This window comes from Achromobacter xylosoxidans, assembly GCF_002192695.1.
Lineage (GTDB): Bacteria > Pseudomonadota > Gammaproteobacteria > Burkholderiales > Burkholderiaceae_B > Achromobacter > Achromobacter xylosoxidans_C.
In genome coordinates this window covers 1-46,803 of sequence record NZ_MTLG01000119.1, presented here as the reverse complement: position 1 = coordinate 46,803, position 46,803 = coordinate 1, and the positions used below count along the sequence as shown (strand labels likewise).

At 62.1% G+C, this 46,803-nt stretch carries 45 protein-coding genes, 1 tRNA gene and 1 other annotated feature; of the genes, 21 read left to right on the top strand and 25 right to left on the bottom strand.

The window, feature by feature from the left end; genetic code table 11:
- The first annotated feature begins 43 nt into the window (after positions 1-43).
- From BRO63_RS29895 to moaA, 4 genes are read left to right on the top strand one after another with little or no spacing between them, the layout of a single operon-like run.
- The gene (locus BRO63_RS29895; protein WP_006221921.1) at positions 44-574 is read left to right on the top strand and encodes an arsenate reductase (azurin) small subunit; all 531 of its coding nucleotides are present in this window, start codon (positions 44-46) and stop codon (positions 572-574) included.
- Between the two features lie 14 nt (positions 575-588).
- Positions 589-3,072 carry an arsenate reductase (azurin) large subunit gene (locus tag BRO63_RS29890; RefSeq protein ID WP_006221920.1) on the top strand — a complete coding sequence of 828 codons (2,484 nt, stop codon included), beginning with the start codon at positions 589-591 and terminating at the stop codon, positions 3,070-3,072.
- Positions 3,073-3,099: 27 nt separating this feature from the next.
- Positions 3,100-3,429 carry a c-type cytochrome gene (locus BRO63_RS29885; RefSeq protein ID WP_006224616.1) on the top strand — a complete coding sequence of 110 codons (330 nt, stop codon included), beginning with the start codon at positions 3,100-3,102 and terminating at the stop codon, positions 3,427-3,429.
- An 8-nt stretch (positions 3,430-3,437) separates the two neighbouring features.
- Complete coding sequence (gene moaA, locus BRO63_RS29880) at positions 3,438-4,532, top strand: GTP 3',8-cyclase MoaA (protein WP_081247806.1); 1,095 nt, start codon at positions 3,438-3,440, stop codon at positions 4,530-4,532.
- Here the strand turns inward: moaA and BRO63_RS29875 are convergent.
- The 3 genes from BRO63_RS29875 to BRO63_RS29865 form a co-directional block, all read right to left on the bottom strand.
- On the bottom strand, positions 4,529-5,008 hold the full coding sequence (locus BRO63_RS29875) for an ArsR/SmtB family transcription factor (RefSeq protein ID WP_231690636.1): 480 nt from the start codon (positions 5,006-5,008) through the stop codon (positions 4,529-4,531). The genes moaA and BRO63_RS29875 overlap by 4 nt on opposite strands.
- A 192-nt stretch (positions 5,009-5,200) precedes the next feature.
- Positions 5,201-7,153, bottom strand: coding sequence for a PhoX family protein (locus BRO63_RS29870; protein ID WP_088159612.1), 1,953 nt, complete (start codon positions 7,151-7,153; stop codon positions 5,201-5,203).
- Positions 7,154-7,161: 8 nt separating this feature from the next.
- A complete protein-coding gene (locus BRO63_RS29865; RefSeq protein ID WP_003131969.1) occupies positions 7,162-7,596 on the bottom strand; it encodes a mercury resistance transcriptional regulator MerR in 435 nt (144 codons plus the stop codon).
- 71 nt (positions 7,597-7,667) lie between these two features.
- On the opposite strand from BRO63_RS29865, the gene merT reads away from it, so the two are divergent.
- From merT to BRO63_RS29825, 8 genes are all read left to right on the top strand, one after another.
- The gene (gene merT / locus BRO63_RS29860; protein WP_006224622.1) at positions 7,668-8,018 is read left to right on the top strand and encodes a mercuric ion transporter MerT; all 351 of its coding nucleotides are present in this window, start codon (positions 7,668-7,670) and stop codon (positions 8,016-8,018) included.
- A gap of 12 nt (positions 8,019-8,030) precedes the next feature.
- Positions 8,031-8,306 (top strand): mercury resistance system periplasmic binding protein MerP, encoded by a 276-nt coding sequence (gene merP, locus BRO63_RS29855; RefSeq protein WP_003131987.1) that lies wholly within the window; start codon positions 8,031-8,033, stop codon positions 8,304-8,306.
- A 71-nt stretch (positions 8,307-8,377) separates the two neighbouring features.
- Complete coding sequence (gene merA, locus BRO63_RS29850; RefSeq protein ID WP_003156770.1) at positions 8,378-10,063, top strand: mercury(II) reductase; 1,686 nt, start codon at positions 8,378-8,380, stop codon at positions 10,061-10,063.
- A gap of 17 nt (positions 10,064-10,080) precedes the next feature.
- Entirely contained in the window at positions 10,081-10,446 is a 366-nt protein-coding gene (gene merD, locus BRO63_RS29845; RefSeq protein WP_000995360.1) for a mercury resistance co-regulator MerD, read from the top strand.
- Positions 10,443-10,679, top strand: a complete 237-nt coding sequence (merE, locus tag BRO63_RS29840) for a broad-spectrum mercury transporter MerE (RefSeq protein WP_003132004.1) — start codon at positions 10,443-10,445, stop codon at positions 10,677-10,679. Before merD ends, merE begins: the two co-directional genes overlap by 4 nt.
- Positions 10,676-11,665 (top strand): DUF3330 domain-containing protein, encoded by a 990-nt coding sequence (locus BRO63_RS29835; protein WP_003132006.1) that lies wholly within the window; start codon positions 10,676-10,678, stop codon positions 11,663-11,665. The genes merE and BRO63_RS29835 overlap by 4 nt, the downstream gene beginning before the upstream one ends.
- A 130-nt stretch (positions 11,666-11,795) precedes the next feature.
- Entirely contained in the window at positions 11,796-12,356 is a 561-nt protein-coding gene (locus BRO63_RS29830) for a recombinase family protein (protein ID WP_003124096.1), read from the top strand.
- 2 nt (positions 12,357-12,358) lie between these two features.
- Positions 12,359-15,325, top strand: a complete 2,967-nt coding sequence (locus tag BRO63_RS29825; RefSeq protein ID WP_001138070.1) for a Tn3 family transposase — start codon at positions 12,359-12,361, stop codon at positions 15,323-15,325.
- Positions 15,326-15,331: 6 nt separating this feature from the next.
- On the opposite strand, the gene BRO63_RS34095 is transcribed toward BRO63_RS29825, so the two are convergent.
- Positions 15,332-15,697, bottom strand: coding sequence for a hypothetical protein (locus BRO63_RS34095; RefSeq protein ID WP_127186023.1), 366 nt, complete (start codon positions 15,695-15,697; stop codon positions 15,332-15,334).
- Between the two features lie 335 nt (positions 15,698-16,032).
- Between BRO63_RS34095 and BRO63_RS29820 the strand changes: the two genes are divergently transcribed.
- Positions 16,033-16,362 (top strand): PadR family transcriptional regulator, encoded by a 330-nt coding sequence (locus BRO63_RS29820; protein ID WP_223283289.1) that lies wholly within the window; start codon positions 16,033-16,035, stop codon positions 16,360-16,362.
- Positions 16,359-17,588, top strand: a complete 1,230-nt coding sequence (gene chrA / locus BRO63_RS29815; protein ID WP_006224630.1) for a chromate efflux transporter — start codon at positions 16,359-16,361, stop codon at positions 17,586-17,588. Before BRO63_RS29820 ends, chrA begins: the two co-directional genes overlap by 4 nt.
- Before the next feature lie 291 nt (positions 17,589-17,879).
- Here the strand turns inward: chrA and BRO63_RS29810 are convergent, their stop codons facing one another.
- From BRO63_RS29810 to BRO63_RS29710, 19 genes are all read right to left on the bottom strand, one after another.
- Positions 17,880-18,734, bottom strand: coding sequence for a universal stress protein (locus BRO63_RS29810; RefSeq protein WP_006224631.1), 855 nt, complete (start codon positions 18,732-18,734; stop codon positions 17,880-17,882).
- Positions 18,735-18,743: 9 nt separating this feature from the next.
- A complete protein-coding gene (locus tag BRO63_RS29805) occupies positions 18,744-20,228 on the bottom strand; it encodes a SulP family inorganic anion transporter (RefSeq protein WP_006224632.1) in 1,485 nt (494 codons plus the stop codon).
- A gap of 86 nt (positions 20,229-20,314) precedes the next feature.
- Positions 20,315-20,369, bottom strand: a sequence feature (sul1 is cis-regulatory element that is thought to sense ions involved in sulfur or methionine metabolism; They are found in Alphaproteobacteria).
- 320 nt (positions 20,370-20,689) lie between these two features.
- Positions 20,690-21,904 (bottom strand): tyrosine-type recombinase/integrase, encoded by a 1,215-nt coding sequence (locus BRO63_RS34600; RefSeq protein ID WP_231690638.1) that lies wholly within the window; start codon positions 21,902-21,904, stop codon positions 20,690-20,692.
- The gene (locus BRO63_RS29795; RefSeq protein ID WP_231690639.1) at positions 21,901-22,584 is read right to left on the bottom strand and encodes a hypothetical protein; all 684 of its coding nucleotides are present in this window, start codon (positions 22,582-22,584) and stop codon (positions 21,901-21,903) included. Before BRO63_RS29795 ends, BRO63_RS34600 begins: the two co-directional genes overlap by 4 nt.
- Before the next feature lie 421 nt (positions 22,585-23,005).
- Positions 23,006-25,552, bottom strand: coding sequence for a DNA topoisomerase (locus BRO63_RS29785; protein ID WP_054485445.1), 2,547 nt, complete (start codon positions 25,550-25,552; stop codon positions 23,006-23,008).
- Positions 25,549-25,959, bottom strand: coding sequence for a hypothetical protein (locus BRO63_RS29780; protein WP_006224637.1), 411 nt, complete (start codon positions 25,957-25,959; stop codon positions 25,549-25,551). The genes BRO63_RS29785 and BRO63_RS29780 overlap by 4 nt, the downstream gene beginning before the upstream one ends.
- A 9-nt stretch (positions 25,960-25,968) precedes the next feature.
- A complete protein-coding gene (locus tag BRO63_RS29775) occupies positions 25,969-26,226 on the bottom strand; it encodes a hypothetical protein (RefSeq protein WP_006224638.1) in 258 nt (85 codons plus the stop codon).
- 56 nt (positions 26,227-26,282) lie between these two features.
- Positions 26,283-26,789, bottom strand: coding sequence for a single-stranded DNA-binding protein (locus BRO63_RS29770; protein ID WP_006224639.1), 507 nt, complete (start codon positions 26,787-26,789; stop codon positions 26,283-26,285).
- Positions 26,786-27,364 carry a hypothetical protein gene (locus BRO63_RS29765; protein ID WP_127186024.1) on the bottom strand — a complete coding sequence of 193 codons (579 nt, stop codon included), beginning with the start codon at positions 27,362-27,364 and terminating at the stop codon, positions 26,786-26,788. Before BRO63_RS29765 ends, BRO63_RS29770 begins: the two co-directional genes overlap by 4 nt.
- Positions 27,365-27,376: 12 nt before the next feature.
- Positions 27,377-28,429, bottom strand: coding sequence for a PFL_4669 family integrating conjugative element protein (locus BRO63_RS29760; protein WP_006224641.1), 1,053 nt, complete (start codon positions 28,427-28,429; stop codon positions 27,377-27,379).
- A gap of 127 nt (positions 28,430-28,556) precedes the next feature.
- Positions 28,557-30,014, bottom strand: coding sequence for a hypothetical protein (locus BRO63_RS29755; protein ID WP_006224642.1), 1,458 nt, complete (start codon positions 30,012-30,014; stop codon positions 28,557-28,559).
- A 7-nt stretch (positions 30,015-30,021) separates the two neighbouring features.
- Positions 30,022-30,480, bottom strand: coding sequence for a hypothetical protein (locus BRO63_RS29750; RefSeq protein WP_006224643.1), 459 nt, complete (start codon positions 30,478-30,480; stop codon positions 30,022-30,024).
- A 397-nt stretch (positions 30,481-30,877) separates the two neighbouring features.
- Positions 30,878-31,408 (bottom strand): hypothetical protein, encoded by a 531-nt coding sequence (locus BRO63_RS29745; protein WP_006224644.1) that lies wholly within the window; start codon positions 31,406-31,408, stop codon positions 30,878-30,880.
- Complete coding sequence (locus BRO63_RS29740) at positions 31,405-33,051, bottom strand: ParB N-terminal domain-containing protein (RefSeq protein WP_006224645.1); 1,647 nt, start codon at positions 33,049-33,051, stop codon at positions 31,405-31,407. The genes BRO63_RS29745 and BRO63_RS29740 overlap by 4 nt, the downstream gene beginning before the upstream one ends.
- On the bottom strand, positions 33,051-33,275 hold the full coding sequence (locus BRO63_RS29735) for a hypothetical protein (RefSeq protein ID WP_006224646.1): 225 nt from the start codon (positions 33,273-33,275) through the stop codon (positions 33,051-33,053). Before BRO63_RS29735 ends, BRO63_RS29740 begins: the two co-directional genes overlap by 1 nt.
- A 398-nt stretch (positions 33,276-33,673) precedes the next feature.
- Positions 33,674-34,525 carry a ParA family protein gene (locus tag BRO63_RS29725; protein WP_006224648.1) on the bottom strand — a complete coding sequence of 284 codons (852 nt, stop codon included), beginning with the start codon at positions 34,523-34,525 and terminating at the stop codon, positions 33,674-33,676.
- 447 nt (positions 34,526-34,972) lie between these two features.
- Positions 34,973-35,049, bottom strand: a tRNA-Pro gene (locus tag BRO63_RS29720).
- A gap of 129 nt (positions 35,050-35,178) precedes the next feature.
- Positions 35,179-36,144 (bottom strand): octaprenyl diphosphate synthase, encoded by a 966-nt coding sequence (ispB, locus tag BRO63_RS29715; protein WP_088143216.1) that lies wholly within the window; start codon positions 36,142-36,144, stop codon positions 35,179-35,181.
- Positions 36,145-36,340: 196 nt separating this feature from the next.
- Complete coding sequence (locus tag BRO63_RS29710; protein WP_088143215.1) at positions 36,341-37,504, bottom strand: fumarylacetoacetate hydrolase family protein; 1,164 nt, start codon at positions 37,502-37,504, stop codon at positions 36,341-36,343.
- A 105-nt stretch (positions 37,505-37,609) separates the two neighbouring features.
- Here BRO63_RS29710 and BRO63_RS29705 point away from each other — a divergent pair, with 105 nt between their 5' ends.
- The 5 genes from BRO63_RS29705 (at position 37,610) to proB (ending at position 41,778) form a co-directional block, all read left to right on the top strand.
- Complete coding sequence (locus tag BRO63_RS29705) at positions 37,610-38,368, top strand: IclR family transcriptional regulator (RefSeq protein ID WP_179215257.1); 759 nt, start codon at positions 37,610-37,612, stop codon at positions 38,366-38,368.
- 285 nt (positions 38,369-38,653) lie between these two features.
- Complete coding sequence (gene rplU, locus BRO63_RS29700) at positions 38,654-38,965, top strand: 50S ribosomal protein L21 (RefSeq protein WP_006216228.1); 312 nt, start codon at positions 38,654-38,656, stop codon at positions 38,963-38,965.
- Between the two features lie 34 nt (positions 38,966-38,999).
- Entirely contained in the window at positions 39,000-39,260 is a 261-nt protein-coding gene (gene rpmA, locus BRO63_RS29695) for a 50S ribosomal protein L27 (RefSeq protein ID WP_006216229.1), read from the top strand.
- Positions 39,261-39,448: 188 nt separating this feature from the next.
- The gene (gene obgE / locus BRO63_RS29690) at positions 39,449-40,585 is read left to right on the top strand and encodes a GTPase ObgE (protein WP_088143213.1); all 1,137 of its coding nucleotides are present in this window, start codon (positions 39,449-39,451) and stop codon (positions 40,583-40,585) included.
- A gap of 56 nt (positions 40,586-40,641) precedes the next feature.
- A complete protein-coding gene (gene proB / locus BRO63_RS29685; RefSeq protein WP_088143212.1) occupies positions 40,642-41,778 on the top strand; it encodes a glutamate 5-kinase in 1,137 nt (378 codons plus the stop codon).
- On the opposite strand, the gene BRO63_RS29680 is transcribed toward proB, so the two are convergent.
- Positions 41,747-42,457 (bottom strand): response regulator transcription factor, encoded by a 711-nt coding sequence (locus BRO63_RS29680; protein WP_088143211.1) that lies wholly within the window; start codon positions 42,455-42,457, stop codon positions 41,747-41,749. The two genes, proB and BRO63_RS29680, sit on opposite strands and share 32 nt — an antisense overlap.
- Positions 42,458-42,536: 79 nt before the next feature.
- On the opposite strand from BRO63_RS29680, the gene BRO63_RS29675 reads away from it, so the two are divergent.
- Positions 42,537-42,989 (top strand): helix-turn-helix domain-containing protein, encoded by a 453-nt coding sequence (locus tag BRO63_RS29675; protein ID WP_088143210.1) that lies wholly within the window; start codon positions 42,537-42,539, stop codon positions 42,987-42,989.
- A gap of 72 nt (positions 42,990-43,061) precedes the next feature.
- Here the strand turns inward: BRO63_RS29675 and BRO63_RS29670 are convergent, their stop codons facing one another.
- Entirely contained in the window at positions 43,062-43,622 is a 561-nt protein-coding gene (locus tag BRO63_RS29670; RefSeq protein WP_054457711.1) for a SecDF P1 head subdomain-containing protein, read from the bottom strand.
- Positions 43,623-43,994: 372 nt separating this feature from the next.
- Between BRO63_RS29670 and thiC the strand changes: the two genes are divergently transcribed.
- On the top strand, positions 43,995-45,908 hold the full coding sequence (gene thiC / locus BRO63_RS29665) for a phosphomethylpyrimidine synthase ThiC (protein ID WP_088143209.1): 1,914 nt from the start codon (positions 43,995-43,997) through the stop codon (positions 45,906-45,908).
- The last annotated feature ends 895 nt before the right edge of the window (positions 45,909-46,803 follow it).

Here is a 46,803-nt window from a genome sequence, read left to right as displayed (position 1 = left end):
AGAGTACTGAAGCCGTCATTTCGTTTCAATAGGAAATATCGACATGTCAGAGCCACAAATCCTTACCCGGCGCGGATTCCTCAAGTTGAGCGGAACGGGCGGTGCTGTTGCTGCCGCAACACTCATCCCGATCATGCCCGCCCAAGCCCAACCGGCCACGGCGCCGCACACAGGAACCACGCTGCCCTACCCCGTGAAGTCCATCGCCGTCGCGCAGAAGCTCACGGCCGACACGCCCCTGCAGTTCGCCTATCCCGACAATGCCTCGCCGTGTACCGCTGTGAAGCTCGGGCATCCCGTTCCCGGCGGCGTTGGCCCTGACCACGACATCGTCGCGTACAGCACGATGTGCACGCATATGGGCTGCCCCACAGTTTTCGACAACAAAACAAAAACGTTCAAGTGCCCGTGCCACTTCAGCGAGTTTGACGCCGAGAAGGCAGGCCAGATGATCTGCGGGCAAGCCACCGAAAACCTCCCACGGATTCTGCTGCGCTATGACGCCAGTTCGGACGCGATATCCGCGGTTGGGGTCGAAGGCTTGATCTACGGCCGCCAGGCCAACATTCTGTAAGTCGGGAGACGCTCATGTCCGCACCCAAAGACCGCATCACCTTGCCGCCGAAGGATGCCGCGCGCACGAATATGACGTGCCACTTCTGTATCGTCGGCTGTGGGTACCACGTTTACAAATGGCCGGAGCAAAGCGAGGGAGGCCGGGCACCCGAGGAGAATGCGCTGGGCCAGGACTTTCGTCAGCAGCTACCGCCTTTCGCGTTGACGCTTACCCCGGCGATGACCAACGTAATCACGCAGCGGGATGGCTCGCGTCACAACATCATGATCGTTCCGGACAAGGAATGCGTGGTCAACAGCGGCTTGAGTTCGACCCGTGGCGGCCGGATGGCCAGCTATATGTACACGCCCGATGGCGATGGCAAGGCGCGCCTGAAACAGCCGCGCATGTATGCCGCCGACCAATGGGTGGACGTTCCGTGGGACAACGCCTTGGCACTGTACGCCGGCCTGCTGAAGAAGGTACTGGATACCGATGGCCCCGAGGGCATTGTGTTCTCCTGTTTCGACCACGGTGGGGCTGGCGGAGGCTTCGAAAACACCTGGGGCACGGGCAAGCTGATGTTCACCGCGCTCCAGACGCCAATGGTCCGTATCCACAATCGTCCAGCCTACAACTCGGAATGCCATGCTACGCGCGAGATGGGCATCGGCGAGCTCAACAATGCCTACGAAGACGCCGAGCTTGCCGACGTGCTGTGGTCGATTGGAAATAATCCTTACGAATCCCAGACCAACTACTTCCTGAATCACTGGATCCCCAATCTGTATGGGCAGACGGTCGAAAAGAAAAAGGCGCGCTTCGCAGGCGAAGAGCTCCCGGATACCCGCATCGTCTTCGTGGACCCTCGCGACACGCCTTCCATCGCGATCGCCCGCCAAATTGCCGGAAAAGATCGGGTGCTGCATCTGGCGATCGAACCTGGCACTGACATCGCGCTGTTCAACGGGCTGTTCACCTACGTAGTTGAACAGGGCTGGGTGGACAAGCCGTTCATCAAGACGCACACGGCGGGATTTGATGAGGCCGTCAACACGAATCGCATGCCCCTGGAGGAATGCAGCAAGATCACGGGCGTACCGGTCGACGACCTGAAGAAGGCGGCGGAGTGGTCGTACAAGCCGAAGAAGACAGGGCAGCTTCCGCGCACCATGCATGCCTACGAAAAAGGCATCATCTGGGGCAACGACAACTACGTCATTCAGTCGGCGTTGCTGGATCTGGTCATCGCCACGCACAACGTGGGGCGCCGTGGCACCGGATGTGTACGCATGGGTGGGCACCAAGAGGGTTATGCCAGGCCCCCCTACCCTGGCGACAAGAAAATCTACATTGACCAGGAACTCATCAAAGGCAAGGGCAGGATGATGACCTGGTGGGGGTCCAACAACTTCCAGACCAGCAATAACGCGCAAGCGCTCCGAGAGGCGGTGCTCAAGCGATCCGCCATCGTGAAGGAAGCCATGCAGAAAGCGCGCGGCGCTTCAACCGAAGAGATGGTCGACATCATCTATGCGGCCACGCAACGAGGCGGATTGTTTGTTGCAAGCATCAATCTCTATCCAACCAAACTGGCCGAGGCTGCCCATCTGCTGCTTCCAGCGGCGCACCCGGGCGAAACGAACCTGACGTCCATGAATGGCGAGCGGCGCATTCGCCTGTCGCAAAAGTTCACGGACCCGCCCGGGGAAGCGCAAGCGGACTGCCTGATCGCCGCGCGAATCGCCAACACGCTGAAAGCCATGTACGAGAAGGAAGGCAACAGCAAGATGGCGCAACGTTTCGCCGGATTCGACTGGAAGACGGAAGAGGATGCGTTCAATGATGGGTTTCGTCGGGCGGGCCAGAAGGACGCGCCGAAGATTGACAGCCAAGGCGGCGATACCGGTCACCTGGTCACGTACGAACGGTTGCTCGCCGCCGGCAATAACGGCGTTCAGTTACCCGTTCAGGCCTACGCGGATGGGAAGCTCAAAGGCACCGAAATGCTCTACACGGACGGTAAGTTCGACACCGCCGACGGAAAAGCTCACTTCAAGCCGGCGCAGTGGAAAGGCCTGCCCGAGCCCGTGGTCGCCCAAAAGAAGATATACAAGTTCTGGTTGAACAACGGCCGCAATAACGAGATCTGGCAAACGGCCTATCACGATCAGTACAACAGCTTTGCGCAAGACCGTTATCCGATGGCGTACATCGAGATCAACCCTGCCGATTGCCAGGACCTAGGCGTGGAGGCTTCAGACGTGGTCGAGGTCTACAACGACTACGGCTCCACCTACGCGATGGTGTACCCGGTGCCTGAAATAAAGCGCGGCCAGACGTTCATGATGTTCGGCTACGTCAACGGAATCCAAGGCGACGTCACGACCGAATGGACCGACCGCAACATCATTCCTTACTACAAAGGCACCTGGGGGAATATCCGGAAAGTTGGCTCCGTCGAGGAGTTCCGGAACACCATCAGTTTCAAGAGCCGCCGATTCACCCTGGGCTGATTTTCAACAAAAGGAGCATTGCCCCTCATGCGTATCACCAAGCTGTTCGTGTCGGTTGGGTTGGCATCCGCCAGCCTGACCTGTGTTGCGGCCCCGGACGCCACAATCCAAGCGATCTTGACCAAGAACAATTGCCTGGCGTGCCACGCGGTTGACCGCAAGGTCGTCGGCCCCTCATACAAGGACGTGGGCGCCAAGTTCAAGGACGAACCCGGCGCCGCTGCCCTGCTGCTAGGGAAAATCAAGAATGGCAGTGCGGGCACCTGGGGACCTGTGCCGATGCCGCCGAACCCCGGAATTTCAGCCGAGGACGCGAAAAAGGTCGTCGACTGGATACTTGCCGGCGCGCCAGGCTGACGCAGAACATGATCGAAGCTCCACTTTTGGATCGCCGCAAATCTCCTTCGCTACGGTCAACATCGACCGCCTCGTCAGGCATGGACGGCCCGCCCGAAGACCGGCACGGTCGGCCTCTGCATGACTTGCGCATTTCGGTCATAGACCAGTGCAATTTTCGTTGCACCTACTGTATGCCCCGAGATCAGTTCGGCGCGGATCATTCATTCCTGCGCCGCGAAGAGCTGCTGACTTTTGATGAGATTGAGAGAGTCGCAAGCGCCTTCATCAGCCTGGGCGTACGTAAGGTCAGGGTCAGCGGGGGTGAACCGCTGCTGCGCAAAGACGTGGAGCATCTTATTGCGCGACTGGCGGCGTTGCGTACGCCGTCCGGCGCGCCGATTGATCTGGCCATGACCACCAACGGGTCTTTATTGGCACGCAAGGCCCGGGGGCTGGCCGCCGCCGGGTTGCGGCGTCTGAACGTCAGCCTTGACGCGCTTTCGCCGTCCATCTTTGCGCGGGTCGCGGACACGACTGCTTCCGTGGATGATGTATTGGCGGGTATAGCCGCAGCCCAGGCTGCGGGCATCCCGCACATCAAGATAAATATGGTGGTGCACCGTGGTGTGAATGACGATCAGATCCTGCCGATGGCCCGGCGCTTTCGCGGAACCGCGCACGCGCTGCGCTTCATCGAATTCATGGATGTCGGTGCGACCAACGGTTGGAATGCCTCGGCCGTCCTGCCGTCCGACGAAGTCCTAAAGAGAATACATGCCGTTTTCCCGTTGACACCCTTGGCGCCTACGGTGCGCGGCGAAGTCGCCCGCCGCTGGGCTTACCAAGACGGTCAAGGAGAAATCGGTTTGATTTCTAGCGTCAGCCACCCATTCTGCGGCGATTGCTCAAGGGCAAGGCTCTCGGCCGACGGCAAGCTCTATACCTGTCTGTTTGCCGAACAAGGCGATGACATACGTTTGCAATTGAGGTCGGAGTCGAATCCACAAATGCTGATCAACGGCTTGGCTGAGCGGTGGCGATCCCGCAACGATCGATACTCAGAGGTTCGAACGTCACAACCACGCCAACACAAGATCGAGATGAGCTACATCGGCGGCTAGGTAGCCGCCGAGGCGCCAGCATTTTTCTTGGCGCCACGAAGCGGCTTCTTATTCGGGATGATGTCGCAGTCGCAGTGACCCGCCAGCGCAGCGATGACCGGCGCGCACGCCTCGGGGTGGCCATGGCAGCAATCGGTCAACATGAACGACATCAACGAGCCCATGACGCCTACGTCGGCACGATATATGATGCTTCGCCCCTGGCGGTCTCCCCAGATCAAGCCCGCGCGGGCAAGCACCGACAGATGCTGCGACACCGTGTTGTGGGGGCCCTCCACCATTTCCGCGATGGCGCCCGCAGGCACCCCTTCCGGCTCGCGCGCCATCAAAAGGCGAAAAATCTCGAGCCGCGTTGGCTGAGAAAGGGCGTGGAATGCGCTTAGCGCGTGCTGGAAAGACACTCCGTCCCGAGGTAAATCCGGGTTGAAATGGCTGGCAACCGCTGGGGAAGGCGTGGACGTGCTGGCGATGGGCATGGAAATTCGATAAGTCGGTAGTTCTGTATATCCGGACAGACTATATCGCATAGATGACAGATTAGTGTCAGCAACATCTGACATGCTAAAGCGGCCGCCGCAAAAAAATTGGGGCGAGTGCCAGCCCCCCAGCATCGCCCCGCAAAGTCGTCGACGAATCGACGATGTTGGCCCTACTTATGGTTTTGGGTATCAGGTTCCGATACGGCCGCCGTCATCCTTCGTAATCACGATCGTCGCGGAGCGGGGTCGTTTGCCCGCTCCATACCCAGCATTGCTTGGCCATTGGCTGGTGTACTTGGAAGGATCAGCGAGGTTGGCTTGGTCCGTGTTTTCGCCAGGATGTTGGATGTTGACAAAAATGGCCTTGCCATCAGGGGTTTCGCAGAATCCCGTAATTTCGCATCCAACCGGACCCACCAGAAAGCGCTTGAGCTGCTCTGGCGCTGGCGGCTTACCGACATAGGTATCCACCGTAAGCGTGCTGCCGTCCCCCTCGGGATACGCCAGGGATTTCTTCGCCCCATCACCAACCTGCCCGGGGCGCGCGGCCAACATCATGCAGTTGGTCACGTCGGTGTAGGCGCCGTCATCGGTCTGCAGCCAGCACAGACCCGTTACCGCACTGAACACCAGACCATCCGGGCTTGAAAAGTCCTGGTCATCGGTAAGACTGGACAGGTTTACGGTCGTGACATCGGCGTCGGCTTGCGCGCCGAACAGGTACACATCCCATTCGAAGCGATCGCCATCACCGGCCGCTGCCAATTCCTTGATACGAATGATGTGTCCGTTGGGGTTGCCAGACTGGCTAGCGCCACCCTTCATATCGGTGTACACGCGAGGATTGGCGGAGTCGGGCTCATACTGCGAGCCGGTGGGATCAACGCGGCGGCTGCTGTTGTTCGTCAACGTGCAATAGAGTTCGCCGTTCGCGGGGTTCACGCCACACCATTCGGGCCGATCCATCTTAGTTGCACCGGCGGCATCGGCCGCCAACCGGGCATTGACCGCCACATCGGCCTGATCGGAAAAGGGGTAGGTCGCATACCCGCTGACCGCCGAGTTCTGCATCGACAGTTCCAACCACGAGCCGGTGCCATCTTCTGAGAACTGGGCCGCAAATAGTGTGCCGTTATCAAGGTACTTGTCGCCCACAGAGATACGACTGATCGCGTCTGCGTCCGCGGGATCCCAATTGGCCGACGAGACCCACTTGTAGAGGTACTCGCCACGAGCGTCGTCGCCCATATATACGATGATCGGTTGACCCGCGACTGCCGTGCGGAAAGCGGCCGATTCATGGGCAAACCGGCCCAAAGCCGAGCGCTTTTTCGCCTTTCTGCTGCGGTCGTAAGCATCCACCTCGACGACGTAGCCCTGGCCGTTCATCTCGTTGCGGTAGTCATCGCTACCGTCAGCCGACGCGCCAGACTGGCTGATTATCCAGCGAGCATATCGATCGTCCGCGCCGGCCGATTCCCAACCGTGGCGCGACGCAGCGCCTTGATTGCGTCCATAGCGCCGAAGCGAGGTGACAGATTTGTCATTCCCGCGGGCGGCATCGTCCGCAGCGTCTCGCGTGAAATAGCCGTACCAGTTTTCCTCGCCAGTCAGAAAGGTGCCCCAAGGGGTCTTTCCCGTGCCGCAGTTGTTGAGCGTGCCGCGCGTACGCGTCGCGTCGGGCGAGTACTTCGTCACCAGCAGCGGGTTACCTCGGGCGGGGCCGGCGATCTCGACTTCGGAAAGCGCCGTGAGCCTGAAATTGAACAACGAATCGGGAACCGTACCCCAGGCATTGCCGGCTTTCTTTACCTCGACAACCGACACTCCATGAATGGCGATCTCCTTGTCAACCTCGGCGGCTGGCCGGGGTAGCGTATTCGTGCCCCCATTTGCATGCAGGAAGAACGAACTGAGCCCTTCGTTCGTCGTGGCCTCATGGTTGACCGCCAGCAGCCCGCGATCCGTCGAGCTTGCCGACGGCCGGTTGTCAGCACCAAGGCCGAACCATTCCATGCCATCGTGGTGGTCACCAGCACGCTTGTCGAAATCGTTGTCCGTGCCATCGTTCTTGTAGGCAAGCACCCCCTCAGCGAGCGGGTCACCCAAGCCATAGAGGGGTCGTCTCAGAAAACGGAAAATAAAGCACGCTAAGGCATAGCCGAACCTGCCAAGCTTGCTCCACCCTGTAGTGACGCGATCAGCGGGCAGGAAACGTTCCCCCTTCGCGCATGGCAGGCGCACACCAACTCAGACAGCACGGCCTCCATGCGCGCCAGGTCAGCCATTTTCTCGCGCACGTCCTTGAGCTTGTGCTCGGCCAGACTGCTGGCTTCCTCGCAATGGGTGCCATCCTCCAGCCGCAGCAGCTCGGCGATCTCATCCAGGCTGAAGCCCAGCCGCTGGGCTGATTTCACGAAGCGCACCCGCGTTACATCCGCCTCGCCATAGCGGCGGATGCTGCCATAGGGCTTGTCAGGCTCCAGCAACAAGCCCTTGCGCTGATAGAAACGGATGGTCTCCACATTGACCCCGGCCGCCTTGGCGAAAACGCCAATGGTCAGGTTCTCCAAATTGTTTTCCATATCGCTTGACTCCGTACATGAGTACGGAAGTAAGGTTACGCTATCCAATTTCAATTCGAAAGGACAAGCGCATGTCTGAACCAAAAACCGGGCGCGGCGCGCTCTTCACTGGAGGGCTTGCCGCCATCCTCGCCTCGGCTTGCTGCCTCGGGCCGTTGGTTCTGATCGCCTTGGGGTTCAGCGGCGCTTGGATCGGCAACTTGGCGGTGTTGGATCCCTATCGCCCCATCTTTATCGGCGTGGCGCTGGTGGCGTTGTTCTTCGCCTGGCGGCGCATCTACCGGCAGGCAGCGGCCTGCAAACCGGGTGAGGTCTGCGCGATTCCCCAAGTGCGAGCTACTTACAAGCTCATTTTCTGGATCGTGGCCGCGCTGGTTCTGGTCGCGCTCGGATTTCCCTACGTCATGCCATTTTTCTACTGATCGGAGTTCACCATGAAGAAACTGTTTGCCTCCCTCGCCCTCGCCGCCGTTGTTGCCCCCGTCTGGGCCGCCACCCAGACCGTCACGCTGTCCGTACCGGGCATGACCTGCTCCGCCTGCCCGATCACTGTCAAGAAGGCGATTTCCAAGGTCGAAGGCGTCAGCAAAGTTGACGTGACTTTCGAGACACGCCAAGCGGTCGTCACCTTCGACGATGCCAAGACCAGCGTGCAGAAGCTGACCAAGGCAACCGCAGACGCGGGCTATCCGTCCAGCGTCAAGCAGTGAGTCACTGAAAACGGCACCGCAGCACAACGGACGTCATTGTCTGGCGCCACAAACGATAAAGGATCTGTTGCATGACCCATCTAAAAATCACCGGCATGACTTGCGACTCGTGCGCGGCGCACGTCAAGGAAGCGCTGGAAAAAGTGCCAGGCGTGCAGTCGGCGCTGGTGTCCTATCCGAAGGGCACAGCGCAACTCGCCATCGTGCCGGGCACATCGCCGGACGCGCTGACTGCCGCCGTGGCCGGACTGGGCTACAAGGCAACGCTAGCCGATGCGCCACTGGCGGACAACCGCGTCGGACTGCTCGACAAGGTGCGGGGATGGATGGCCGCCGCCGAAAAGCACAGTGGCAACGAGCCCCCGGTGCAGGTAGCGGTCATTGGCAGCGGTGGAGCCGCGATGGCGGCGGCGCTGAAGGCCGTCGAGCAAGGCGCGCAGGTCACGCTGATCGAGCGCGGCACCATCGGCGGCACCTGCGTCAATGTCGGCTGTGTGCCGTCCAAGATCATGATCCGCGCCGCCCACATCGCCCATCTGCGCCGGGAAAGCCCGTTCGATGGCGGTATTGCGGCAACTGTGCCTACGATTGACCGCAGTAAGCTGCTGGCCCAGCAGCAGGCCCGCGTCGACGAACTGCGGCACGCCAAGTACGAAGGCATCCTGGGCGGTAATCCGGCCATCACCGTTGTGCACGGTGAGGCGCGCTTCAAGGACGACCAGAGCCTTACCGTCCGTTTGAACGAGGGTGGCGAGCGCGTCGTGATGTTCGACCGCTGCCTGGTCGCCACGGGTGCCAGCCCGGCGGTCCCGCCGATTCCGGGCTTGAAAGAGTCACCCTACTGGACTTCCACCGAGGCCCTGGCGAGCGACACCATTCCCGAACGCCTTGCCGTAATCGGCTCGTCGGTGGTGGCGCTGGAGCTGGCGCAAGCCTTTGCCCGGCTGGGCAGCAAGGTCACGGTCCTGGCGCGCAATACCTTGTTCTTCCGTGAAGACCCGGCCATCGGCGAGGCGGTGACAGCCGCTTTCCGTGCCGAGGGCATCGAGGTGCTGGAGCACACGCAAGCCAGCCAGGTCGCCCATATGGACGGTGAATTCGTGCTGACCACCACGCACGGTGAATTGCGCGCCGACAAACTGCTGGTTGCCACCGGTCGGACACCGAACACGCGCAGCCTCGCGCTGGACGCAGCGGGGGTCACTGTCAATGCGCAAGGTGCCATCGTCATCGACCAAGGCATGCGCACGAGCAACCCGAACATCTACGCGGCCGGCGACTGCACCGACCAGCCGCAGTTCGTCTATGTGGCGGCAGCGGCCGGCACCCGTGCCGCGATCAACATGACCGGCGGCGATGCGGCGCTCGACCTGACCGCAATGCCGGCCGTGGTGTTCACCGATCCGCAAGTGGCGACCGTGGGCTACAGCGAGGCGGAAGCCCACCACGACGGGATCGAGACCGACAGCCGCACCTTGACCTTGGACAACGTGCCGCGTGCGCTCGCCAACTTCGACACACGCGGCTTCATCAAGTTGGTTATCGAGGAAGGCAGCCATCGGCTGATCGGCGTACAGGCGGTCGCGCCGGAAGCGGGTGAACTGATCCAGACGGCGGCTCTGGCCATTCGCAACCGCATGACGGTGCAGGAACTGGCCGACCAGTTGTTCCCCTACCTGACGATGGTCGAGGGGTTGAAGCTCGCGGCGCAGACCTTCAACAAGGATGTGAAGCAGCTTTCCTGCTGCGCCGGGTGAGAAAAAGGAGGTGTTCAATGAACGCCTACACGGTGTCCCGGCTGGCTCTTGATGCCGGGGTGAGCGTGCATATCGTGCGCGACTACCTGCTGCGCGGATTGCTGCGCCCGGTGGCGTGCACACCAGGCGGCTACGGCTTGTTCGATGACGCCGCCTTGCAACGGCTGTGCTTCGTGCGGGCGGCCTTCGAGGCGGGCATCGGCCTCGACGCGCTGGCGCGGCTGTGCCGGGCGCTGGATGCGGCGGACGGCGACGAAGCGGCCGCGCAGCTTGCCCTGCTGCGTCAGTTCGTCGAGCGTCGGCGCGAAGCGTTGGCCGATCTGGAAGTGCAGTTGGCCACCCTGCCGACCGAGCCGGCACAGCACGCGGAGAGTCTGCCATGAACAACCCCGAGCGCTTGCCGTCCGAGACGCACAAACCGATCACCGGCTACCTGTGGGGCGGACTGGCTGTGCTGACTTGCCCCTGCCACCTGCCCATCCTCGCTGTCGTGCTGGCCGGCACAACCGCCGGTGCTTTCCTCGGCGAGCATTGGGTCATCGCGGCGCTCGGTTTGACCGGCCTGTTCCTTCTGTCCCTGTCGCGGGCGTTGCGGGCATTCAGGGAAAGAGAATGAGCGCTTTCCGGCCGGATGGATGGACGACGCCGGAACTGGCCCAAGCGGTCGAGCGCGGGCAGCTTGAACTGCACTACCAGCCCGTCGTCGATCTGCGCAGTGGTGGGATTGTCGGCGCGGAAGCCCTGTTGCGCTGGCGTCATCCGACGCTTGGACTATTGCCACCGGGCCAGTTCCTGCCCGTGGTCGAATCGTCCGGCCTGATGCCTGAAATCGGCGCTTGGGTGCTGGGCGAAGCCTGCCGCCAGATGCGTGACTGGCGAATGCTGGCATGGCGACCGTTCCGGCTGGCCGTCAATGTTTCGGCGAGCCAAGTGGGACCGGACTTCGACGGGTGGGTAAAGGGCGTGCTGGCTGATGCCGAGTTGCCCGCCGAGTATCTCGAAATCGAGCTGACCGAATCGGTCGCGTTTGGTGATCCGGCGATCTTCCCCGCCCTGGACGCCTTGCGGCAGATCGGTGTGCGCTTCGCCGCCGATGACTTCGGGACGGGGTATTCCTGTCTGCAACATCTGAAGTGCTGCCCAATCAGCACGCTCAAGATCGACCAATCGTTTGTCGCCGGGCTCGCCAACGACCGCCGCGACCAAACCATCGTGCACACCGTGATTCAGCTTGCGCACGGGCTGGGCATGGATGTGGTGGCTGAAGGCGTGGAAACATCGGCGAGTCTTGATCTATTGCGACAAGCGGACTGCGACACAGGACAAGGCTTCCTGTTCGCGAAGCCAATGCCGGCGGCGGCATTCGCCGTCTTCGTCAGTCAATGGAGGGGTGCCACCATGAATGCAAGTGACTCGACCACCACCAGTTGCTGCGTGTGCTGCAAGGAAATCCCGCTCGATGCCGCCTTCACCCCGGAAGGCGCGGAATACGTCGAGCACTTCTGCGGGTTGGAGTGTTATCAACGCTTCGAAGCGCGTGCCAAGACAGGGAACGAAACCGATGCCGATCCGAACGCCTGCGACTCGCTACCGTCAGATTGAGGCATACCCTAACTTGGCGTCAGACCATCCGGCGCTAAATCGTCAGAATAGAGTTGCCTTCCGAATTGATTGACATACGCCGTCAAGGGTCATAGATTTCTTCCTGACACATTTCCCTCAGGAGGATACCTTGCACGGTCAGCGCATCGGTTACGTCCGCGTCAGCAGCTTCGACCAGAACCCAGAACGGCAGCTCGAACAGATCCAGGTGGATAAAGTGTTCACCGACAAGGCGTCGGGCAAGGACACACGGCGGCCCGAACTGGAACGGCTGCTCGCCTTCGTGCGCGAAGGCGACACGGTCGTGGTGCACAGCATGGATCGTCTGGCGCGCAACCTCGACGACCTGCGCCGCCTGGTGCAGGGCCTCACCCAGCGCGGCGTACGCATCGAGTTCCTTAAGGAGCATTTGACCTTCACCGGCGAGGACTCGCCGATGGCGAACCTGATGCTGTCGGTAATGGGCGCGTTCGCCGAGTTCGAACGCGCCTTGATCCGCGAGCGGCAGCGCGAGGGCATCGCGCTCGCCAAGCAGCGCGGGGCCTACCGTGGCAGGAAGAAATCCCTGTCGTCTGAGCGTATTGCCGAACTGCGCCAACGTGTCGAGGCTGGCGAGCAAAAGACCAAGCTGGCTCGTGAATTCGGAATCAGTCGCGAAACCCTGTATCAATACTTGAGAACGGATCAGTAAATATGCCACGTCGTTCAATCCTGTCCGCCGCCGAGCGCGAAAGCCTGCTGGCGTTGCCGGACACCAAGGATGAGTTGATCCGTCACTACACGTTCAGCGAAACCGACCTCTCCATCATCCGGCAGCGGCGCGGCCCGGCCAACCGGCTGGGCTTCGCCGTGCAGCTCTGTTACCTGCGCTTTCCTGGTGTCATCCTGGGCGTCGATGAGCCGCCGTTTCCGCCCTTGTTGAAACTGGTCGCCGACCAGCTCAAGGTCAGCGTCGAAAGCTGGGACGAATACGGGCAGCGGGAGCAGACCCGGCGCGAGCACCTGGTCGAACTGCAAACGGTGTTCGGCTTCCAGCCCTTTACCATGGGCCACTACCGGCAGGCCGTCCAGTTGCTGACCGAGATGGCCTTGCAGACCGACAAGGGCATCGTGCTGGCCAGCACCTTGATCGAGCACCTGCGGCAGCAGTCGGTCATTCTGCCTGCCCTCAACGCCGTCGAGCGGGCGAGCGCCGAAGCAATCACCCGCGCCAACCGGCGCATCTACGATGCCTTGGCCGAACCGCTGTCGGACGCGCATCGCCGCCGCCTCGACGATCTGCTCAAGCGTCGGGACAACGGCAAAACGACCTGGCTGGCCTGGCTGCGCCAATCGCCCGTCAAACCGAATTCGCGGCACATGCTGGAACACATCGAACGCCTCAAAGCGTGGCAGGCGCTCGACCTGCCTTCTGGCATCGAGCGGTCGGTGCACCAGAACCGCCTGCTCAAGATCGCCCGTGAGGGTGGCCAGATGACGCCCGCCGACCTGGCCAAGTTCGAGGCGCAGCGACGCTATGCCACCCTGGTGGCGCTTGCCATCGAGGGCATGGCCACCGTCACCGACGAAATCATCGACCTGCACGACCGCATCCTGGGCAAGCTGTTCAACGCCGCCAAGAACAAGCATCAGCAGCAATTCCAGGCGTCCGGCAAGGCGATCAACGCCAAGGTGCGGCTGTTCGGCCGCATCGGCCAGGCGCTGATCGAGGCCAAGCAGGCGGGCCGCGATCCGTTCGCCGCCATCGAGGCCGTCATGTCCTGGGATGCCTTCGCCGAGAGCGTCACCGAAGCGCAGAAGCTTGCGCAGCCCGAGGACTTCGATTTCCTGCACCGCATCGGCGAAAGCTACGCCACGCTGCGCCGCTACGCGCCGGAATTCCTTGCCGTGCTCAAGCTGCGGGCCGCTCCCGCCGCGAAGGACGTGCTCGACGCCATCGAGGTGCTGCGCGGCATGAACAGCGACAACGCCCGCAAGGTGCCCGCCGACGCGCCGACCGAGTTCATCAAGCCGCGCTGGCAGAAGCTGGTCATGACCGACACCGGCATCGACCGGCGCTACTACGAACTGTGCGCGCTGTCGGAGATGAAGAACGCGTTGCGTTCCGGCGACATCTGGGTGCAGGGGTCGCGCCAGTTCAAGGACTTCGAGGACTACCTGGTGCCGCCCGCGAAATTCGCCAGCCTCAAGCAGGCCAGCGAATTGCCGCTGGCCGTGGCCACCGACTGCAACCGGTACCTGAACGACCGGCTGACGCTGCTGGAAACACAGCTTGCCACCGTCAACCGTATGGCGACGGCCAACGAGCTGCCGGACGCCATCATCACCGAGTCAGGCTTGAAGATCACGCCGCTCGACGCGGCGGTACCCGACACCGCCCAAGCGCTGATCGACCAGACGGCAATGATCCTGCCGCACGTCAAGATCACCGAACTGCTGCTGGAGGTGGACGAATGGACGGGCTTCACTCGGCATTTCGCGCATCTGAAATCGGGCGACCCGGCCAAAGACAAGAACCTGTTGCTGACCACGATCCTCGCCGACGCGATCAACCTGGGCCTGACCAAGATGGCGGAGTCTTGCCCCGGCACGACCTACGCCAAGCTGGCTTGGCTGCAAGCCTGGCACATCCGCGACGAAACCTACGGGGCGGCGCTGGCCGATCTGGTCAACGCACAGTTCCGCCATCCCTTCGCCGAGCACTGGGGCGACGGCACCACCTCATCGTCGGACGGCCAGAACTTCCGCACCGGCAGCAAGGCCGAGAGCACCGGCCACATCAACCCGAAATACGGGAGCAGCCCAGGGCGGACGTTCTACACCCACATTTCTGACCAGTACGCGCCATTTCACACCAAGGTCGTGAACGTCGGCGTGCGCGATTCGACCTACGTGCTCGACGGCCTGCTGTACCACGAGTCCGACTTGCGGATCGAGGAGCATTACACCGACACGGCGGGCTTCACCGATCACGTCTTCGCCCTGATGCACCTCCTGGGCTTCCGCTTCGCGCCGCGCATCCGCGACCTGGGCGACACCAAGCTCTACATCCCGAAGGGCGACGCCGCCTATGACGCGCTGAAACCCATGATCGGCGGCACGCTCAACATCAAGCACGTCCGCGCCCATTGGGACGAAATCCTGCGGCTGGCCACCTCGATCAAGCAGGGCACGGTGACGGCCTCCCTGATGCTCCGAAAGCTCGGCAGCTACCCACGCCAGAACGGCCTGGCCGTGGCGCTCCGCGAGCTGGGCCGCATCGAGCGCACGCTGTTCATCCTGGACTGGCTGCAAAGCGTGGAACTGCGCCGCCGCGTGCATGCCGGCCTGAACAAGGGCGAGGCGCGCAATGCGCTGGCCAGGGCAGTGTTTTTCAACCGCCTGGGTGAAATCCGCGACCGCAGTTTCGAGCAGCAGCGCTACCGGGCTAGCGGCCTCAATCTGGTAACGGCTGCCGTCGTGTTGTGGAACACGGTCTATCTGGAACGGGCTGCGCACGCGCTGCGTGGCAACGGCCATGCCGTTGATGACGCGCTGTTGCAGTACCTGTCGCCGCTCGGTTGGGAGCACATCAACCTCACCGGCGATTACCTCTGGCGCAGCAGCGCCAAGATCGGCGCGGGCAAGTTCAGGCCGCTACGACCGCTGCAACCGGCTTAGCGTGCTTTATTTTCCGTTTTCTGAGGCGACCCCATAGAGCACTTGCGCGGTGTATCCGGAAGGAACGCTGACCGCGTCTGCCAGCGATTTCGGAACCGCGCCGAAATTGAGCAGTTTTTCCGAGGGCTCCGTGGGAGGAGCTCCTGTGGGCGGTGTGTCCGGGCTATCGACATCGCTGTCGTCGTCTCCGTCGCCATTACAGCCCGCCAGGCCAACCCCGAACAGGGCAGAGCCCACCGTTGCCATGCCTCCCTTCAGAATCCGGCGTCGACTCAAGCGGGTTTGTAGCACCGCGTCGAATGTCGGATTTGGCGATGTGTTCGAGTCCTCGTCATTGAAGTCCACGACGGGCGCATTCATGTTGGTCTTCATATTGTCCATTTGTCTGGATTTAACGAAGCAATGAATGTAGGTGGCGCCAATTACTTTTTCATGACGGATCGGACGTTCGTTTCGGGCCGTAATGCGCGAGGCGATGCAGCGTCACCATGCGGTGGATTCAATGGACAGCAATCGCTGCACAGCAGCCGTTGACCGAGGCACTCCGACCGGCCGAAGTGGGTCGTCATCGGCCGAGCGATTGAACCAAGCTGTTGCAACGACCGGTTTCATCCACAGCCAATAACTGCCCTTCAAGACGGAACAGCTGGACCAACCTAGAATCTTGGTGCAAGTGCTATGATCGTATTTCGTTATCGAAACTCGATATGAAAGAGAACTCAACACCTCGCGCCATGGAGCACCACGATCTGCTATCGGGGCTGATCCGCCTGCACGTGCTGCACCACGCAGCCGCGCAGGAGATCTATGGGCAGTGGATGATTGACGAACTGGCCCACCACGGCTACCGACTTTCTCCCGGAACGCTGTACCCGATGCTTCACAAGATGGAGCGCGACGGATACCTAGTTTCGCGCCAGGAGCGCGACGGACGCACCGTGCGAAAGCTCTACACGATCACGCCCAAGGGCAAGGAAGGCTTGGCGCTGGCCAAGGAACGCATCCGGGAGTTCACCGGGGAGGCAATGCACAAATGACAGGCTCCACCAACACCGTACAGCACGAAGCTGTAGCTACGCGCGGTTCACCCGTTGAAGTCTTCGGCGCCTTCCTTAAACTGGGATTGACCTCCTTCGGTGGGCCGATCGCGCATCTGGGTTATTTCCGCTCGGAGTTTGTCGAGCGCCGCCGCTGGCTGGATGACCGCAGCTATTCCGATCTGGTCGCCTTGTGCCAGTTTCTTCCGGGTCCGGCCAGCAGCCAGGTGGGCATGGCGCTTGGGCTGGGTCGCGCTGGCTGGTTGGGCTTGCTGGCGGCGTGGGCAGGGTTCACTTTGCCATCGGCCATCGCGCTAATCCTGTTTGCCTTCGGCATCGCTGAGTACCAGGGACTAGCCCAGTCCGGGTGGGTGCATGGTCTCAAGGTAGTCGCCGTGGCCATCGTAGCTCAGGCGGTGTGGGGCATGGCCAAGTCGTTGTGCCCTGACCGGCCACGCGCTGCCCTGGCCATTCTGGCGGCACTGCTGACCATGATCCTACCCTCAGCAGCGGGACAGATTGTCGCGATCTTGTTGGCAGGACTGCTGGGCTGGTGGACGCTGAAGATTTCACAACCTGGCGGTGGCCAAGCTCACAGCTACCCGGTCTCGCGCAGACTGGGCGTCATTGCGCTGCTTCTGTTTGCAACACCGCTTGTCTTGCTGCCCCTATGTGCAGCAGCCACGGGATCGTCCACGATAGCGCTGCTGGATGGGGTGTACCGTTCCGGTGCGCTAGTCTTCGGCGGTGGGCACGTTGTGCTGCCGCTGCTGCAAGCCACCGTGGTGCCCAGCGGCATCGTCAGCAACGCAGACTTCCTAGCTGGCTATGGCGCTGCCCAGGCCGTGCCGGGACCGCTGTTCACTTTTTCGGCGTATCTTGGCGCAATAGCCCACGGCCCGCTGCATGGCTGGATTGGCGGCCTGGCTCTGCTGGGCACCATATTCCTCCCAGCCTTCCTCATGCTGGTCGGCGCATTGCCGTTCTGGGCGGCGCTTCGCCACCGGGCGGGTATTCAGACGACCATGGCGGGCATCAACGCCGGCGTGGTTGGTATCCTGGTATCGGCCTTATATGACCCGGTGTGGACAAGCGCCATCCACGGCAAGGCGGACTTCGGGTTGGCGTTGCTCTCGTTCGGGCTGCTCACAGTGGGGCGCGTGCCGCCAGCGCTCGTGGTGCTGCTGGCTGGCTTGGCAGGCTGGGTCATGGCGATGGGCATCTGAAATTCGTTTCACTCAGAGCTTTCAATCAAACTTCGCATAATTCCTTCGCTGATGTACCTCAGGACGAAGAATCTTCCAGCGGTATAGCTGCTGCTTGGGCGAACGAAGCTTGAACGCAGGGTTCGTTACCTCGGGATCGAGCTAACGATGCCGTTGAGATGGCAGAGCAAACTGAGGTTGATGCATCCCGGGCCGGCGAACGGTCGCTTGCCGGCCAAAGCCGGACATTCACCCGATCCTATGCAGGTGACGCACACCAGTCACCTCAGGGCATTCCATAATTTCACAGCGCTATCGCGCAAGCAGGATCGGCACCTCAACAGCTCGTATCATTGCCGTCGTGGTACTGCCGACGATCAAATTCCTGAGCGGCGAGTGACCATAGGCACCCATGACCAGCACGGACATCGGACCACCGGCTACGCAGTCAGCGATAACTTTCTCTGGAGCCCCCGGGGTAATCGAAAAAGTTGCCGTTCGCCCGCTTTGCGCGAATAGCTGAACGACCTGCTCCATCTGGGCTCGATTCTCCTGCGACTCCGCGCCAGCCCTCACGAGGTGTATTGGCAGACCGTCCAGCATCGGCGTGCTTGTCAGCAATGCAATCGCTCTAGCAATAGACTTTCCGCCATCGTAGGCAATCACAGCGCGCATTGGCGGCACGTGCCGCTCGGGAGCAACAAATAGCGGCTTGTTACTGGCTCGAAGCACGCGCTCGATTTTCGATCCGAGATGGCCGGCGGCGAATTCGCTCGACGCTCCCCGCTTGCCCATCACCACCAAGCCAGCCTCGGCTTCGCGCTCGATAATGGTTTCCACAATGCCACCATGGAGGTGCACCGTACTGACGTCGCCGATGCCGGCAGCCCGTAATCGCTCTTCAGCGGTCGCCAAGAGGGCGCGGCCACCTTCGACCGCCAGTTTTCCTTGCGCTTCTTCGATGCGAGTCAGCTCTTCTAGCAGCTCGCTTTTCACACCTAGCCCGATAGCGCCACTAAGGTCGTGCCGCGCTGTCACCGCGCTTTTTCGCTGCACAACATGCAGCAGTTCAACTCTCCAGGAAAGACGGTGCGCCGCCCAGGCTGACAAGTCGCAGACCGCGGCGGCGTAGTGGGAGGCATCGATGCATGCAAGTACTTTCGACATATCTTCTCCTTAGTGTCCCAACGACTTGGTGTCGGCGCCGGGTTTGTCGTGAATTGCAAATCGACCAATCATGGTGGCGCTGGCGGCATTCAAACCGACGACATCTACAGTCGTGCCTTCGCGGCGCAGCTTGATCACGACCTTGTCCAGGGCACCCACGGCCGAGATGTCCCAGAAGTGCGCGGCGGATACATCCAGCACCACGTGGTCGACGACCTCTTTAAAATCAATGGCTTCTGAAAACCGATCGGTGGATGCAAAAAACACCTGGCCCTCGTAGTAGTAGGTGCGGGTGCGCCCGTCCTCAGACAAGGCCGAAGTCACTGCGAAGAGCCGCTTGACCTTACCCGCGAAGAACACGCCGCTCAACAGCACGCCCGCCAGTACGCCCTGTGCAAGGTCATGCGTCCAGACGACCACCACAACGGTCGCCAGCATGACCACGGAAGACTGCCAGGGATGCGAACGCAGGTTGCGGATCGAACCCCAACTGAACGTGCCGATGGACACCATGATCATGACCGCGACCAGTGCCGGCATGGGAATCCTGGCCACCAAGGGCCCCAGCACCACGATCAGGAACAGCAGGAAGGAACCCGCCACGAAAGTGGAAAGCCGCGTCGAACCGCCCGACTTCACGTTGATGACGGACTGGCCGATCATGGCACAACCGCCCATGCCGCCAAAGAAGCCCGTCACGAAGTTCGCGATACCCTGGCCCTTGCATTCGCGCCGCTTATTGCTGGGCGTGTCGGTCAAGTCGTCCACGATCTGCGCGGTCATCATCGACTCCAGCAAACCCACCGCCGCCATGGTCAGCGAATACGGAAGAATGATCTGCAAGGTTTCAAACGTGAAGGGCACGTTCGGAATCAGGAACGAAGGCAGGGACGACGGCAGCTTGCCCATGTCGCCCACCGTGTTGACGGGCAGGCCCCAGTAAATAGAGATGGCCGTCAACACGATGATCGCGATCAACGGCGACGGCACGGCCCGGGTCAGGCGCGGAAACAGATAGATGATCGCCAACCCTCCCGCCACCATCACGTAGGTGACCCACGTGACGTTGGTCAGCTGCGGCAACTGGGCAACAAAGATCAGAATTGCCAGCGCGTTCACGAACCCGGTGACGACAGACCGCGACACATACTGCATCAGCAGGTCAAGCCGAAGAAAGCCGGCGATGATCTGGAAGATGCCCATCAGGATTGTGGCGGCGAACAGGTATTCAACGCCATGATCCTTGACCAAAGGCACCACCAGCACGGCAATGGCGGCCGTGGCCGCAGAAATCATGCCAGGCCGGCCGCCCACTAAAGCGATGATTACCGCGATCGAGAACGATGCGTAGAGGCCTACCCGCGGATCAATACCCGCGATGATGGAAAAGCCGATGGCTTCGGGGATAAGAGCAAGGGCAACGACGATGCCCGCAAGAATATCGTTACGAGGACTGGACATCCATTCGCGACGAAAAGAGGAGAAAAAAGACATTGTTAGGCTAACCTGACGTTAGCAAGCGATGCCTTGCACCGAGGGTGGTTTGTAGTTGGTCTCGGAGCGAGCCGTAATTCGCTTGGAGTTGTCCGAGGGATAGGCGCCCGGCCGAGCCACCCGGCAAACGCCGGGTCCACTAGTATCGCTATCGAAGCGAAGCCGCATCCGTTGCAGATGCTGCGGGAGCATTGTACACGGGTTGTGCAGCGTGACTCAGACCAGGGCCGAATCGTCACAAACACGATATCGGGCGGCGAGAACTAACCTTTGACCGGCCGCATTGGGTCGGGAGCTGCCTGTCATTGATGGCCGCTCCCGGCCTTCACCAAACATTGCGCGAATCAAGTGGACTTCCGCTTCTGGTCGGTTTGCCCCAAGGACCAGCAAAACATCCAAACATTTCCGCATGAAATTTCATTGCAAGGCCCCCCCCTCTATCTGCCGGCTCGGCCCCCCCCTTATTTCCCGAAAAGCTGCGCCTTTTCCATTTCCCGCACGACGTCTAGAAAGTCCAGCTCCGTGTATGCCATAGAAGTCCGTACATCGTCATGACGCATCGCCTTGGCGACCACCCGCACGTCCACTCCCATCGCGGTCAGCTGCCGCCCGAACGTGTGCCTTAGCCAGTGGGTCGACGCCCGCTCCAGCAGCACTGCGTCCTGATCCCGGCCAGCGCTACGAAACCCCGCAGCACATCGCTGAAAGGCGCCCGTGAGTATGTCCCAAAGGGTGGCGCGACGACGAATCTCGGCCCATCGGCGCTGACTACGGCGTCCTACCACGGTGGACGGGCAGCGCGCCGGCCCGTCCACCTTGCGAGTCCGCGTCGACAGGATGAGCGCCGTAGTGTCACCACACACGGGATCTGGCGGAAAGTTAAACGCGTATCGGTATGCACGAAGATCGTCCATGACTGCGGGTGGAAGAGCTACGCGGCCTGTTTTTCCTCCCTTCCCATGCCTCACAACTAAGGACCAGTGCGCGCGCCCGGACTTCGGATCAGCATAGAGCTCGACATCGCCCATACTTGCGAGAACCACTTCGCTCGCCCTCATTCCTGTGAATTGCAGCAGTCGCAAGATAAAACGATCCCGCAAGAACATGAGCTTCTTCTCAACCGATGTGCGGGAGGCCTTTTCCATCGAATCTAGAACCTCCTCAATCAAGTCTGGTGGCACTGCATGCCGGCGTGGAGCATCCCGGCCCACTCCCCCACCACTCCCAATCGATGCCATCGGATTGGCCCGCCGATACCCTGCCTCAAACCAAAACTTGAGGAGGGCATGCAACACTTTCTGAGCATTCGCCAAGGCAGAAGCACCAAGCCTGGCGCGAAAAGGCGTCCAATCGATATCACCAACGCGTGCTGCACGTCTTCCGCAGATGTGGTCGCCTGAATGCTCCCGCAAGAATTTTAGATAGCGGGTAACGTCGGGAATGGACCATCGACTCGGCCCATCAGACCCGACCAAGTCGCAATACCATCGGATGCGGAAGATCTCGCGCTGATAGTTCGCCAGTGTGTGCCGGCTCACCGGCGGCCTTCTTGCAGCGAGCGCCTGAAGCCAACGCTCTGCCGCCTCCCAGTCATCGCTAACATGTCCAAGGACGCAAGAAACGGCCTCAGAGCCGTTTGCAGTGACGAACTGGGGGAGAGGTGCCACTTCGCTCATCGCGGCGCTCCTGCGGCCCCCACCGCCGCTCTTCGGTACGATTCGAGCAGCGCCTGTTCCTCCTTCCTTAGCGCCTGCAGCCCCTCGTAGCGCTCCCTCCACAGCCGGCTTTCCGCGCGTGCTGCCTCAATCGCGCGCAGAGCAAACGCCCGACCGCCCTTCTCCGCTTCCGTGACGTTCGTCACGGTAGTCACAAGCGCAGAGAGCTTATCCGCCATCGCGGCCAACGCCCGCTCGGCGCTGTCGGCCTGACCTTGCACGCGGGCGAGCTCACACTGCTGGGCCACCATCGCAGCCTCTAACCGAGCGTTGTCAGCCTCCAGCACCTGCCGCCGGCGGCGGTGCTCCTCCAACTCAACGGCAAGCAGTCGAAGGGTAGTCGGATCATCCTGCCTCGCCGCACGCTCTGTCACTCGCGGAAGCGCAGTCGCGCGGAGATCCGGATCGACCTGCCCAGCAGAGGTACGAGCCAGGCGCTCTTGCACGCGAACCAACACGGAAAGGATGGTGGTCGTGGAAGGTCTTCGGGTTGGCGCGTAGGCACGCAGTATCCGTTGGTATGTTGGAACGCCGTATAGGCGGCCCGTGACCTCTAGCACCGCGCTTATCAGACCACCAAGAAAAGCGCGGTTATCTGCGACGTCAGGATAGGCAGCCTGGAGGCGAGAGATCTCCGCCATGATTTGCCGCGCCTGGTCGTCCGTTAGCTGAAACGCAGGCCTACCCATTGCCGCAGATCTCCAAGCTATTGATCACGAAAATCGTCATATTTATGATGCTGCTTCTTCACTACCGTACACACCGCGCAGTGTGTACGCTAAACAGCGAATACCGCACCTACAGGTTCTGCAGTGCTAAACAGCAGCCTGCAGGCCGTCCAAACGCTGGCGTCGCTCGACCGCGAGAGTCACGTCCATCATCCCGTCCACAAGCTGCCGTAGTGCCGCAACGTCAAGACTGGCAGTAACTGCCTCCCCGCATGCCCCAACCCCCAAGTCAATAGATAAGCTGGCTTTTGGCACTTGAAGGCTGTCATAGTGGTCAAAGTTCAGAGACACACGCCCTATGGTTCCAATAGCTGCCCTGAAAGGCACGTCCACCCTAATTCGACGCATGACCTTTCTCCCATTCGAAATGACGGCATTTAGGGAACTTGCTGCAGCCTAGAAAGCGCCTGGGCGACGTGCTCGAAGCCCGGCTCACGAGCTTTCCCGAGCCGCAAGTCGGGCACGCCGCTCCGGCAGCGCCACCGGGCGCCTCACGGCTGGCAGATAGCTGCAACGCCTCCGCGACCGGCATGGATGCCGTGACCGTCGCCGTGCGAACGCCTGGCTTTCCGCCATCGTCGGGCTGAGTGTGCTTGCACTGCGGATAAGCTGAACATCCCCAAAAGGCTCCCTTCGAGCTCTGCCGCAGGCGCAGCGGTTGCCGGCAAAGCGGGCACGGATAGCGCTTCTGCGTACCACCGAGCGTCACACCGGCGCCCGTATTGGCGTCACCTCTGGCCTCGAATTCAAACTCCAGACGCCACTCTGCATTTACCTTGAGCTTGGCACTGAACAGTCGCTTCGTCTTGCTGACGAAGCCTTCCAGCAGCCCCGTTTTCCCATCGATGTACAGAACAGTCAGCTCTGCGTCGGAAAGTTCGCGTCCTGCCACCAATCTAACCTGGCGAAACCCACATTCTGCGCTGCACGAGACTTGTAGCGTGCCCGCCTGCAGCGGCGCCTGACACTTTGGGCATGGCGCTGCAAGCCTGGTCTTTGGCGTCGCAGGGGCGGCCGCGGCCCTGGCCTTCAATGTCTCAACCAGGCGACGTGCAAACTGAGCGGTTTCGGTCATGAAGCGCGATCGGTCGTACTGGGCGCGCTCCATAAGTCGCAGTTTGCTTTCCCAATCCCCGGTCATCCTGGGCGAAGTCAATTCTTCAAGTCCGTTGGATTCCAAGAACTGCACAAGCTGAATGCCCTTGTCGGTGGGCACGAGATGCTGCTCCTTTCCCTCCCGCCGCAAATAGGGTTCAATCGGTCGTTTGGCACGATCATGATCCGCTAGGAGTACTTCGATAATGGCCGCGCGAGTGGCGGGCGTTCCAAGCCCTCGCTCTCGCATCGCCTCTCTCAGATCATCGTCCTCCAACAACTTTCCAGCGGTCTCCATTGCCCCCAGCAACGTGGCTTCGTTAAACCGGGCGGGCGGCTTCGTCTTCTGCGCCACGAGCTTCACGCCGCGATTCGCCGCGCCTTCGCCTTGCACCAATGGGCAAAGTGATGTGGAATCGTCCTCCGGATCAAGGTCTCGCCCATAGACCGCCATCCATCCAGCCTCTTGAAGCACTCGGCCCGTGGCCGTGAACTCGTGCCCTGCCATGACTGTCGTTCGCTCGGTCTTAGCGTAGACCGCGGGCGGGTGAAAGGCAGCCAGGAACCGTCGCACGACCAGGTCGAAAACCTTAGCTTCGCCTTCGGTCAGGCCTTCCGGAAGCTTCCCAGTTGGAATAATGGCGAAGTGATCGGAGATCTTCGCATTGTTGAAGATCCGCTTGTCCGGGCGCACCCAGCTATTGGCAATGATCCGTCCAGCATGCTCGCCGTACGCACCCACAGAGAGCGTCTCCATTACTGAGGCAGCTTTCCCCACATAGTCCTCCGGAAGCGCATTGGAGTCTGTGCGCGGGTAAGTTACAGCTTTGTGCTTCTCGTATAAGGCCTGGGTCAAGTCCAACGTTTTCTTGGCGGAGAATTTGAACCGCTTGTTGGCCTCACGCTGAAGCGTCGTCAAGTCGAACAACTTAGGCGGAGCGCTTGTTACTGCCTTGAACTCATCTCGCACCGTGGAGGGCTCCGCAGCGCGGCATCGTGCGTGCAGGGCCTCGGCCGCGGATTTGTCCCATATGCGGTGAGTCGTGTCGCCAGAGTCCCCCGAGTCGATAGACGGACCGCGCCAACGCGCGACATATTCGCCCGCCTGCACGGCGAAAGTCGCATGCAGTTCCCAGTATGGCCGCGGCACAAAGGAGCGAATGGCAAGCTCCTGGTGAACAACAATCGCGAGCGTCGGCGTCTGGACTCGCCCCAGCGAATTCCGCTCGCGTCGATCGGTCAGCACTTCAACCAATGCAGATACCGCTCTTGAACCATTAATGCCAACCAGCCAATCCGCCTCGGACCGGCTGCGCGCCGCATCGCCCAACCTGGCGAAGGCTGAGGCCGGCCGAAGCCCCTTGTAGGCCTCGCGGATCGCCGCAGGAGTCATGGACTGAATCCACATCCGATACACCGGCTTCTGCGCCTTGTGAAACTCATAAATCAGATTGAAGATCAGCTCACCTTCACGGCCCGCGTCGCAAGCGTTGACCACCGAGATCACATCCGGGCGTGCAATCAGCTTCCCGAGCAGCTTGAGCTGGTCGACCGTTCCGGGGATAGGACTCAGCACAAATCGGTCGGGAATGCGGGGAAGGCCACCGAACCCACCAGCAGGCTGACCAGGATCGGGGTCGGCAATCTGAACTAAGTGCCCTATGCCAGAGCTGACAACAAACTGCTCACCTTCCAGCCAGTTCCCGGCCTGACGGCACCCACCAAGCGCCGCAGCGATATCGCGAGCGACAGAGGGCTTCTCAGCGATTATGAGGGTCTTCGTCATTTCCGCTCCTGAGGGATACGTCGCGGCCAGTTCGTGCGCTTTCCATTCATTCGCAAGAAGGACGCCCGCGTCATTTCCTCGCGGCCCAACCGTCGAACAACCGAAAGCAAGTTCCAGGTGCCGAAGCAGAGCACGTACCCGAGGACATAAGCGATGAGGGCCATGTTGAAGGGATGTGCGGCAAACCCGGCAAGACCCTCATGCCCAGACTCGCCGCCAGACACGAAATAGGCGATAAGGTTTGCGAAAAGCACACCAGAGCAGAAAAGAGCCAGAACGCGCCACCACCGGCGCGGCGCTCCCATCGCAGCGATGCGCCCCTTCCTCGCCAGGGCGGCAGTCCCGAGAACAGTCTCAAGAGTGGCTAGGCGCACGCGCGCCAAATACTGACCAATAAAGTTACGCATGGCCCGCCCCTATGCGGCCCGGGCCATTGGACTTGCCGCCATGCCTTTGAGCACCACCACTCCACCGCCCAGCCTAAGCAAGTCCTCAACCTTCCGCTTGGCCTCTTGAAGGCTGTAGGCGACATCCGTCTTATCGGCCGTCTGCCACCAGTACCCCACCGAGCCAATCACGTCGACTCTGCCCACCACTCGCTGCTCTTTCCCGACACGCAGGACGTACGACTCGCGAAACTGCTCCCACTTCGGCCTTCTCGTGCTGATACGCATATCAATGTCCTCCACGTCAGAGGTGGCGGAGCCACCCCCGACCGATCGAATAATGGTTAGAGAGCGGTCGGCGCCGCCTCGGTAGCTCGGGGTGCTTCCGGCTGCGCCTTGGCGCGGTACTGCACGGCTTCAATCCGCTGAAGGCCCAGGGTGACTTTCTCGGCGTCCATGCACATGCCGGCCTCTGCCTGACCGCTTTGCTCGTTGATCCATGGCCGCACATATGCGGCCCCGACCACGCTGACGGCTGCCCCAACCCGCACCACCTCGTACACCCGCTTTGCAGTTCCCTCATGCCAGATGGTCACTTGGACGGGAAACGTCCGTGAGTCGTCCTGCACGTACCCCCCATTGCCATCAGATTTGTATTCCGAGCACATCACTCGGAGCTCGCAAATTTGGCGATCATCACCCTTCACCTTGACGGTCTTCAGCACTGGATTCACCAGAACATTTCCGCCCATCTCGCTTCTCATAGCCATTTCAATGCTCCAAAAAAGTTGATCCTCGTAGAACTCTCTTACCGCGTGGACAGGGTCGTTCGCCCGTTTCGGCAGCTTCAAGATTGCTGGTTTCGTTCATAGGTTCTTGTGTTTTGCTGCAAAACGGCGCGCGGCACCAAGTTTCCAGCCCGTTGGCGCAGCGCACCATTTCGCAAGTACGATTCCACTTGGTCGACGGCTTGGCGCAGCACGCTTTCAAGCGCGTTCAATTCCATCGCGCGAACGTCGCAGTTGCGGAAGTGCTCCACGACCGATGGCGGGAGCGTCTCCAAGATTCCTGCCAGCGCTTCAAATCGCACGTAGCGCGCATGGCCTCGAATGCACCAACGCAACCGCGCCCGTCCCAGCGCCCCGCGGCCACGCTCTTCTACTAGGCGCAAGTAGCAGCCGACTTCGAATCTGGTGGTATCCAGCGCCAGATCGCTCATGGCATCCCTTGCCTGCGCCACCGAATCGGCGAACTGCCGCGACAGGGAGCGGAACGCTCCCTTACCCTTAAAGGCTTTTATGTCCACGGATACGGACGAGCACGAGAACGATGGGACACTGGCGACCGCTCGCGCACCCTCCAGCCCGGAAGGTGACGGCAAACCTGTCATGCTGGTGAGACCATCTGCGACAGACTTTGGCGACATGAGCGTCTCCATCTAGGTCAGAAGGTTCTTGTCGACGCCTGTAGCAACTGCATCCGCTAGCGGCACCGCATCCAACAGTCGCAATTCGGCAGCAGATAGATTTAGCCGGCGCTTCGTATGGCGAGGAGCCTCCTCACCCATGAACACCGGCTTGGGCACCTCCCCGAATATGGCTTTCACGGCGCTCACGCGCTGCTGGGCTGACGCTTCTGCTCCCGCGACAAAGTCGACGCGACTTAGGGTGACGAGCTCGTCCTTCATCAGATACTTCTGCCAGTACAGAACGCGTTCAAAGACGCTCCGACATTTGTGCTTGACGGCCTGCAGTAGCGCATGACCTTGGCGTCCCGAAACTAGGTCGCGACGTTGAGCACTCTTCAACACTCGTGTGAAGTAGTCGACTTCCACGATGAGTAGCGCCACCATATAGCCATAGGGCGAGGCGAAGCCGAGCTGCATTTGCGCGGGCTCCCGGGACTGCAAAACCGAGTACGCGAGGCCCTTGGCTCTCATCTCGTCCAGCTTCAACAGCAGTTGCCCTTGTTCGGATTTGATGTATGCGCGCACTTCCTCAATGCGGGCCTTCGTTTCGACCAGAGCCCAGTCTGCATAGGGATTGTCATTCGACGACAGCGACCAAAGGGATCGAAGTGCTGCCGCAACACGCTTTCCACCCGCAATCGGAGCGCCGGGCTTGCCGGGCTCGACCGCCTTTCCCATAAACAGCCGAAGGGCCTCCAGCGTGTGAAGAGACATAACGTCCTGGCTCTCGGCGACCAGCGACGGCAACGTCTTTATCTGGCGCGCCTCAGAACTCCCAACCAAGGGGTCGGCGCCGGCACGCGCTTCATGGGCCTGACGCATACGCGTAAATTCGGCCTCGCGCTCGTAGTAGAGTTGCAAGCGCCCGAAGAGAGGATGGGCCGGGTCGGGGTCATCGTCGTTGAGGAGGGAGCCCAGTATGCGGCGCTCACCGTCGAGGTCGTAACGATCGGGAAATGGGGAGTTGTCCGCCGTCGCAAATGCGGACAGGGAAGAATCAACCGCCGTTTTTTTCGGTGCCATCAGGCGCTTCTCCGTTGTTGAATGTGTTTATGGGTGATGCTGGCCCGCATCGTTAGGAAATTGCTCCAGGGCGACAGCGTGGTCGCGAATGTCAATTTCCTTGTCGACCTGTTTTGCTGCAAAACACTCATGGCCGAGCCCTCCGCTCCGCCATCACCGCGCGTAGCTCTGCGATTCGGGCGCGTCCCTCTTCCTTCGACGAAGGCTGAGGACCCGGGCAGGCCTTCGCCGCCACCACAGCCTCCGCCGCCCGCACCGAGGCGGAAACCGCAACCAGGTTGCGACGACGCTGTTCTTCAAGATGGGCAAGCTCGGGCACGAATCGTCCTTGCTGGGCCAGGAGAACCAGTCGCCTCAGGTATCCGAGCGGGTTCTCCACAGATTGCCGTCTTGCTCGCGCGCCAAACTCGTCGAGCAGGGTTTGCCGGACAGCAGTTGGCGCGTAGCCAAGAATCGTGATCGCGCCCTGCCTGCTCTCTTGCGGAAGCACGTCTGGCCACAGAAGGGAGTCCAAATCAACCACCACTGACTCGTTTCGCTGCAAAACGGCCTCCCGTGCGCGCGCGTGGGTTGTGGTCGTTGCTGTATTCGGACCTGTAGTCGTATCCCTTATAGAAGTGGACGAATCTGGCAAACTGCTATGCATGTTTCCAGCAATCTGCAATGTACGAATCCCACAATCTGATATTTCCGGTTTGGCATTACCAGTTTGTCGGTTTCGTACATTGGCAGGCGCGGGGCCCGCTTGCGGCATAGTCTGCCCCGGCTCGCCCCTAGACATTTGGAATGCCTGGTGGCGCCGCGTGGTCGCCAAACCTTCCACCTCAGCCCTCTTTCGGGCTGCTGCTTGAGATGCGAACTGTGCTTCCAGAAGCTTGCAGAGCAGTGCGGGATCTACTTGCGTGTAAACGCGCTTGGCGCCGCGGTTCAGGTAGAACTCCTGTACGAGACCTAGCTCTTTCAGCTTATCCTTGGCGTTCTCCAACGAGCGTCTATTCAGCGCGAGATCCTCTTGCCAGTTGAGTGCGGTCAGGCTGAACCAGGGATACCCGGACTCGACGGACTTGCGCTGAAGCTGGAGCAGTCGCGACAGAAGTAGACCGGCGTTCACTCCGCCGGTCACGTCTGCCAGGATGCGGTGATACGCCGTAGTTGGCCCGAGCAGATCCCGCACCGCGCGCTCAGGCGCGCGCATGAACTCAAATGTGAGTTCGACAGGAAGGGCCTCCTTCCTGCACACCTCCAAGGCCCTCGCTATGTTCGGAAGGTTCATTCGATACCACAACGTGGCTGGCCGGCCCGCCAATGTCTCCTCTACGAAGCCGAGATTGCGGAGCCTGCGGCGCGCGGTGTCGAGCTCCGCGCGCGACAGGCCTGTCTCAAGCCACCACTGCTGCTGAGTTTTAAAGATCCAGCCGTTGGTTTGAGCTACGTCTCGTCCGGTTCGCGTCCAATGCGCGAGCTGGGACAGTACGATCGCCGCCTTCGGATTCCCGGTCATACGTGCCAAGAACAGTCCAAAGGCGATAGGCCGGCTCCGCTTCAGGGCCAGCCAAAGTCGGTCGTAGGCGATGTTGGTCGACATACGACTGTCAGCTACTCAGGCTCGGAGATGGACGCGCCAGCGCCGCGTTCGCGGCCTGTACGCGTAGTTCCCTATCCACTACCAGCCAGTTGACGCGAACGGCCGTTCGCGGGGGCATTCCGATGCGCATCGTTTCCAGAAAGCCGTTCCGCTCCAATAGTCTTCGCGCTGTGAGCTGCTCTTTGTAGGACAGTCCCAGGCGCGAACGCCATTCCTCCGCGTCGATATAGACCCAGTCGCCCGCTAGTTCGGTCAGGTCGGATTGGGCGGCAAGGTCGCTCAAGATGGCCGCAGCGTTGAGACTGCCTGCGAGCTCTACGAAGGCGCGATGGATGGTGATCGGCGCGTCCAAGACTCTTAGCAAGTAATGCTCGTTGGCCTGGTCGCGCTGGGCGACGGCATCCGTATCGGCGTTCGCTGTGTACTGTCGCCCGTAGGGATCGAGCGCAAAATCCCATGCTGTCATTGCGGACTCCCGTCTGGGCACACGTGCCGACCCTCGGTGACGAACTGAGGATCGTTCGCAGCGCTTCCGCGTCGATCAAAGAGGCGAATTGGGAACCACGCAGGGTCGATGGGCGAAGCCAAAGGTCCCAAGCCCCTCCTGGGCATTGGGAAGCAACTCAACAGCGACAGGATCCTAATCACGGCCGGCCCTCCACAGGCCGGCACGGCCTGACATCGCCTTCATAGGGGGCTGATCTGCCGCACGTTCCACGACCCGTTGCATCGCGAGTGTGTACGTCAGCGGGCGAAACGCCGGCGTGCCCTTGAGGACGGTGACCATGGCACCAGGAGCATCCTCGCCAGCGTTTGCGGGTAAGGCCCGCGGTGATTTTGTCGAAGTCATCGGCGATCTCCAGTTAGCGCTGATTGAGCGCGGCGAACAGTGTGAGAAGCGTGTGCTTTGGAAATGCCTCATGGAGTGCGAGATATCGCTCCCGGACGTCAGAAGTGGTCCCCTGCAGCTCCTTCCAAATGCTGTGCACCCGAAGGTATTCCGCTGGATCCAGCTCAACGGCTGGGCCAGGCGGACTTAGCCGCATATGCGCCCGCATCTGGTCCACTTCCGCTGCCGGTATTGCCGGAAACAGCGCGCGGATCAGCGATCCGCCCGCTTGTGCGCGGAGAAACCGTCGAAGCTGCGCCATGAGCTCCTGGCGTCGCTGGTGCTCGCTCTGTTGTTCCACCAGTGCTTCGGGGTCCACGTAGATGCGCACCGTGACTGCTGGAAGCATTGCATCAAGCCCTCGATCGCGAAGGCCAGCCAATAAAAGTTCCGCCGTGTGCTGTGGTAGCGCCCCGTCGGCATGTGCGCGCCGCCGGATCTGTTCGTTCAGCTCTCGCAGCGCTTTGCGTTTCAGGGTGGGATGGGTCAACTCCAGGAAATTCATGACGCGCCTCCAGTCAACTCCACCGGCACGCCCACCGATTGCCAGAATGAGTCCTTCGAACGCTCAGGAAATGCTTGATTGAACTGTCGGACGGCTTGGATCACCCTGAGATACACAAGCCCAGTGGCATCATCCGGGTCCGTCATTCGACGCACGACGTGGTAGGAGCCGTCTGCGTAAACCGGGTCTCCCAACAGGTTGTCGCACGCATCCTGCCAGGAGTCAGTGCTTTCGGCGTGGAGCTTGAAGTCTGACTCAAGGGACAGAGCCGCGAGGCCTGCGGGCGTGTTTTGTTGCGACAGAAGGACCAGCCACCACCACGCGTAATAACGTTCGGCGTAGTCCCCACCCTGCAGAGCTTGTTCTTGCAATGAGCCCAGGTCGCCGCCAACATCCTTGGGTATCTCGACCATGAAGCGCAAAGGCAGCTCGTCAACGGACAGGAGGCACCCTTGAAGATGGCTGACCGTCACGAGTTCCTCCAGCGCATGCCAGAGTTCCCGTTCGGCGGAGCCTCGACTGTCGGCGGGCGGCTGCTTCGAACTCGGCTGCGCGCCGGCGGCTTCAGTGTCGTGCTCACCATTCCGCCGCGAGGTTGAGGCATTGGAGGTTTCATGCTGCGGAGGCAGCTTCATCTGCGTGGCCACGTTCGCTGAATCACGGCCTGAACTTTCATCGGCACCGTCCGAGGCTTGCGTGTCTGCCAGGGAGCTGCCTGGTGCTGGCGCATGCTGCTTCGCGTCACGCACCAAGCTCGCGGATTCAGCGTCCGGATTAGCCTGGAGGATCTGCACCGCGCGTTGGAGCTCGTCCACCGTAAGACTGATGCGCTGGGCGAAGTTCTCGTCAAGACGAGCAGTGAATGCCGCGAAGTCCAGCGACTTGGTCGCGACGTAGCGCTCTCGCATGTGATCGATCGCGAGCGTCCAAGCCTGGTCGAGAGCCTCCTCGGCACCAAGCTTCGCCGCAATCGTCGCCAGCCGACTGCGTGCCGGTATGAAGCGGTCCTGCACATCGCGCCTGGAGAGCTGGCTGGCCGCGCACGCCAGGTCGGCCAGATGCTTCATGGTGAAACCATAGTGGCTCAGAAGCGCAGGGGACGCCTGTATTCCTTCACCTGCTTTGAGGTGTTCGGAAAAGTCACGCAAGCTCATCGGGCCGCCGCGTTCGCGCTCCACCTCCTGCTTCAGGTCAAAGGTCGAACGCGCTGCGTCCCAAAACAGCAGGCCCGAGCGTTGGTCGTTCTCCACCATATGGGCCGCGAGAAGGGCTGCCTCGCTGCGGTACGGAACCTTCACGAAGTCCATATGCAAGAACTGCATATGGCCTTCGGCGACCAGTTCCTGCAGGATTTCCAAGCGGGTGTTGCCGCCCTTAGCCGGGATGTACTGCTTCTCGCCAGGTCTCTGCGTAACAGCAATCATCTGATCGAGGCCGCGCGTGCGGATCGACTCCTTGATCTCGTCGTACTTTTCATTGCGAACCGTCCGCGGGTTGCGCTCGTACAGACGGCAGTCGTCTCGGACATTGAGGGTAATCACGTTGGTCAACGCCGAGTCGATTGCGGCAGGGTCCGGCGACCTTTCGCTCAGCCGCGAAGCGATCATTTGGTCCAGGTCTACTTTCTTCGATGCGGGCTTCATCAGTTGCCCCTCAGGATTGGCAGCTTTTCGTCCTCGCCAGCGAGGGCGGTGGCCATGAAAAGCAAGTCGTCTTCATCAAGCACGCCGAGGTTTCGATACGCGCTCACGGCGCCTAACACCACGCCCAAGTGCAGGGCGCGTTCGGGGGAGCCCGCGGTTGCACGATGCAAAAGATCGAGCTCGGTGCTCAAGTGCAGGAGAGCAAGCTCCTTGTTCGTGCTCATGCCTCTACCCTCCCCGAGCTGATGGCGGACCACGCTTTCAAGTAGGGCGTTGGGTCCGGCACGATAAAGATCGGGCGGTGGACCCAGCGATGGAGGACTGGGTCTTCAAAAATTCTTGCGGCCTCGGTCTCTGAGACGCCCATAAGGCTCATTTCGCTGAAGCTCACGACTTCGGAGGGAGCCGTCGACGTAGAATCAAGGCCGACGGGTCGCATCGCGAGGAGAGCGGTCTGCACTACGGCAGCAGCACGCGCGCGTCGCATTTCCAGGGGCGCGTGATCTGAAGACACGGCCACGTAAAACGTCAGGGGCGGCTGCTCTCCTCCAGCAGGCGCGGTTGCGCGGAACACGTCTCCGATGTCCGGCAGTTCGGGAAGTCTAATGGCTCTTTTCATTGCTCAAGCCCCCGCGTCACTAGGCTGGCCCTGACCGTCCACGTAGATGCCGTTCAATGCGGGGAAGAGCTCCCAAGCCAAGCGGTGCATGACGTCCCAGGGCGACTTGTCCCCCCTGCGACGGTCGTATTGATGAACCGGAATTCGTGCAGTCGTCGCAGCGGTATAGGCGGCTGCATGCGGAACGACCGTCTCTAGAATGCCCTTCACCTGCCGATGACCGAGGAAGCTTCGGCGAATTTGATCCGCAACGTGACGCGCGTTGTTGTTACGCTCCAGGGCGCTGATGACGACGTATAGGTCCCCACTGCGGAAGTCGGCGCCGAAGTCGGACAGACTGTTCAAAGACTCCATCATGCGCAGCGTGCCGTCTGCAAATTCAGCCGCAGACAGAACGTCAGGCTTGATCGGCGACAGGATCACGTCCGCCGCCATCGCCGCCGTCTTCTGCAGCTCGCCCGCCGCGCCCTGGGTGTCGATGATGATCGCGTGGTATTTCTCGACGGCCGCTGAGCGCCTCACTGCCCGGCGCATTATCAACAGACGATCTTCACGATCCTTCAGCCACGTTTGCAGATTCCCCGCGACAGCATCCGAGCAAACGATGTCGATTCCCGGAATCGCGGTCTTGCTGATGCAGTCTTCGGTGACGAGGCCACCGCGCGTAATAACTCGCGTCAGCCCGTGTTCAGCGCGCTGTTCGATGGGGTAGTACTTCGTCAGGCTGTTCTGTTCGTCCGCGTCGAACAACAGCACCTGCATGCCGAAATCGGCAAATATTCCTGCGAGATTTGCGCAGGTTGTGGTCTTCGTGACTCCACCTTTGGTGGACGCGACAGCGATCACGTGTGGCATGGCGTTCCTCTTTTCGGCGCTAGGCCATTCGGCCCAGTTGCATACCCGTTCAAGGGCGGTTATCGTTAGTCAAAACACGGTTCCGTGTTACACGATTTTGTGTAATTCAGGGCGACATTACCCGAATCCGTGTAATTCGGCAAGATAGGACTGGCGATGGAATATCAGGAATTTGTAGAAGCCGCGCTCAAGGGGCGCAGCGTGAACAGCATGGCGAAGGCGTGGGGTCTGAAACAGCAGACCCTGGATCGCTATGTGAAGGGCACGCACCTTCCGGACTACCGGACTGCTATGCTGATGGCTCAGGAAGCGGGCGTCGCGATCGATGCGACGTTCATCTTGCTGGCACAGGAAGAGAGCAAACGCAAAAAAGCCGGCGCCGCTTTCGCGGTTCCGGCTATTGCTGCTGGTGTCGAGAACACCACCAAGAATTCGACCACAGATAAGTGGTCGGGGCGAGAGGATTCGAACCTCCGACTCCTGCGTCCCGAACGCAGTACTCTACCAGGCTGAGCTACGCCCCGAGTCTTACTACTACTGACTTCGCTGCGCTCAGTGCAACCAAATCATCTTTCGCTTTCACTATCAACCGCCACGTTTCAGGCTACCGGGTTTCCCCGCCTGGGTTACCCCAGATTTTCCGCCTAATTCGCTTAGCGATCTCTATTCACCGCGAAAGCGCAGAATTCTAACAGAGAATTTAGAAAAGGGGAAATGGGGTAAGCAGAAAGTGCTTTTCGGGCCAGATCGGCCTCGGCCACGGCGGCCTGGCGGGCGTGCTCCAGAGCGTCGGTGGCCTGGATGGCGGCGGCCACGGCGGCGAAGTCGGCGTCGCCGGTCTTGATGGCGTCGCGGATCAGTTGCTGCTGTTCCGGGGTGCCCACTTCCATCACGCGGATCAGCGGCAGCGTGGGCTTGCCCTCGCGCAGGTCGTCGCCCACGTTCTTGCCCAGGGCGGCGGCGTCGCCGCTGTAGTCCAGCACGTCGTCCACCAGCTGGAAGGCAGTGCCCACATGGCGGCCGTAGGCGGCCGCGGCGGCTTCCTGCTCGGGGGTGGCGCCCGCCAGCACGGCGCCCACCTGGGCGGCGGCCTCGAACAGCTTGGCGGTCTTGTAGCGCACGACTTGCAGGTAACGTTCCTGGGAGACGTCCGGGTCATGCACGTTCAGCAGCTGCAGCACCTCGCCTTCGGCGATCACGGTGGTAGCTTCGGACAGGATGCTCATGACGCGCATCGAATCCGCTTCCACCATCATCTCGAAGGAGCGCGAATACAGGTAGTCGCCCACCAGCACGCTGGCGGCGTTGCCGAAGACCGCGTTGGCGGTTTCACGGCCGCGGCGCAGGTCGGACTCGTCGACCACGTCGTCGTGCAGCAGGGTGGCGGTATGGATGAACTCCACCACGGCGGCCAGCAGTTGGTGGTGCGTGCCCTCGTAGCCCAGCGCGCGCGCCACCATCAGCACCATGGCCGGGCGCATGCGCTTGCCGCCCGCGCCTATGATGTAGTCGCCGATCGTGCGGATCAGGACCACCTCGGAATTCAGCCGCTCGCGGATAACCGCATCGACGGCTTTCATATCGTCTGCAATGGGGGCAACAAGCTCGGGGAGATTCAAGACGTATCCGGGAGAGTGAAACGAGCCGTGGCGCGGACGCGCGCCGGCTCTTACCGCTGGGCCCGCCGCAGAGGACGGGGGATTCGACCAAGGATTATACGGGGAGTGAAGGACCTGAGCCGTCACCCTGGCGGAATCGCCGGCAGGGGCGGCGCCCGGTGCGCCCTCCCCCTGCCCGGCGCCATCTTGCAGCGGATCAGGCCTCTTGCCGCAGCATGCCGCGGGCGGCCAGTTTGGCGTAGAGCGCGCGGACCCCGAAGGTCCAGGGCTCGATCTCGGTGGCCAGCCGCACTTCGTTGACCAGCGCGCCCAGACGCTCGGAAGCGATCACGACGCGGTCGCCCAGCTTGTGGGTAAAGCCGGTGCCCGGACCCATGCGGTCCTGGGTGGGCGAGAACATGGTGCCCAGGAACAGCATGAATCCGTCCGGATACTGGTGGTGCCTGCCGCAGGCCTGGCGCACCAGGTCCAAGGGATCGCGGCTGATTTCGCGCATGTGGCTCGCGCCGTCCAGCTCGAAGCCGTCCAGGCCCTCGATGCGCAGGGACACATCGGCCTGGCGCACGCTGTCCAGGTTGAAGCCGCCGTTGAACAGGCGGATGAAGGGGCCGATGGCGCAGGAGCCGTTGTTGTCCTTGGCCTTGGTCAGCAGCAAGGCGCTGCGGCCTTCGATGTCGCGCAGGTTAACGTCGTTGCCCAGGGTGGCGCCGACGACCTCGCCGCGGCTGTCCACCGCCAGCACGATCTCGGGCTCGGGATTGTTCCAGCGGGATTCGGGCAGCACGCCGATCCGCGCGCCGGTGCCTACCGACGCCATGGGTGGCGCCTTGGAGAAGATCTCGGCGTCCGGGCCTATGCCGACCTCCAGGTATTGCGACCACTGTCCTCGCTCGGTCAGTTCGGCCTTCAGTTTGGCCGCTTCGGGCGAGCCCGGGCGCAGGCGGGACAGATCCGAGCCGATCAGGGCCTGCATGCGGACGCGGATCTCCTCGGCGCGGCTGGCGTCGCCGCCCGCTTCTTCCTCGATCATGCGTTCCAGCAGGCTGATGGCGAAGGTGACGCCAGCCGCCTTGACCGGCTGCAGGTCGCAAGGCGCCAGCAGGCGCAAGCCCTCCTGGCCTGCCAGGCTGGCTGCCATCAGGACATGCACGTCGCCCAGAGACTCGCCGGCGGCGCTGGCGGCGAGCGCCACGCGGTCGGGGCGGTCCAGCAGGTCCGCCATGGTGGGCGTGGCCGCCGTGATGTCGATCACCTCGCCGCGGCGCACCGCCACCACGCTGGGACCATGCCCCGGCCGCCACACCCGCCCCACCAGCAACGCCTGTTCCAGATCGACGGGCAGCGCCTTTGCTTGGTCCATGAGTCTCCTCGCCTTGTTCGAATGATGTGCGGGGCAGTCTAGGAGACTTCCATTATCATGTCCAACATCATGAATTTATGTCCAATATATTGGACAAATCCACGCATGGCTTCCGAACACGACGTCCCCGCCATCCGGCGCACTCACGACATCCTGCGGCTGCTGGCCAGCAGCCGCGCGCCCGTCAAGGCATCGGAACTGGCCGTGTCCTGCCAGCTCGCCCGCAGCACGCTGTACCTGCTGCTCGATTGCCTGGAGCAACGCCGCTGGATCGAACGCCGCGACGGCGGCTATGTCATCGGCATCGAATTGATGGCGCTGGGCTACGCCTATCTGCGCCAGGACGGATTGCAGGCGGCATTCCAGGCCGCCGCCGGCGCCTTCGTGGCGCGGCACAACGAAGTGGTGCAGCTGGCGACGCTGGACGGATTCGATGTGGTCTATCTGGCTCGCGAGGACGCGCGCCGCCCGGTGCGACTGGTGTCGGACCTGGGCCTGCGACTGCCCGCGCACGCCTGCGCGCTGGGCAAGGCCTTGCTCGCCAGCCTGCCGCCGCAAGAGCTGGCCGCCTGCGTGCCTGCGGTGTTGCCGCGCGTCACCGAGCGCAGCATCGCCACCCGCGCCGCGCTAGACCAGGAACTGGAACAGGTACGCGACGCCGGACTGGCGCAGGACCTGGAGGAAGTGGCGACCGGCCTGGTCTGCTTTGCCGCCTATGTGGGCATGACGCCGCTGGGCAAACGGGTGGCCGTGAGCACTTCCATCCCCACCGACCGGCTGGACGAGGCGCACCGCCGCGACGTGATCGACGGGATCCGGCTGGTGGCGCGGGACATCGCCCTGCGAGTGATCCCGGGCGCCTGAAGCTTGCACGCGACACCTAAGCCCTTAGCCTGCAACAGCTTTTTGACTTTCTGAAAGTCCCGGGCTAATATTCCGGATTCGGTCAGCAATGCCCGAATTACGTCGGTTGCATTTGCGTCACCCCTCTGGGTGCCGAGGAAGGTTCCACTTTCCCGGGCATCAAGGCATTTCTCTCTCTTGCCAGGCTCTGGCGCCAAGAGAAGAAAGTGTCCCGCCAGAGCGGCAGTCCAGCCCAGCAGGGCAGGCAGCGCGGATGAACCCATTTACCTATTTAAGGAATCCCCCATGTACGCGGTCGTAAAAACCGGTGGCAAGCAGTATCGCGTTGCCGCTGGCGAAAAACTCAAGATAGAACAGATACCGGCAGACATTGGGCAAGAAATCACCCTGGACCAAGTGCTGTCCGTGGGCGAAGGCGACCAACTGAAAGTTGGCACGCCCCTCGTCTCCGGCGCCGTGGTCAAGGCAACGGTTCTTGCGCAAGGCCGCCACGACAAGGTCAAGATCTTCAAGATGCGCCGTCGCAAGCACTATCAGAAGCGTCAGGGCCACCGTCAGAACTACACCGAAATCCGCATCGAAGCCATCACGGCTTAAGAAGCGACTCGGTACCACTTAGCAGGAGCTAAACATGGCACAGAAAAAGGGCGGCGGCTCTACGCGGAACGGACGCGACTCAGAATCGAAGCGTCTGGGCGTCAAGGCATTCGGCGGCGAATTGATTCCCGCTGGTTCGATCATCGTGCGTCAGCGCGGCACGCGCTTCCACGCTGGCGTGAACGTCGGCATGGGCAAGGATCACACCCTGTTCGCGCTGATCGACGGCAAGGTTCAATTCGGCTTCAAGGGCGCGTTGAACAAGCAGACCGTTTCGATCGTCGCTGCCGAGTAATCGGACCAGCACGGTCAGCAACGCGGTTCGCCGCGTTCCAGAACGGCAAAAGCCCTGTCGCATGCGGCAGGGCTTTTTTGTTTTAAGCTTTTCCTGTTTTCAGGCAGCTGCCGGAAGGTTCCGGCCTCTGCCTCCCGGCGGCGTCCGTTAACGGCCCCGCCCCACTACTCACTACACGCGCGGACATCATGAAATTCGTAGACGAAGCCACCATCGAAGTCGTCGCCGGCAAAGGCGGCAATGGCGTGGCGAGCTTTCGCCGCGAAAAATTCATTCCCCGAGGCGGCCCGGACGGCGGCGACGGCGGACGCGGCGGCACCATCTTCGCCGTGGCCGACCGCAACATCAACACGCTGATCGACTACCGCTACGCGCGTCTGCACCGCGCCAAGAACGGCGAAAACGGCCGTGGCTCGGACCAGTACGGCGCGGCCGCTCCGGACATCACGCTACGCGTGCCGGTGGGCACCATCATCCATGACGCCGACACCGGCGAAGTCCTGTTCGACCTGAACCAGCACGAACAAAAAGTCGTGCTGGCCGCTGGCGGCCAGGGCGGCATGGGCAACATCCACTTCAAGTCCAGCGTCAACCGCGCGCCCCGCCAGTGGACGCCCGGCAAGGAAGGCGAACATCGCTATCTGCGGATGGAACTGAAGGTGCTGGCGGACGTGGGCCTCTTGGGCCTGCCCAACGCCGGCAAGTCCACGCTGATCACGCGCATTTCCAATGCGAAGCCGAAGATCGCGGACTACCCCTTCACCACGCTGCACCCCAATCTGGGCGTGGTGCGTACCTCGCCGTCGCGCAGCTTCGTCGTGGCCGACATTCCCGGCCTGATCGAAGGCGCCTCCGAAGGCGCCGGCCTGGGCCACCTGTTCCTGCGCCACCTGGCGCGCACCCGCGTGCTCTTGCACCTGGTGGACGTGTCCACCCCCGATCCCGACGCCGATCCGGTCGAGCAGGCCGTGGTGGACGCGCGCGCCATCGTCGAGGAACTGCGCCGCTACGATCCGGAACTGGCCGCCAAGCCGCGCTGGCTGGTCCTGAACAAGCTGGACATGGTGCCCGATCCCGAGGACACCAAGCGCCGCTTCCTCGAACTCTACGACTGGAAGGGCCCGGTGTTCGGCATTTCCGGCCTGTCGGGCGAAGGCACCCAGGACCTGATCTACGCGCTGCAAGACTACCTGGACGCCGAACGCGAAAAGGAACACCTGTCGCAAGACCAGGCCGAAGAGAACTATGTCGCGCCCGACCCGCGCTTCGACGACAAGCGCTCGACCGCTGACCAGCGCCCCGCGCCGCGCGGCGGCGACGAATAAGCCATAATCGCAGTCCTTACGATTACGCCTTTTTCTCGCCGCAGCCGGCCGCCATCATGTCTGCTGAAACACCCGCCGTTTCCGTCGTCACCAACGCCCAGCGTCTCGTCGCCAAAGTCGGCTCGTCGCTGGTCACCAACGAAGGCCGAGGCCTGGATCGCGCCGCCGTGGCGCACTGGGCCGCGCAGATCGCCGCCCTGCACAAGCAGGGCAAGCAAATCGTGCTGGTCTCCAGCGGCGCCATCGCCGAAGGCATGGCCCGCCTAGGCTGGCGCAAGCGCCCGTCGGTCATGCACGAACTGCAGGCCGCCGCGGCCGTGGGCCAGATGGGCCTGTGCCAGGCTTATGAGGCGGCTTTTGCCGAATACGGCCTGCGCACCGCGCAGATCCTGCTGACGCACGAAGACCTGGCCGACCGCCACCGCTACCTGAACGCGCGCAGCACGCTGTTCGCGCTGCTGCGCCTGGGCGTGGTGCCGATCGTGAACGAAAACGACACCGTCGTCACCGACGAAATCCGGCTGGGCGACAACGACACGCTGGGCGCGCTGGTCACCAACCTGATCGAAGCCGATACGCTGATCATCCTGACGGACCAGCGCGGTCTGTACGACTCGGATCCCCGCAAGAATCCGGATGCCAAGTTCATGTCGCACGCCCAGGCTGGCGACCCCGCGCTGGAAGCCATGGCTGGCGGCGCCGGCAGCGGCATCGGCACCGGCGGCATGCTGACCAAGGTGCTGGCGGCCAAACGCGCGGCGCATAGCGGCGCGCACACCGTCATCGCGTCGGGCCGCGAACGCAATGTGCTCACGCGCCTGGCCCAGGGCGAGTGCATCGGCAGCGAGTTGCGCGCCGTGCTGCCCGTGTGGTCCGCGCGCAAGCAATGGCTGGCCGACCACCTGCGCTTGCGTGGACGCGTGGTGCTGGACGACGGCGCCGTGCAGGCGCTGCTGCGCGAGGGCAAGAGCCTGCTGCCCATCGGCGTGACCGAGGTGGAAGGCGAGTTCGGCCGCGGCGACGTGGTCGCCTGCGTGGATGGCCAGGGCCGTGAATGCGCCCGCGGCCTGATCAACTACTCATCGATCGATACCCGCCGCATCCTGCGCCAGCCTTCGTCGCAGATCGCGCGCATTCTGGGCAGCATGACCGAACCGGAACTCATGCATCGGGATAACCTGGTAGTGCTGTGAAGTCCCGCCCTCTTGCGGCGCCCTCGGGCAGCAGGATATAGCCCCATCCCCGCACCGCGAGCACGGGCAATTCGATATTGAGGCGGCGCGCCTTGCTGCGCAGCCGCGACAGCAGCACATCCACCCGCCGCGCCCCATCCAGGGACTTGCGCCTATCTGCCGGGAAGAAGCACTCCCGGCGCAGGCAGTAGCCCGGCGCATTCAGTAAGCGGACAAAAAAAGCGCGCTCCGTTACCGTCAACGGCAGGTACTCGCCTGCCGGCCCTGCCAGCGCGCCGACATGCGGATCGAGCCGCCAAGGCAGAGCGACGGATGGCGCACGCCGGTACAGATTGCGCAGCAGGGCATCCCATTCCAGCGCATCCATGCCCGCGGGGACACAGACGTCCGCGCCCGCATCCAGCGCGGCGATGCGATCGGACGCGCTGGCAGTCGTGGCGTGCCACAGCACCGCCGCGGCCGGCGCCGCGCGGCGCAGCATGGCGATCAAGCCCGGCACGCCCTCAATACCTCCCAAAAGTACCAGGGCGTCAGCGGCCCGGGCCTGCAAGTGTTCCAATAGCCCGGCGGACGTATCGAAGACGCGGGCCTGCCAACGCAACAGACGCAGGGCCTCGGCAAAATCCTCGCCCGCCGTTTCGTCGAGCCGTACGACGAAGACGCTGCCTCGTTGCTCCATGCGCTCACCTTTGATAAATATCACTTAAGTAATTTTTATAACCACCAAAGCGCGGGACCAGCAAGCTTCAATCGCCGGTGTGAAAACATTCTCAGACCGACTGAAGCATGCGCGCCTGCTGCGTGGCCACACGCAGAAAGACCTCGCACGTCTGGCACGCATTTCGCAAAGCGCCATCGGCAGCTACGAAAGCGGCTTGCGGCATTCAAGCCGCTCGGCGCGCAAGCTGGCGCAGGTCCTGAAGGTCGAGGCCGAATGGCTGGAAACCGGCAAAGGCCCCATGGAGCTTCCCGTGGACGGCTACGACCTCAGCAACACCCTGCCCGCGCCCGGCGTGGCCGAACCCGTGCCGCGCCCCGGCGGCCGGCCGCGTCCGATGGCGCCCTGGCCCTTCCCGAACATTTCGCCTTCGCAGTTCGAATCGCTGACGGCCGACGACCGCCTGATCCTTGAATCGATCACGCAGGCCTACATCGAGAAAACCATCCTGATCCGCCGCGGCGCCAAGACGCGCGGCCGCAAGCTGGGCTGAACGCAGGCAGCTTTTCCTACAGACGCAAAAAAGCCCGGCATGCCGGGCTTTTTTTGTCGCTTGCTGCGCCGTTCAGGGCTTGGCAGCGGGCGCCGGAGCAGCACCGCCAGCAGGCGGCACGGCAGCGTCGCCGCGGATCTTGGCGGCGATTTCCGAAGCGGCCTGGGCCGAGGCCACGCCGAAGGCGAGGACGCCGCGGTTCAGCGGTTCGCCGATGAGCGGGGCGGCGACCAGTTCCTGGTCGATGACGAGCGCCAGCATGTTGCCGACGTTCTTGGTGCTGACGTCATTGAGCTTGCGAGCGCCGGCTTCCGAGAAGCGCAGGCCGACGAAGTTCTGGCCCTGGCGGTCCACCAGCGCGGCGGCGTCGGTCAGGTCGGCGCGCGTCAGCACGGGCACGGTCTGCATGTAAAGCTTGCCGTCGGGCAGCGCGATTTCGCGCATGCCGGCGCCGGGTTGCTTCTGCGCCAGGTAGAAGTCCACGGAGGCCGCGGCGGCCGGCTTGGCGGCCTCTTGGCCGGCTTGCGGCGTGGCGGTATCGCCGGACGTCTTAGTCGGGGCGGTCTTGCAACCCGCTAGCGCCAACGTCACGACTACCAAGGCGGGCGCCAATTTGCGTAGGGTCAGTTGCATGCTCGTTTCCTTCTTAATGTGGACTAAGACCAGGCGATGCACTCCATCCCCGGTACTGGGAAAAGTGTACCGAACCTAAATGACGGTGTCGCCCCAGTCTGAATCCAAATGTAAAGCGGTAATACCACCTCCCGCCTGCTCCGGCAGACGCGGCGCAGCAGCCGCGCGATTCGTCGGAACGCGCGCCAGCCTCTATACTTCGCTTTCGCGCAGGGGTACTCGTCCCGCCTACATGGCTGGACGTGTTGAGAGAGTCCCTTCGTACCAGTACGGATAATGCCGATGCTGGGAGCCGTATTCCCGCCATGCGTCTTTGCGCGCGCGGCGGGAATTCCTTCCCGATCGGCTCCAACCACTCGCTTGGAGCTTTCCATGAACGCCAATCCCAAATTCCTGGCCGCTACCGCCGAAGTCGACGCGGCGGCGGTCGCACCGCTGCCCAAATCCCGCCGCGTGTATGAAGTGGGCTCGCGCCCCGACATCCGCGTGCCGTTCCGCGAAATCGAGCAGGACGACACGCCGACGATGTTCGGCGGCGAGAAGAACCCGCCGCTGACGGTCTATGACTGCAGCGGCCCCTACACCGACCCCGAAGCCAAGATCGACATCCGCCGCGGCCTGCCCGAACTGCGCCGCGCCTGGATCGAAGAGCGCGGCGACACGGAAGTGCTGTCGGGTCCGACCAGCGACTACGGCAAGGAATGCCTGACCGATCCCAAGCTGACGGCCATGCGCTTCGACCTGCAGCGTCCGCCGCGCCGCGCCAAGTCCGGCGCCAACGTGTCGCAGATGCATTACGCCCGCCGCGGCATCATCACGCCGGAAATGGAATACGTGGCGATCCGCGAAAGCCTGCGCCGCGAGCACTATCTGCAGACGCTGCGCGACAGCGGTCCCGACGGCGAGAAGATGGTCAAGCGCCTGCTGCGCCAGCACCCGGGCCAGTCGTTCGGCGCCGCCATTCCCGCCGCCATCACGCCGGAGTTCGTGCGCGACGAGATCGCCCGCGGCCGCGCCATCATCCCCGCCAACATCAACCACCCGGAAGTGGAGCCGATGGCCATCGGCCGCAACTTCCTGGTGAAGATCAATGCCAACATCGGCAACTCGGCGGTCAGCTCCGGCATCGGCGAAGAAGTCGAAAAGATGACCTGGGCGATCCGCTGGGGCGGAGACACGGTCATGGATTTGTCCACCGGCAAGCACATCCACGAAACGCGCGAATGGATCATCCGCAACTCGCCCGTGCCCATCGGCACCGTGCCGATCTACCAGGCGCTGGAGAAGGTCGACGGCAAGGCCGAGGACCTGACCTGGGAGATCTTCCGCGACACGCTGATCGAGCAGGCCGAACAGGGCGTGGACTACTTCACGATCCACGCGGGCGTGCGCCTGCCGTTCATCCCCATGACGGCCGACCGCATGACCGGCATCGTCTCGCGCGGCGGCTCGATCATGGCCAAGTGGTGCCTGGCGCATCACAAGGAGAGCTTCCTGTACGAGCGCTTCGAGGAAATCTGCGAAATCATGAAGGCCTACGACGTCAGCTTCTCGCTGGGCGACGGCCTGCGCCCGGGCTCGGGCTACGACGCCAACGACGAGGCACAATTCGCCGAACTGAAGACGCTGGGCGAGCTGACGCAGGTGGCGTGGAAGCATGACGTGCAGGTCATGATCGAAGGCCCGGGCCACGTGCCGATGCAGATGATCAAGGAGAACATGGAGCTGCAGCTGGAACACTGCCACGAGGCGCCGTTCTACACGCTGGGCCCCCTGACCACCGACATCGCTCCAGGCTACGACCACATCACCTCCGGCATCGGCGCGGCGCTGATTGGCTGGTACGGCACGGCGATGCTCTGTTATGTGACGCCCAAGGAACACCTGGGCCTGCCGAACAAGAAGGACGTGAAGGACGGCATCATCACATACAAGATCGCGGCCCACGCGGCGGACCTGGCCAAGGGCCACCCGGGCGCGGCGATCCGCGACAACGCGCTGTCCAAGGCGCGCTTCGAGTTCCGCTGGGACGACCAGTTCAACCTGGGTCTGGATCCGGACACGGCGAAGGAATTCCACGACGAGACGCTGCCGAAGGATTCGATGAAGGTGGCGCACTTCTGCTCGATGTGCGGACCGCATTTCTGCTCGATGAAGATCACCCAGGACGTGCGGGATTATGCGGCGGCTCAGGGGGTTAGCGAGAAGGATGCGTTGCAGAAGGGGATGCAGGAGAAGTCTGTGGAGTTCGTTAAGAAAGGGGCCGAGGTTTATCATCGGCAGTGATGTTGTTCTTGTGACGGGTGTTGGTTCTTAAGACGCCCGTCACGTCGGGGGCCTGCCATGCGCGGGGCAACGATTGCGGTCCGGAGCCTTCGCTCCGGACTGCCCCATCGTCATCCTCGTCCTCGCCTTCGGCGACTCCTACGGATTCCCTCGGGCTTATCGACGCCCCGCGCATGGCAGGCCCCCGACGCGACGGTCTCCGTCTGCTGAATCTTCACCAGTGCTGGGACCGGCAGTGTGCTTGGCGTTCTTGCCACCGGTGGGGTGGGCGAGGATCTTGCGGGGCCCGCCCCCAGCCGGCCGCGCGGGCGGCCTTTGGGGGCTTACGCGGCGTCTCGCGTCGAAGGATGACGCTGCGCGCTGGTGTTGAGTGCGTGGAATTGGGCAGGATGAGTGAAGTGCGTACAGATCTGCCCGCGGGCTACGTGCGCTGGACGCTTGGGGTTCTTGCTTCACCCATCCTACTGAAGCGTCATGAGGCGGCAAACGTTCGTCATTTCAACTCCGCCGCCGGATGGGCGGCGCGCGCGAGAGGATCTGCGTGCGCAAGCTTCTGTCCACCGCGCGCCGCCCATCACCGCCCCCCCAAAAACGGCGACAACCACTAGCAAACTACTCGTCGCATTCGCGTCAGCGCACCCATCACGACGCACGCAAGCGCGTATGTTCATTACGGCCGCCCGGGCGGCCGTAATGAACGGGCCTCGCAAAACTCGTCACTGAAAGCAGCTCTAGCGACGCAACAGGCCAAGACGCAGATAGCACGGCGGTGCTGGCGGTGTGGCGGCGAGCAACCTCGATGCGCCCGAGGGAATCCGTAGGGAGCCGAAGGCGTACGAGGATGACAACGGGGCAGTCCGGAGCGAAGGCTCCGGACCGCAATCGTGGGCGCTCG

Bases quoted from the DNA above. Each gene is read 5' to 3' on its own strand.
- BRO63_RS29895 (WP_006221921.1), top strand. From the start codon at position 44: ATGTCAGAGCCACAAATCCTTACCCGGCGCGGATTCCTCAAGTTGAGC.
- BRO63_RS29890 (WP_006221920.1), top strand. From the start codon at position 589: ATGTCCGCACCCAAAGACCGCATCACCTTGCCGCCGAAGGATGCCGCG.
- BRO63_RS29885 (WP_006224616.1), top strand. From the start codon at position 3,100: ATGCGTATCACCAAGCTGTTCGTGTCGGTTGGGTTGGCATCCGCCAGC.
- moaA (WP_081247806.1), top strand. From the start codon at position 3,438: ATGATCGAAGCTCCACTTTTGGATCGCCGCAAATCTCCTTCGCTACGG.
- BRO63_RS29875 (WP_231690636.1), bottom strand. From the start codon at position 5,008: ATGCCCATCGCCAGCACGTCCACGCCTTCCCCAGCGGTTGCCAGCCAT.
- BRO63_RS29865 (WP_003131969.1), bottom strand. From the start codon at position 7,596: ATGGAAAACAATTTGGAGAACCTGACCATTGGCGTTTTCGCCAAGGCG.
- merT (WP_006224622.1), top strand. From the start codon at position 7,668: ATGTCTGAACCAAAAACCGGGCGCGGCGCGCTCTTCACTGGAGGGCTT.
- merP (WP_003131987.1), top strand. From the start codon at position 8,031: ATGAAGAAACTGTTTGCCTCCCTCGCCCTCGCCGCCGTTGTTGCCCCC.
- merA (WP_003156770.1), top strand. From the start codon at position 8,378: ATGACCCATCTAAAAATCACCGGCATGACTTGCGACTCGTGCGCGGCG.
- merD (WP_000995360.1), top strand. From the start codon at position 10,081: ATGAACGCCTACACGGTGTCCCGGCTGGCTCTTGATGCCGGGGTGAGC.
- merE (WP_003132004.1), top strand. From the start codon at position 10,443: ATGAACAACCCCGAGCGCTTGCCGTCCGAGACGCACAAACCGATCACC.
- BRO63_RS29835 (WP_003132006.1), top strand. From the start codon at position 10,676: ATGAGCGCTTTCCGGCCGGATGGATGGACGACGCCGGAACTGGCCCAA.
- BRO63_RS29825 (WP_001138070.1), top strand. From the start codon at position 12,359: ATGCCACGTCGTTCAATCCTGTCCGCCGCCGAGCGCGAAAGCCTGCTG.
- BRO63_RS34095 (WP_127186023.1), bottom strand. From the start codon at position 15,697: ATGAAGACCAACATGAATGCGCCCGTCGTGGACTTCAATGACGAGGAC.
- BRO63_RS29820 (WP_223283289.1), top strand. From the start codon at position 16,033: ATGAAAGAGAACTCAACACCTCGCGCCATGGAGCACCACGATCTGCTA.
- chrA (WP_006224630.1), top strand. From the start codon at position 16,359: ATGACAGGCTCCACCAACACCGTACAGCACGAAGCTGTAGCTACGCGC.
- BRO63_RS29810 (WP_006224631.1), bottom strand. From the start codon at position 18,734: ATGTCGAAAGTACTTGCATGCATCGATGCCTCCCACTACGCCGCCGCG.
- BRO63_RS29805 (WP_006224632.1), bottom strand. From the start codon at position 20,228: ATGTCTTTTTTCTCCTCTTTTCGTCGCGAATGGATGTCCAGTCCTCGT.
- BRO63_RS34600 (WP_231690638.1), bottom strand. From the start codon at position 21,904: ATGAGCGAAGTGGCACCTCTCCCCCAGTTCGTCACTGCAAACGGCTCT.
- BRO63_RS29795 (WP_231690639.1), bottom strand. From the start codon at position 22,584: ATGGCGGAGATCTCTCGCCTCCAGGCTGCCTATCCTGACGTCGCAGAT.
- BRO63_RS29785 (WP_054485445.1), bottom strand. From the start codon at position 25,552: ATGACGAAGACCCTCATAATCGCTGAGAAGCCCTCTGTCGCTCGCGAT.
- BRO63_RS29780 (WP_006224637.1), bottom strand. From the start codon at position 25,959: ATGCGTAACTTTATTGGTCAGTATTTGGCGCGCGTGCGCCTAGCCACT.
- BRO63_RS29775 (WP_006224638.1), bottom strand. From the start codon at position 26,226: ATGCGTATCAGCACGAGAAGGCCGAAGTGGGAGCAGTTTCGCGAGTCG.
- BRO63_RS29765 (WP_127186024.1), bottom strand. From the start codon at position 27,364: ATGTCGCCAAAGTCTGTCGCAGATGGTCTCACCAGCATGACAGGTTTG.
- BRO63_RS29760 (WP_006224641.1), bottom strand. From the start codon at position 28,429: ATGGCACCGAAAAAAACGGCGGTTGATTCTTCCCTGTCCGCATTTGCG.
- BRO63_RS29755 (WP_006224642.1), bottom strand. From the start codon at position 30,014: ATGTCGACCAACATCGCCTACGACCGACTTTGGCTGGCCCTGAAGCGG.
- BRO63_RS29750 (WP_006224643.1), bottom strand. From the start codon at position 30,480: ATGACAGCATGGGATTTTGCGCTCGATCCCTACGGGCGACAGTACACA.
- BRO63_RS29745 (WP_006224644.1), bottom strand. From the start codon at position 31,408: ATGAATTTCCTGGAGTTGACCCATCCCACCCTGAAACGCAAAGCGCTG.
- BRO63_RS29740 (WP_006224645.1), bottom strand. From the start codon at position 33,051: ATGAAGCCCGCATCGAAGAAAGTAGACCTGGACCAAATGATCGCTTCG.
- BRO63_RS29735 (WP_006224646.1), bottom strand. From the start codon at position 33,275: ATGAGCACGAACAAGGAGCTTGCTCTCCTGCACTTGAGCACCGAGCTC.
- BRO63_RS29725 (WP_006224648.1), bottom strand. From the start codon at position 34,525: ATGCCACACGTGATCGCTGTCGCGTCCACCAAAGGTGGAGTCACGAAG.
- BRO63_RS29710 (WP_088143215.1), bottom strand. From the start codon at position 37,504: ATGGACCAAGCAAAGGCGCTGCCCGTCGATCTGGAACAGGCGTTGCTG.
- BRO63_RS29705 (WP_179215257.1), top strand. From the start codon at position 37,610: ATGGCTTCCGAACACGACGTCCCCGCCATCCGGCGCACTCACGACATC.
- rplU (WP_006216228.1), top strand. From the start codon at position 38,654: ATGTACGCGGTCGTAAAAACCGGTGGCAAGCAGTATCGCGTTGCCGCT.
- rpmA (WP_006216229.1), top strand. From the start codon at position 39,000: ATGGCACAGAAAAAGGGCGGCGGCTCTACGCGGAACGGACGCGACTCA.
- obgE (WP_088143213.1), top strand. From the start codon at position 39,449: ATGAAATTCGTAGACGAAGCCACCATCGAAGTCGTCGCCGGCAAAGGC.
- proB (WP_088143212.1), top strand. From the start codon at position 40,642: ATGTCTGCTGAAACACCCGCCGTTTCCGTCGTCACCAACGCCCAGCGT.
- BRO63_RS29680 (WP_088143211.1), bottom strand. From the start codon at position 42,457: ATGGAGCAACGAGGCAGCGTCTTCGTCGTACGGCTCGACGAAACGGCG.
- BRO63_RS29670 (WP_054457711.1), bottom strand. From the start codon at position 43,622: ATGCAACTGACCCTACGCAAATTGGCGCCCGCCTTGGTAGTCGTGACG.
- thiC (WP_088143209.1), top strand. From the start codon at position 43,995: ATGAACGCCAATCCCAAATTCCTGGCCGCTACCGCCGAAGTCGACGCG.